This window comes from Ochrobactrum sp. BTU2 (assembly GCF_024539785.1).
Classification (GTDB): Bacteria; Pseudomonadota; Alphaproteobacteria; order Rhizobiales; family Rhizobiaceae; genus Brucella; species Brucella anthropi.
On sequence record NZ_JAHWRG010000018.1, the window covers coordinates 1 to 40,852 of the forward strand.

The window sequence follows — 40,852 nt, forward strand, 5'->3', positions numbered from 1 at the left end:
GAGCGCGAAGAGGACCATGGCCTGCAATTTCAGTATTACGCACCCGAAATCGGCATAATCCGACTTACGGCATAATGCCCGTTATGCCGATATCGGCATAACGGCCATTGGTCAGGCGCAAAGCATCGTCTTGGTCGCGATCTGGCTGGCCGCTTCGGCACAAACGCTTACGCACTCGAAGAACTGGTGGCCGAACTGTCCGCAGCTTTCCTTTGCGCTGACCTGGGCGTGGCCCATGATCCTCGCGAAAACACAGCCGCTTATATCGAAAACTGGCTAGCCGTTCTGAAGTCCGATAAGCGCGCCATTATCACTGCAGCAGCCAAAGCACAGGCGGTTGCCGATTATCTCCATGAGATTGCAAGCGGGTGATCATGTGAGGCCGTTTACGCGATCATCTATTTCTCAGCCAGGCTCGAGCTCTTCGAGCTTGCATCAACTTGGTTCTGAAGTTCCGCCATTTTTTTTACCAACGACAGCAGATCGCGTGTCGTACTATGTGGGAGATCGCTGACAAGTTTTGCTAGCTCGACACGATCTTTGGCTTCTTGCTCGTTTTCACCCCAGAGATGAGGTGCTGCTGCGAAGAGCATATCGATTGGCATGAAACCCAATACTTCGCAGATGTGTATCATGCGCGTAACGTGCAGTTTTGAGAATGCACGTTCGTAACGACCATATACCGGTGTAGACAGCCCCATAAGTGGCGCAAAATCTGCCTGTTTAAGGCCAGCCTGTTCACGCGCTTCTCTTAGATATTTTGCAAGTCGTTGGTCTATTTCTTCAAACGTGCTGATACCCTCAAAGCCGCGACGTCTGTAGATGGGCTTATCGATTTCCGGATCATTGGTTTTCTCCAATGAATGTTCTGTTGCGAAATCAGCAGATTCGTTATTCACCGTCAAAACCCCTTAAACTCCATGCCGCCTAATTGAATAATATGAATTATTCTCGTTGGTTTGGCACTGTAGAGTTTGATGAAACGGAATTCATCACCAAACTTTTCTGCCCCACGGATGCAGAAAGCGACCTCTTACGGAAAAAAATGAACTAGAATATGTTGACTAACGTGTTTTCGCCGCGGCCATTCGCCAGTTCCCTGGTTTTCCCTCAAAGACTGCTTCGATCAACGCTGTGTCCTTCAGCCAACTGAGTGTAGCTGACAGTTCGCAAGCAATAGTTTGCTGTTTGATATGAATGCAGCGGATAACATTAGTGATGGAATCCTTGCCGTAGGCGGCATAATTCCAGTTGGAAAAGCGAAAGAGTTCTTCTTTGGCAATCTGGTTGGTCGGCCATTCGACTGAAACGGCGGGCGTGCTAACTTGACTGTTAGCGAATGAGTTGATTGGCTCAATCGTGTGGCCAAAGCCATTAGCAGCTAGATAAGGCGCTAAATATAGACCGACTCCGATCCCGACGGCCAAGCCTAGAAGAAAGCTACGACCAAGCACGGTCAGTATCCGTTTTCTGTTAGATACTGGTCGATGGCATCTCTAAGGATAACCGACATCTTAAGTCCGTTGTCGTGGGCTGCCTTTTCAAGTCGCCTTTTGGTGTCGTAATCAAGTGAGACATTTACAAAATGCTTACTTTCTCGTTCACGATTTCTACGAAGTTCACGTAAGCGATTTCGGGAATCTTCCCGCTGGTTTGCCTGTTGGGTATCGTTCGCCCTTCTTTCTTCTGGCGTGACGAATTGTGATTTAGGACGAGCTCTTCGCGTTTCCAGTTCCGTTGACGGCCCTGTAGTTTGCATTTGTGCGTTTTCCGCCGCTGGGAGCGCAGCAGCATTGGGGCCATTCTCCTCTTCTGCTGATGGGCGTCTGCGGGATGCGACAGGGAAGTCTGACAGTGTGACCTTGCTTTTAGCCATTCACCGTCTCCATTACATTCTGGTCCCTTAAATAGTCGAGCTCAGAAACAAACGCGTTGACTTCGGTTCTGGCCTTACAGATAGCATCCGTTAATTCCAACATTTGCAATGTTCCCCAGCCGCTGCGGATCTCGCGGTAACAGTTGCGCTCGATTAGCTCAGTTTCGAGCAACGTCGTATTGTAACCATGTTGGCTTAAATTTTCTACGAATGGACGGATGATGCGATATTCTTCAAGGTGGCGATTAACGATGTTGATGCGTGTTCGCACAACCGCCTGAGGAATTACACGTTGGTTGTGATCTGTTCGCGTGGCAATGGTTTCCGCGGCTTCGCCTGCTGCCTTTATTTCATCCTGTGCAGGCTGAATGGGCGTAATCACGATATCAGAATGATCTATTATCGTATCCATGACCACGCTATCGACGCCGGGAGCATCGATAATCACGGCGTCGTACTTTTCCGCGTGTGAAGACATAACCTGTTCGATTGAGCTCTGGCGAAGTGCGGTCGTCAGAGAAATCGATTCAGGTAAGTTGCCCTTCGCTTCACAGCGCTTCCACCACTCGGCCAGGTTCTGGCGGGGATCTGCATCGATGAGAAGGACCCGTTGACCTTGGAGTGCGAATTCACCTGCCGTCAAAATGACCGTGGTCGTTTTCCCCGCGCCGCCTTTGCCACTAACTGCTGAAAATCGAGCTGTCATGAATTCTCCTTCAAACGAAGAGAGCATGAACGTTTACCCACGTCCGGTTCAGGCCATATCAGACTAACGAGCATTTGGATCGAGTGGTGATCGTTAGTTATATGGACTGAGGAACAGACTACGATATTTTCACACGATGTGACAACACACTATATCCAATGGATCACACGGTGTGTTCACATCGCATAACCACATGACATCGTCGTGTGGTTGATCTCCCCAGTTCCTTTCTAGCTGATGATGAACCCCGGAGCCGCGCAAGAGCCGTCTGTGCCGCTCGCACGCAGTCCGGCAAGGGCGAAGAGCGAAGCCTCCCTTGCTGGCGAGTACGAGGGGTACACAAAGGCGAATAAAGCGGCCTGGAGGTGAACCCTGGTGAGCGAAGCGAGACCAATTTGGACGATCTTTAATGATTTCCTATTTATTTGGTTAGGCAGGATACGGAAAAATGTGCTACATTTTTTCCAATCAATCGCGAAACACGTCCGCGATTGATTATTGCTACTCTGTGCTGGAACTGTTGAAGCTTATGGATGAGGGAATTACCGATGGTGGGGTGGCAGTTAAAGCCAAGCCGCAAACCATTCATAGCCGCGTTTCGGCGGACGAATATGATGCAATCGATGTAGCCGCAAAGGCGGCTGACATGACGATGAGTGCATTTTTTAAAGCTGTATTCCTGCAAGGGGCAGGAGTGAAGCCAGTCTTTAATGACGAAGACCGGGCGCTTTTGTCTCTCATGCTAGAGGACATGCGTATGATTGGCGTCAATCTCAATCAGGTAGCCAGAGCTCTGAATAGTGGAAAATCGGTATCTGATAGCGAAATCCGCATGGTGGTCGGGGATGTGCAGAAGATGCAGATCGGCGTCCTCAGCGAGTTACGGCGCGTTACCAAGCGATCTGGATACAGGCATCGCAGCAAGGAATAGCAGTCGATGGAGTTTTTTCTCGGAGCCTTTGAGAGTGAATGGGAGCAGCATCGCGCGGCGCTGTTGCATGAGCTTTCTTTGGGTTCGAGTGCTGCGAGTGGCGCGGAAGAAGAGATGCGCCGAAGGCTGCGCGAACTGCAAATCGCAGGAGGTGCCACCGCAGCAGGTAGTGCTTCAGTGCCGAAAATGCGCACGGGATCCTCAAGGGCACGGAGTTTCCAGTTCTTTGGAAGTACGGCAAGCAAGCCAATTGCGGCGGCTAGGCCGATGGAAGCGCGTCTGGCCGCGGTCGCAGCAGGCAGTCAACCGTCCGTGGTAAAAATGGCATCGTACGGTGGCGGTGCACGGTTCGGCGCGATGGTCAATTACGTATCACGCAGCGGGGAAATACACGTCGAAAAGGAAAATGGTGAGCGCCTTCATGGTCGCGAGGATCTAGCCCGGTTGCGGGAAGATTGGGAGCCATTGTTTCAAAATCGTGCCGAGAGCAGGGATATTGGAACTTTCCATGTGACGATCGAAGCTACTGGTTTCGAAACAGAAGAAGCTTTGCACCAGCTCGTACGCGACAGCCTGGCGAGCGGATTAAGTAATCGCAGCTTCGCTTATGCAGTTTCGCAGCCATCACATGGAGTTTTGAAAGTTGACGGTCTGGTAGTCTTGCGCAGCGCAGAAGGGGAACGGTTGACCGGCGACCCGAAGGCGGCTGACATTATTCAGAGACGTTACAACGAAAGCGCGGTGTCCGAGCTGGCGAGGGCGCGGTTCCGTTTTACCGGGTATGGCAATGGCGTGGAATATGGCGCCGCCAAGCTGCGAAATCTGGTCGAGGATCATAAGGGAGAAGTTCGCGATGATAAGGGGCGCGATATCTCCGATACGCGTTCCGCCGGCGATCTGGTGCAAAAGCAGTGGCGTCGGGAGTTGCATAGCCGCAAGGGCAGGGATGTGATGCATGTCATCATGTCTGCTAAAGCTGGCACCAATGTTCAGGCTTTCGAAGGCGCTGTTCGGGATTTTCTGGCCGCTCAGTTCGAAGGACACCGCTACATATTTGCGATGCATGATCCGTTCAGCGATCCGAAGGAGATGGGGCAGGGCGGAAAGCGACCGCATATCCATGCCCATGCCATTATCGCTATGCGTTCGGATGCCGGTGATCGGGTAGAAACCTCGCCACAGGTTTTTCGCCAATGGCGCGAACTTATGGCTGAAAAGGCGCGCCAGCACGGAATCGCTATGGAAATGACGGACAGGCGCGAGTTTGCAAATGCTCCAGCCTACACGCGCAATCAGGTGCGGCCGGTTAATCGCGAGGGACGAACGGAACATGAGGGGACGAGTGCGGCGGCTCAGTCGCGTTATGATGCCAAGCGGTCAGGTCGGCGGAGCGTGGCGCGAAGCGTGCGCAGCCTTGAATATACCGTAAAGGTAACTCAGAGTTGGGAGAAAATTGCAATGGCAAGCGGCAATCATCAGATTGCCTCATACGCCATCCAGCAAAGAGATATAGTTGTATCAACCAGTTCGCATCAATCGGAAGCTAAAACTTCTAACATCGTTCATGCAGAATTCGGGTCACATTACCGCACCAATTTGGTAAAGTTGCAAAACATCATTTTGGAGGGTGAAAAAGTGCGCGAAATGTCGAGAAGCGATTTTGAGGCATATGAGAAAGAAGTTGAAACAGCTTTGTTCCGGCTTGGCCGCAATCTCGGACCGGAAGAGAAAGCCGATCTGGAACAGGTAGCGCAGTATACGCGCGAGCATGTCAATCTAATGCGCGAGCATATGGAACTGACTGAACAGCGTGGATTGACCGTTGAAACCCCATCTCGCGAAAGCGAGCAAGATAGCTCGTCAATGCAGATCGCTCGCGAAGCCGATTCCGAAATTGCCAAGCCAGCGCATGTTATCGTGGAAGCAGAGCAGGGTCAGCCATCGGCAGATAATGCTAACGAACCTCGTTCAAGCATTGATGACGAGGAGAAAGCAGCTGCAGCATCCTATCAGGCCGAAATGGATCGTTCATTCCCGGATGAGATCACGAGCCGATATTATATTCGTGAGGATCACGGGGGGACGCAGCGTGTCTTTGCCGATTCAAAGGGTGAGCGCGAAGTGTTCCAGGACAATGGAGAGAAGCTGCGCGCTAAATCGTTCGATGCTCAGGGCGTTCGGTTGATGATCGAAACAGCAGCGCATCGAGGCTGGACGAGCATCGAAATAACGGGGAGCAAGGAGTTCCGCCGTGAAACTTGGTTGGAGGGCCAGGCGCACGGTATTTCGGTCAAGGGCTATCAGCCGGCGGAACTGGATTGGCAAGATCTGGCGCGTCGCGAGCAGTCCTACTTGCGCAATGAAATTGTTCCGATCGAGGGCAGGGCGCTGGATGCGGCTCACCGGGATCAGGAGCAATCTGCAGGATCGGATCAGTCGAGCAAGGTCGATAGAGAGCCACAGAATGCAGATAATTCTGGAACGTCCCACTCCAAGACCGTCGACTATAAGGAGGGTGTGCAGGGCATCCTCGTTGAGACAGGCGAAAAGCCTTATCAGGATAATGAAAAAAATGAGCCTTCGCCATTTGTCGTTATTGAAACGGCCAATGGCAATCGCACGGTATGGGGTGTCGGATTACCGGATGCGTTGCATCGCGCCGGCGCTGAAATCGGCGATGAAGTTCATTTGCGGTCCACTGGGACGGAACGCGTTTTGAAAACTGTCATTCAGGAAGTCGACGGTCAGAAGCAGCGTGTCGAGCAAATGGTCGATCGCCGGGCATGGGAAGCGAACGTGCTTGAAGAGCGGGATCGGACAGATGGAAAAGTTGAAGGTTCCAAACAGCTCGACAATCAGGTTAATTTGGAAGTGAAGGGCGTTGTTCGCGATGGAGAAACCATGCGCACCGATCCACCTCAGCAACAAGTTCTGCGATTGCAGGAACTAGAACAAGAGCAGCAGCAAAAGAAGGAACGCGACGAACACGAGCGTTAAAGGACGATGCGACACGATTATATTTATAATTCACCTCCCGATCCGAAGGCCGACGACGCTTTTGCAAAATTCTTTGCGGTTCTGTTCTGGCTCGTGCTTGGACTGGTTGCAATCGTGTATGTTGCTACTGTCATTCAAGGTTGGTTTAATGCCGCCTTCGCATGGATAACTGATACCATCAGTTTCCTTGGAGGATTCTTGCCGTTTTGACGGCAAGGAGAATTAAAAATCAGCCGGGCGCTTTTGCGCCCCGGCTTTTTCGTAAGGGTTAGGCCATCAGACTCATAAACAAGGAGCGAGGCGCGTTGCACCATAGCGAGAAAGTTGGCGGCGAGCAGACCGATCCGGATCGGGAATCCTTGCGCGTCAACGACGACGTGTATCTTGGTTGTCAGCCCGCCGCGCGATCGACAGATGGGTAGCAGCGGCTTGATTACGCGGCATTCAAAGTCTGTCAGGTCATATCGGCTCATGCTGAGCCCTGAATCAGAATCGGGCGCGATATGAAAGCATCAAAGCAGTCAGTCAGCAGACGACCTTAATCCCAGCCGTTCGGGGAGTTTTCGTCGGCGCCTGAAACCCGCCATTCATCCGAGAGACACGAACGGCGGAATGGGGGCTCTTGCCGACCATCGGGTTCTGAGCATCCTCGGTGAACAGCTGCCGATTGTGAAACGAAGAGAACTAACTCTTCTCGCACTGGACAACGCGTCGCTGAAATGTAATGTCAATCCAAAGGGTAACGCTAATCGCGTAAAATGGGGGGCGATGTGGCGCTGGGGCCGACAGCGAACGAAATCTCAGTGCGAGAAGTACTTGCGAAGTTCAGCGTCGAATTCGCCTCAATGGCGCGTGCGGTGGAGAATGGTGAATTCGCGCTGTGGGTCGGTTCTGGAATCTCGCGGCAGGCTCCTAATCTTGGCAACTTGATCGAACAAGCTTTCGATTATATCCGCGCGAAGGCGATTAATCCGGCAACTGCGGCAGCCTATTTGCCCGCGTTCGAAGAAGCACTCGATCTTGCGGAAATCAAACCGGACAATGTCCAGGCGCAGTACCCACAGCCATTGGCGGCGTGGCCCGAACACGACGCAATCATCGAGCGCCTGTGGACAAAATATTCGCGCGTGCTCGACATTCGTATCCCTGGCACCGAGCCCGATTTTGTACTCTGGGATGCCATAAATATCCGAAAGGCATTCGAAAACCCGGCCGCTCCAGCCGCTGAGCATCTGTGCATTGCGGTTTTAATCCTTGAAGGAGCAGTACAAGCGATAGCCTCAGCCAATTGGGATGGCTTCATCGAGGCAGCGGTCGAACGGCTGAGCGGTGGTGTTCAGGGCGTGCTGCAAGTCGTCGTCGATCCTGATCAGCTGCGGGGACCCGCCGGACGCGCCCGACTGCTGAAATTCCACGGGTGCATTGTGCATGCCACGCGTGAGCCGGCAGTCTTTCGTCGGTTTCTGACTGGTAGTTACCCTCAGATAATGGGTTGGCCGGAAGCGGCAGAGTTCGCAGCAATGTGCAACGCAGTCGTTGGGCTTGCGACAACCCAAAAGACCTTGGTGCTGGGACTCTCGATCCAGGACAACAATCTTCAAACCCTTTTTGCGCGGGCGCGGGCCATACACGCATGGCCATGGCCATGCGCGCCCGCTTCAGCGGCTCATATCTTCTGCGAGGATAGAATCCAACAAGGGCAGCGTGACGTCCTCCGCTTGTCTTACGGGGACGCCTACAATGGCGATCCGGCTGCCGTTCATGCGGCCACGCTGTTGCGCGCGTGGGGCGAAAAGGTACTCATCGCGCTGGTGTTGAAGCTCCTTACGGACAAGCTCGCCATCTTAATGCAACTTGGCTTGGCGCCTTTGGGCAAAGCGCACATTGCTGTCGCACTTGCGCCCTTGCTGGAAACGCTTCGAGACGACATCGCCGGCCTAGCTGTCCCCGCTCCTGGGACCAAGAACAGGACCGCTTTCGTAAACCAAGCCATCGCGCTTTGGTCGCGAATGCTTTCGCTCTTCCGATCAGGTGCTCTGCCTTCCAACCCGGAGGCCTATGAAACGCTCTCCAGTTCGACACCTAATCTCCTCGCGGCCGACCAAAACGCTCAAAGCATGGGTTTTGGATGCCTTGGGATTGCCTTGTCGCTTCTGGAAAATGGGCGTCAAGCTGGGTTATGGGAGCTGCGCGGGCCTGTCTCGGACGCCCTGACGTCAGGGGCCCTTACCGCTCGCGCCCTGCGTCCAGACGGTGTCGACCGCCCATTCTTTGTGGTAAAATCGGCGACCGAAGCGATTGGCCTGAAGAGTCGCGGAGCTTTCGCGAATGACAATGCAATCGTCGTCCATGCCGACAACGCCTGGCATCAAATGGCAGGGGGTGGTGTAACTGCGCGGCGAGTTCGCTCCGCACCCGGGCGAACCGGACAGATTGGAGAAACGCATGTCAGCCTTGGCAATCTACTCGCGCGCTGTGACGATCCCGCGACGCTCCAGCGAGAATTCGTCGCGGAGATGATGTTATGAGCAACTCGCCCCTCATTCATGTTGTCCAAGAGCGCCTCCGAGATGCCGGATACAGCGACCTGCCGACGCCATTCAAAGTTGCGGGCGTCGAGTTTGCTTTCACCGGTGCTATGCGCGGACGCGACGGTCGGGCGCTGGACCTCGTGCTTCTGGTCGACACGACAACTGGAGACTATGGCGACCGCGACGGCGACCGTGTTCGCCAACGCTTGGAAGCCTTGAGCCGAGCGCTCGACGTCACCGGCTCGCGCTATGTCGTGACCGCGATTCTCGCTGGCGCTTTATTGGCGGAAGGGATCGAGGCTCTGTCGGAGACATGCCGAGTGCTCCAGGTCGAAGGCATTAGCCTCGACGATAAAGGAAAGCCTTCAGACGACGATGCCAAACGCCAACTCGATGATCGAATCCGAGTGCTTCTTCCCCTTACTCTGCCCCTCCCCATGGTTGAAGCTCAGAACGGCAGCGGCCCCGCTATGGATCAGCTCGTGCGTGCGCTTCCGGCAGACTCCGACACCTCCCTCCTTGATGCATTGATTAACGCATCCAGTGGAGGGGAGCAGGCAGTGACCGATGCGGTTGCGCTGGCAATTAACAGTGCGTTTCAGCCCGAACCGGAAGAGGACCAATCGTGAGCGACCTCGTCCTTAGAAGCCTCGATATCAGCAACTTCCGCAGCATTCGGGGGAAAATCCATGCGCCACTCGACGCCAAGGTGGTTCTCGTCCATGGCGAAAATGGCGCGGGAAAGACGAGCCTTCTGTCAGCCATTGAATTAGCACTTACCGGAATGGTTCAGTCGCTGGAGCGTGCGGACCCTGGATATGAGAAGCAGTTGCTGCATCGTTCGGCGTCCGAAGGCCGCGTCTTACTCAAGGCTTTGGCGGGCACCACAGAACAGAACTTCAGCGTAATACTAAGTGGAACTGGTCCGCGGTCGGTGAGCGCGCTTGACGAGCAGCGAGCCGCCTTTTTCCGGGAGCGGGTATTTTTGCCGCAAGCCCTGCTCGGCCAGTTGCTGCAGATCTATCAGGATGCAGGCAACGATGCGGAATCGCCTCTGGCGCAGTTCGTGACCAAACTGCTCGGCCTTGATCGGCTGGACGCTCTGGAGGCTGGGCTGAAACCTCTGGCGGATGTGCGTAACGTCCGCAAGATCATTGATGGCTGGGCGGGAGCCGAGAACGAACAATTTCGGCTGGACCGACTTCTCACCGATGAACGCACAATGCGCGAGGAGTTAAGCGAGCAAATCCAGAACACGATGGGCGACCTTACGGCGCTCTGCTCCGCGCTTCAGCTTCCAACTGAGGTGCGGGAGGATACGCTAGCCAACGTGGCGGCCGCTCTTTCGGAAAGCAGTGATATTGACGCGTTCGCACGCCTGACTGATCAGCAGCGGAGACTCGCCTCGATCCGACGCGAAATCGACGCGGCACAAAGCGCGACTCTGTCCAGTGCCGTTGTCACCCCGTCCGGATCGGAGGCTGCCCGCGCAGCGTTTGCACGCTGGGAAGCCGATTACGGCACGCGCATCACCAATGTGCGCGGTCGTATTGAGGCCTTCCTACCCGCTATCGCGTTGCCAAGCGAACCGGAACGGTTTGCTGAGGTGGCGCTAGCAGGCCTGCACACCGAAAAAAAGCAGCTGAGTGATCGCACGTCACAAGCCCGTGCCGACATAACACGGTACGCTCTAGCGCAGGATGAGCGAGATGTTACGCTGCGCCAACGCGATACAATCGATCAAGAACTCGCTCGCTTGCCGAGCAGTGCGGGTAGTCTTGGGGCCGCATTGGCGGAATTGACGTCGTTCATTACTGACGACGTCTGCCCGGTATGCGATCGAGATTTCAGAGAGCGAGGCGAAGGGTCGCTCAGCGACCATGTTCACGACAAGGTAAGAACACTATCCGCTTCGGCGGAGAGGTTACTCACCTTAGGGCGGACCCGTAGTGAGGTTCAGGTTACGGCTGAACGTCTGGCACGTGAGATCGAGACCATTGGATCTCGAAAACTTGACGAAGAAACTTTGGCCAACCTCGATCGGCGAACGGCTTCTACAGATGGGCTCATAACCGAACTTGAAAGCCTGCATGATGCGCTACACGAGGGAGCGCAATTGCGTGCGGCCGATGTAGCCGCGCGACGCGCGGTAAGCGAAGCTCAGTCGCGCAATGTTGCGCTTGCGGCCGCACGTGATACGTTGAGCGACTTTGCCCGTTCGATAGGAACGCCTGGGCTTGAGGAGGATGAATCATTCGAAGCTGCCGTCGTGCGGCTGGAAAGCATATTGGCAGCCGGCGCGACGAACTTTGAACATCGACTTGCCATGCGGCGCAAGGGCGCTGATCACGTCGCCACAATCCGTACGGCAATCTCCCGCCGCGGGGAGGTCGACCAGCGGATTGCGGCAGACCTCGCGTCCTGGCAACACGCGGATCAGGCGTTGTCACGGGCCCAGGTCCTCCGCGATCAGGGCAACGCAATTCGGAGCGCCGTCGACACAGTGCGCTCTGCCATAATTCGACGCGAGTTTAACGACCGGCTCAATCGCGTGTGGCGTGACCTATTTGTGCGGCTCGCGCCGGGAGAGCCCTTCGTTCCCGCATTCAGAATCCCCCAATCGTCTACCCAGAAACTTCAGCCCAAGTTAATCACCGAGCATCGGGACGGCGGCGAGGCTGGCGGAACTCCTGGTGCGATGTTGAGCGCGGGCAATCTCAATACCGGTGCATTGACTCTATTCACGGCACTTCATCTCTCAGTGCCCAAAGAGCTCCCCTGGCTGATCCTCGACGATCCGGTACAATCGATGGATGACGTCCATATCGCTCATTTTGCCGCATTGCTTAGAACACTATCCAAGGAGCATGGACGGCAGGTGATGATTGCTGTGCATGACCGACAACTCTTTGAGTATCTCAAACTCGAGCTCAGCCCTGCGTTTTCGAATGACAGCCTGCTGACCCTTGAACTATCGCGGGGCCCTCGGAGGGACACCGTCTGCATCTCGAAGCGGTTTTCATACAAAGAAGAGACGGTGTTGCTCTCGGCGGCATGACTGGTCGCCACTCTACGTCCACTTTCGCGAACAGTCAGATAATCAATGAACGACATGAATGAAGGCGCATCCCTGCCGAAGTTCGGCGGGCAATTGAACGACAGCTTTTCCAGCTTATGCGGTCAGCAGCGGACAGACAGAAAGCCACCCCATCTCAGTCGTTCGCGTTTATGGGTTCACGGGCTAGTTGGAAATGGTCATCAGCCCAATATCCTCTGGGTCCGGGACAGTAGCGTTGAATATGTCGAGATAACTTTTCCGCTTTCGAGGGGATGTGCCAGAAGCATCAACTTTCTCGTTGACAGCCTTCAATAATCGTTCTGCGCTCGGTTTAAGTTTCGCTTCGACTTCTTCTATCCGATCATCGATATAACCCGGTGGGATTGCTGATTTCTTGTCTATGCCAGTTGATGGCAATTTGACGTTCAGATTGACCGTCCTGGTATTTTCTTGGTTCCCGTCACCAGATTCAGGAATCGACGGGGAGGCGGTTATGCTGGCTTTCGGCCGAGTTTTCTCATCTGACTGAGGACTGTAGGGCAGGGGGCTAATTGTCTGCTCAGCGGCCCGTTGCCCGTCTTGCGCGTATTCGCTCGTGAGTGCTGGAACCGGCCTATGGGGCAAATATTCAATCGTCGGCACATCAGGAACGTGCGATTGCGAATAAGCTTCAGCAGATTTGAAGGGTTGGGTGTTGAAAAATCGCAGCTTGTCGCCATAGATCGGTCGTTGACCTTCGACGAGCAAGATCATCTTACTTTCTGGCATTTGCCGCACTTCTTGCGGCATCATCAAATCGCGTTCCCGGATTTGCTCAACTTTTGTGCGCCGAGGTAAACCGAGAATTTCAATGGTACGGGATTCCGACTTGTAGCGGATGGTTCTTTTTCCGAGTGCCCGGGATGCATATTCCGCTGTCGCCTGGTCGTTGGCACCTAGCACCAGCTGATAACCACAGTTGCCGAGAAGGGAGTGACGCGAAGTCTCGCCATAAATCTCGTCGAGATTCTTGAGATCCTGAATGATGATAGCAAGCTTGATATTATAACCAGCCACATAGGGAAGCTTCGTCATAATCTCATCCATCTTTTTAAGCTGCCGAAATTCATCCAGCAAAAAATAGACAGGAAGCGAATTGGGATCGTGTTCGAGTGTCAGAATATTCGTGACTTGCTGCACGAACAAAGTGAGAAGTGGGCGCAAGATTGTAATGTCGGTAATATTAGGTGCTAAATAAATAGAGATAGGCCGCCGTTTCATGGCGGCGATATCCATGTCGGTTACTTCTGTCGCGGCTACAATACGTTCATTTCGGAAGGGTCTAAGCGCGTTCTGGATATCCAGCAGCGCGGATGCCGCCGCCCGCTCTGACAATGCAAGAAATGCGTTAAAGCTTTCGACCGTATATTTTGAAAGGTTCGGCTCTTTTTCCTTGATGAACTTGATCTGCGCCTGAAGATCAACGCCACTGTTCACGAAGGAAACGACTTCGCCGAGGTTGCGCCGTCCGTGATAATAGGGGCTCTCCAGAACATAGCTTATAATTCCGGCTACGACCTGTTGAGCCAAGCCCTGCCAAACTGAGTTTTCAGAGCCAACATTTTCGGGAACCAGAATGCTGGCGATATTCTGAATATCCGTTGTGCGATTGCCGCGCTCGGGTCGCACAAAATCTAGAGGATTATAACGATTTGTCCTCTCCGAGCCGGGAGCAAAGAGGAAGACCTGACTGCCATTCTTCTTGCGATATCCGGCTGTCGCCTTGAAAATTTCGCCCTTCAAGTCGGATACGATCATTGAACCTTCATGCATGAGGGCGTTTGGAATGACATAGCCCGCTCCCTTACCCGATCGTGTAGGACCGATAATCAGATGATGGCGACTGTCTGCCGCTCGCAGCACATTGCGGCCGAACCGCCCGAATATGTGCCCTGTCTTTCGGAACCACTTGCCGCGACGAAGGCCCATGACGTCCTGAAAAGCAGCATCCCCTAAGGGATTTTCGTGAGCCTTAAGACCGAGATGGCCCGCAAATACGGCGGCGGCGATGGCAGGTAAAAAGGCACCGATGGCAACTCGTTGCAGAGTTGAGTTGGACGCGTAGGCCCAGACTTGCTGAAGCGGCGCAAAAGGATTTTCGGTGATGGTGATATTCAAAATTCGGCTGTCTTTATAGACTACCCCGAGTACGACCCCATAAGCTAAGGTCCAGACAAGGAAGGCTATGCCGGCACAAAATGTCAGATAGACCGCTTTGTAACCCTTGCTCATGGCTCCTCATTTCGTGCAAAAAATATCTCCGATACGCCACGTTTTCCGCCGTCGCGACGCAACTGGATGACGATGGGGATGACCATCCGGATATACGACATGAGATCATGCTTCGAGTATCCGCCAGATAGCCCCGCTTGTTGCATCATCATGGCGAGCTGTTCATAGGCACCTTGCGGCGTATCGGCATGAATCGTCGACATAGAACCCGGATGACCAGTATTAATGGCGCGAAGAAATGCAAAAGCTTCAGCGCCGCGTATCTCGCCAACGAATAGACGATCAGGCCGCATACGAAGCGATGATTCAAGCAAGTGCTGAATTGTGACGTCAGCGGTGCCCTGCCCGCCTTTCGAAGCTACCAGATGAACGCGGTTTTCTTGGATGGGAAACAGTTCGCGGGTGTCTTCCAGCGTGATAATCCGTTCCTTCGGATGGACCGATTTCAGGCAGGCATTCAGAAAGGTTGTCTTCCCCGATGATGTGCCGCCGCTGATCAGCATCGACACTCGTTGCGTGATTGCTGTGTTGATGAAATCGAAAATTCTGTTCTGCTTCAGATATTCGATGAGCACACGATCAATGTCGCTCAGTCCGCCAACAGCAACAGAAACTTTATCCAGTGAACCGCTATCTCTGTATTCCTCCAAGCTAAAATTGCTAAAGACCTGCTTGCGGATCGATATGGATCCGCCCTCCGGTGAAGCGGGTGGAAGAACGATCTGAATACGCTCACCAGTTGGTAACGCAGCGCTTAAGATGGGCGCGGATTTACTGATGAACTGGTCGGTTGCTCCGGCGACGCGTTCACCGATATTCTGAATCTCAACTGCTGAGAGTGCATGAACCTCATGTAACTCCATATGATCAGCACCAAGTCGCTCAACATAGACATGACCTGGTTTATTGACCGAGATTTCAACGACCTTTGGATCGTTGAGAAATGGCCGCAGTGGCTCAAGTGCCCGATCCAGAAAGTAATATCTGCTTTGTATGGTCGTTGTCGCTCTACTTATCCCTGCGTTCACGTTGAATTTCCTTCATCGCCTCTGTTACGGGATCGTCGTACAGCTCTGAGAAATCGAGGTACTGACGCACGAATATGAAAATGCGTTCGCCTTGATGGACGCTGATTGTCGGTTTGATGCGCAAGTTCTCGCTCAGAGCGGTATTTGCCATTTGAGAGAAAGTGTCGGCGATCGTCTGGCGGGCTAGTTCTTCTCCGCGTTTCGCATCATCATTGTTACGACCGAAGGCTTCACCGCTACCAAAACCTGTCAGATAGCTTGCACCGGCGCCGACTACGGACAACATGATGGAGGCACCGAACCGTTCACGCCATTTTTTATCGACGATGCCGGTGAGACCCGAACGACCCAAGCTGTCAGTTCCAACGGAGTTCAGGCGCACGCTTACACCATCATCACGCAGTAAGCGGGTCCAGACAACAAAAACGCGGGTCTGGCCTGTCATTACGTCGCTTTGATATTCACCTATGAGTCGAGTGCCGGTCGGAATCAAAATGCGACGACCATCAAAACTGTAGACGTCCTCTGACGTAATGGCGCGAACCTGGCCTGGCAGATCGCTTACAATCGAGGTTTCGAGAATACCGGGTATCATCGTTCCTTCCGGCACAACCGCGTCGATACGCTTGATTTTCGTAGCCTTGGCATTTCGGTCGGCCATTGCCGAGGCCGTCGCCAGAAACTTGCTGTTTCTGTCTTCACCAGCAACAGTCGGTGTTCCCTCGCCACTATCGCCACCAAGACCGCCATTCGCTCCGCCAGATCTCGCTTGATCCATCTGAATCAGCTTCGATTTGAACCGGTCTGGAAATTCTTCAACAATTTCCGGCGCGGATGCCTGAGCGGGTTCGTTCACAGCGACCGTCGGGGGAGGAGGGGGAGGAACATTAAATGTCGTGGTGTCGACTTGCTCCGGCTCTGGTGGCGGTGGAGGCGGTGGAATGTTGATGATATTTGGCTCGGGTGCGGCAGGGGGCTGATCCTGATCGCGCACGAAAGACGGCGGTCTGAACGACGTCGTGCTAAACTCCTCGTCACTGCGCACGAGATCGCGCGGCTTCTCCGAGGGCTGTTTGAGAACAAAATAAGCCATAGCTACACCGGCCAGCAGAAATACGGCCATCGCAGCCGTTTGGTTCCGCTTTGCATTCTTGTTGCTGACACCGGAGTCATCAGCCGCCGCCAGTGCTTCCAATTCGGGAGACTGTTTCATCAGTTGCCGCTCCTTCTTCTCTTGGTTGCCGCATGATCAGGTGCGGGACCCATGATGTCAGGATCGGGTGCGCCAAAATCCGGCTTTCTAAGATTGAAGATGCAGATCCACTGATTACCATCGCGGAGGGTGTATTGTCTTGCCGTTCCATCTACGACCAGATATTCGCCTTCCTTGCGGAAGTTTCGCAATGTCTCGGAAAAATCACTGTTTACTGCGAAAATTGCAGGTGTCCGACCGGTGAATTTGAAGAAGGTCTTCTTGCCGTCATCGAAGACCATCGACGGCTTCAGTTTCGTATCTCCGGTAAAGGAATAGTCGATGTTGACATTAGCCTTATCGATCTTGGAAATATTCGGATTGGCAGCACGATATTCGGCCTCTTTGCGCATCGCTGCATTCAAATCCTTCTCGGGGTAAATGAAACGGACGCCAAAGACTTGTCTGCCAGCTTCGGGCGCATAATCGTGCAGTTCCAAAAAATAGATGCGCTTGGTCGTGACAACGTTCATGTTGGTGACGACATTCTTGGCCGTCGGCTTAACGAAGAGGATGTTTCCTTTTTCGGTTGGAGCAACCTGCCAGCTCTCTGTGTCGCCAAGCGAAATGGTCTCAAACTTTTCATCCTCATCGAAGATGATCATTGTCGATATGCCGTACGTCGCAGAGATTTTGACGACATTGTTGGGCTGATAGACGACACTGGTCACACGTGAATCCAGCGAGCCAGCCCTAGGCGTCTGGGCAGCGTGGGCATGCGAAATGAGGACGGTCGAGAACGCCGCCGCAAGAAGGAAGCGGTTTCTCATCCCTTGCTCCCTTCCGTGACGGTTTCCTGATCCCGCCTGTAATTGTAAACCTGGAAGCCGAGAGGATTTTCAAACCGCCATTCGTTCGTGGCTGGTTCGTCCGTATAGCGATAGCGCACGACTGCAATATAGTGTCTGGTGATCGCATCGGTATCGGACTTTTCAGTCGTTGAAAAACGGACAAGAGCGGTGGAATCGTTGGGGAACGTGACAGACTTCACATCGACAAGCACCCGCTTGTTTTTCCCGTATACCTTGGCCGGGTTCTTCGGGTTGGCAGCGCTGTATTGTTCCTGCAATTCGCGAGCGGCATCACCTGTCGATAACAGTGCTGCCGTGCCGAAGTTTGTATCAATCGCGTAAGGATCGTAGCCTTCACGTGTCCTAATATACCGAACGACGTTGGCTTGGGTAATTGCGCGTGAATCCGTCAGATTTTGCGCTTTTGTCAGCCCGCTTTTGGTTTCGATGTAGCCCGTAGCCTTGTCTACGACGACAATCACAGGCTCGAACGACTTTAACGGAACCAGCATAACGAGCGCGAGCAACGCGAAAAGCGCGACGAGCCCGAATATGATGGTTACGAACCATGCCACGGCCTTTGAACGTTTTGCTTTCCGGACGATCTCGTTCTCCCAACGATCACCGTCCTGAAAATAACTTCTCAATGCAGCTTCTCTGGAATCCGTCATGATCTGGCCTTTGACCTCTTATGAACCTGCAGCATCAGCGAGGCAGGCTGTTGCTGCTTATTCGGTTTTGCATTGCTTCTTTTGCGCCCTGGCTTGTCGGGGAAATCGAACCACCACCGCCGCCACCGCCAAAACGATTGTAAAGCGACCTTCCGCCGCGATAGCTCGCACCGATCCCCTTGAAGCCAGCTCGCGCAATCTGCATTGGAGCGGTGACACCGGTCATGCGAACAAGCCGTGTTGCGGCGGCGCCGATACCAACGGCCAATCCTCCTGCAATGCCCTGAGCGAGGACCTGGATGTTCAAAAGGACAAATGCCCCGGCAAAACAAAGCAGAAGGAAGGCTGAAATATCACTGAGTGTAAGGCGTCGCTCCGTGGCGGCAGCGGATACCTTCGTCAGTTCAGGGTCCATTGCAGCGATAAGGAAGGCGGCGACGACAAATACGAATAACGGGATCAGTGCATATAGAAGAACTTGTTGGAACCACGCCTGCCCGAGACTGCGCGATTGTTCAAACAACATGCAGGCGATGAAGATGGGTGCGGTTCCGATCAGTACCCATAACATCACCTTCGCAAGAACGAGTATTGCGAGAGCAACGGCGATAAAGATTGCCACGCAGGCCATTATGAGAAAGCCGATCATCGACGGCAAAATGGTAAAATAGCCTGACTGCTCAGCAAAGGCCGAAGCTGCCTGATTGGCGGTCTGCCAAATCATGGAAAGACCGTTTGTCGGTTCGGTAATTCCTGTTTTGGTGGCCGTCAAGATAGCGCGACCAACATCTTCAGGAGTATTGTTCAGCCACTTGTAGAAAAAATCGTTGAAGTAACCCCAGTTGCTGATCAATGCCAGAATGAAGACCATGCGGAATACGCGAGTAACAATTTCGGCCACGCTGATACGCGAAGTCCCCATTATTACTTGGATACCGTAATATCCAACATAGGCGACGAACATCACCTTGAGCAGCGGCGTGATTTCAGAGCCGATAATATTGTAAGCCTGCGAAGAAAAATTCTCGCCGGACTTATCAATTCTCTCCAAAAGATCGCTCAAGAAATCATGCATAGCGGCCCCCGACTATTCCGACGCTATCGAATTGATTGCAGCAATGGCGGTCGCTGGATCGCCATTGATAAAGGCCATAGGTCCGCAGTCGTGCCGAATGTCTTCGGCAAAAGACGTGAGATTTGCTGGACGTTTGCACGGAGCAGTCTTTTCCTTGACCGTTCCGCAGCCGGCAACACCGGCTGCGATGGCGGTGAGGATAAAGAACTTCAGGAAGATGTTTGCGATATTAGTTTGCACTGTACGTCAACACCTTCTTGGAATTGGAAATGTCGGTGAGGCGGCGCTGATTATCAGTCTGCAACGACGACACGGCACCGTTCATGACGCCGATCAGTTCATTGATGGTCAGCCCTGCTTGGACTTGCAGCTGCGTGTTCTGGTCGATGGAACCTTTAATGTCCTTTGCCTGACCGATACTCTGCCCGGCCTGTTCAAAAGCGCTTCGGCGCGTCGTTACCGCCTGTTGCGAGCCATTTACGAGTGCGGCGACACCAAGCACAGTGTTGACCATCTGTTCATATGACTTGTCTCCACTGAAGCTGCTATTTGCTTGTCCCGACAAGTTCTTAACGAGCTGAAGCCCGTTGATGAAAGTGGATGCCACTTTGGCGATGTCACCGCCCATGCTACCAAAATTTGGCACTCCGCCGGACATAAGGCTGTCAAAAGAGGGCATTGACGATACGCTGAAGCCATTTCCGACGGCCAGGTTTTGCATCTGGTTGGCATCGCCGCCGCGATCACCGGTAACGGCCTTCAATGTCTCCTCGACCGTTGTCAGGATTTCCTTGTTTGTCCCGAGGATTTTGTCAGTCGTGACGGAGGTTTGTTTTGCCACTTCATAATTGGCAGCATCGATGACCGGGACACCACCTGCATAAGCCGCCGTGGGAGCGAACGATGCCGAAGCTACGGCAATCGCTGACGCCGAAATGATCAGTCGTTTCATAATAATCTCCCTTATTGAGGATCGAGGTTAAGTTTGATGTTCGCCTCGCGTTCACGCTGCTGAACGCAAGCCTTTTCTTCCGGATTCCATTCGAGGCCGGTACGGGGATCACAAACGCCGGTCGTTTCTCGGGGCTTGTCGTCTTTCTTCTTGGACGCAGACGATTGTGATGCGCCAGAAATGCCACTGGCTGAAACTGCATTGCGGCTGTTGAGCAGGTCGGCCATTGAATTGCCGAGGACAATCACCTGGTTGACCATTTCGAGGTTCGCATTTCGCGCGCCGGCGTTGTGATCCCAACTGTCTTGAATTGTGCCGGATTGCATACCGCCGAGCTGCGTGAGCCATGAAGCGACGTTGGCGGTACTTTCCTGGGTTGCCTGCGTCGTTGCCATCGCATTGATGGTCGAATCCCGCATACCGGAATATGCTGTATCGCCACCGCCGTAGTTCATGGGCAGGTCCTTTGATCCGCCGAACGCCGGTGTCCATTTCTGCGTGATATTCCGGACGTACCCCTGCGTTTCCTTAAACGGGGGAATGCCGCCGTATTTTTTAACGTTGCCAGCGCCAGCATTGTACGCTGCAAGAGCGAGGTTGGCGTTGCCGTTGAAGCGCTTGAGCTGCTGTTTGAGATAACGAGCACCACCGCGCAGGTTCTGTTCAATGTTATGGGGATCTACGCCCAACTCTTTAGCGGTATCAGGCATCAACTGAGCCAAACCGATAGCTCCCACGCCCGATTTCGCGCATGGATTAAAGCGGCTTTCCTGATAAACGAGCCCTAGAAACAGATTCTCGTCTACACCCTCTTCGCGCGCCACTCGTTTGACCAACCCGGAAATTTCCTGATTGGCTTTGGCGGCTGCAACGGGATCGTCCTTGCGCCCCGGTCGGTAGACGGCACATGTTACGCTCTTGTTGAGGGAGAACCGGTCTTTATCCGTCTTCTCGATCTCGGACGTTTTTTGATCACGAACCGTTCTTTCGGACAAATTCGACCCGTCAATGACAGGAACGCCACCAGCCAATGCTGACAAAGGCATGGTCGCTGACGCCAAAAATATGCATAGAGCAGTTTTCTTATGCATCATTCCTCTCCCATCCGCAGAATTCAGCCAACCAGTTTTCAGGCTCATCGCCATATCGTTCCCGCAGCGCAGCACATTCTTCGACGGTCTCTTTTCGACCCGACAGCACTTTGACGAGATCAGGCATTTTCGAGAGATCCAGACGGGCAATGACTGAGTCATTCCCGTGCTTGACGAGAAACGTGCGCTTTTCAGGCGGAGTGTTTTTGATGAAATTGAATTCTTTAACCGTCAGGCCAAAGCGTTTGATGTAGCTCTCTTCGTCAGCGCGCGGGTTCGGGAAATGAATATTCGTGGCCGATTGCTCAATAAGGGTGTGAGACGCCTTTGCTTTGGCAATATCCGCTGCCGACTGAGTTCCGAAACCTACAATTCCGTTGAGCTTACGGATGGTTTTCATCTTATCGATGATGAAATGACTGAACGTTTCATCCATAAGCAGCTGCCAGCCTTCGTCCATGAAGAACATGACAGGCTCGCCGTTCAGAAGCTCATCGAGACGGTGATAAAGGTACATCAGTGCGGGGGTTCGGATATCCTCGTTGCCGAGGATGCTGGTCATATCGAAACCGAAGACACTACGCCCGGAGAATGACAGCACATCGTGCTGCGCATTGAACAGCCATGCTTTTTCGCCATCGATCCAAGGACGCAACCTTGACGCCAGGTCGTTCGCATCTGCCCGCGATCTGCCTACCAAGAGGCCCGAAAGGTTTGGTAAGTTGCGCTGAGCTGCCGGCTCTTCCATGATACGGGCAATTGCGCGTTCCAGCGTGTCTGCGTCCTCCTGGCTGAAGTCGCGTTGATCGCTAGATCGCAACATTGATTTCAAAAGGCGAAGCAGAAAATCACGATTGGGGCCGGTGTTTTCCAGCTGAAGCGGATTGAAACCCGTCGGTGTTCCCGGCGAGAGGACTTCGTAAGCTCCCCCCATGGCACGCACGAAAATCTCGGCACCTCTATCCTTGTCAAAGAAGACTGCTTTAGGGGTAGGGCTGATGCGCATCGCCTGCGCCAGCAGGAATGTCAGGGCGACGGTCTTACCGGAGCCAGTCGGGCCAGTGACAAGGAAGTGACCAATATCGCGACGATGAAAGTTGAACCAGTATGGGGTTTGCGAGGTGGTCTCTAGTATCGTGATCGGCAAACCCCAATGAAGATTGTCCGATTGACCGGTCGCGAAATTGTGCATTGATGAAAGGCCGGAGAAATTTGCCGAAGACAGCATGGCCTTTCGCGCACGATAGCTATGGTTGCCGGGCAATTGTGCCCAGAAGGACGCTTCAAGGTTCACGTCCTCGCGCAGCCAGTTGATGTTCATGTCGGTCAGGCAGCTACCAAGCTCGGAAACTGCTCTGCTCAAACCTTCAAGGTCGCGAGACAGGCAAAGCAAAGAGAAGTGGTGAATGCCAAAAACAGCCTCTTGATTCATGAGACTGTTAAGCGCGAAGTCGATATCGCTTTCGACTGCACTTCCGGACTCATCCGACGCGGCAATCTGGCGCTGAAGCCGGGTGATACGCTCCAGCGCAATCGGTTTGTCGGAAATTGTGAAGCTTTGCGTCAGAATGAACTCATGATTCACCTGCAACAGTCCATCCAGCATTCCGGGACCGGTGTATGGCGGATATTCTTTGATAGAGAGCATCGCGCCATAACGATTGTCCTCATCGGTGGCGGCTTGCGTTTGCATCGCTCGCTTACCGAAATGTAGGCGTGACGTTCCGACGTAATTTCGAATGCCCATCCGGGGAAGGCGCATTTTGCGCGGCACGCCGCAGTTTATAATGGTATTTATGAACTCGCATGGTTCGGAATAGGGCTCCCCATCGCAATATGTTATCCCGAGCTCGCGCGCACCATATTTCTGCAGCTCGCGCGCCATGTTGGAAACGAGCTCTTCGAGTTCGGTCACGGTTTCACGCGTTTGCTGATCTCGAACCTCAGCGCCTCCAGAACGTGTGAATGCACGACTTACTATATCGCTGAGGCCGAGTGCGCCACGCATATGAGTTCGCACGATCGAGAAATAAATTTCATTGGCGAACATGCGCTTATGGCGTAACTGGCTCATATAGCGGTTATTCAGCTGTTCGCAGAACGCATCATCGAATGCGCCGCCGATTTCCGAGTCAACCTGTCTGCGTATTACTGTCGACCAGACAGAAAAGCGGCTCGATCCAAGCGCACGAATGATCGTACTCTGAACATTCGAGCGCATATTGAGTTCGGCTTGATCTTCGGTTTGGAAAAAGAGGCCGTCGAGTTTGATGACCGACAAGAGTGCGCCGTTTTCCAAGCCGATCACTGTATCCGACATATGCCTCAGATATGGGATATGCGAAGCCATAGGCCGCTCATTATGAGCGACCTTGCTAAATCCGAGTTCTTCTCTGACGACTTTCAACATTAGCTAAGGTCCGTACGAATTTGTTCCCCAGAAGGACTTGTTGCGTGTGCGAGGCGTTTTGCGCGCGGTGACTTCAAGCACATCGAGAATTTTGTTGTCCCAAGCGCAAAGGGAGAACAGCACCGCATAGCTGATCGGGGCCAGGAGCAGGGTCCAGAACGACTTGCTGACCAGCCATGCTATGATTGTGATGCCGATAACGACGACCACTGCCATATACGGGACACCCCACATGGTGGGAGATCGAGTTAACCCGATTACCAACGGTGTCAGCTGCGGCTTTACATCCTCGTACTCAGCCATCGCTAGTTTCCAACCGTGCTAATCAGCTCGTCGACGATTGATGGAGCACCGAAAACAAGACCGATTCCGAGGATCACACCGCCCGCAAGAAACCAGGACAGTCGGCCAGCAAATGCGAGGAAACCGAGCGCCATAACAGCGATGATCGCAAACAGACGACCAATAGGGCCGCTAATGAAATCAACGATAGCTTGAAATACTGTCTGAACCGGCGCGAAGGCACCATTAACGCCACCTGACTGTGCAAACGCCAAATCCGCCCCGACAATTTGCGCAGCAGCCAGCAAACCAAGGCAGACTGCCAGCTTTGAAGCGCTGATATGCCAAACCTTATTCTGTTCGTTGATCATCCTTCTCTCCTTTAAAAATGCATCACGCCACCAACGAAGGTGCCGGTTTTCTTGACTGCAATGACCCCGGATTGAGTTTCGCTCGCCATGATCGGCGAGGATCTGCGACCGCTCGCAACGAGCTTCTTTTTCGGCGCTGGCATGGTTACGCCAAGCTGGTAATTGACGACTTTTGCGACGTATCCGACGGTTTCCCTGAAAGGTGGAACGCCGCCGTACTCATAGATGCGGCCTTCGCCTGCGTTATAGGCAGCGGCAACAAGCAGGGGGTTTTGGAACTCGTCCAAAAGCACCCGGAGATACTTAACGCCGCCTTCAATATTTGACGCCGGATCACAGACGTCGCGGACGCCGAAGCGCTCAGCGGTTCCCGGCATGAGCTGCATCGGCCCGCGTGCGCCTTTGTCTGAATTGCGGGAACGATCGAACTGGCTTTCTGCCCAGGTGATGGCGGTAGCAAACAGAGCATCGACTTGATGTCGGCGAGCGGCCTGTTCGACCAGTGTTTTGATTTCCTCTGGTGATAGCGGGGACGGGCCGCATTCGGGAGTGGATACAGCGGCCTGCTTAGTAAAACGCAAATCACCTAAACGGGCAGATTCATCCTGAAGAGAGATAGCCGGATTGGTAATACTAGCGAGAGAGCCAGTGGCTATAACGGCGCTGGAGACGTTGCCAATATGGTTATTCGTATTAGTGCCATTGCCGCTTTTATTTTCCGCAGAAACGATGCCATCGGAACCCACGACAAATTCTTTGCTTTTGCTTGTCCAGCGGCGGTTGAATACGGTCAAATCCGAGCGTGATCCGGATGCGTCGTGAGTTGCGGCCTCGGCGTCGCCATCTTGCGCGAAAGGCGCAATTGCGCCTCTTTCTTCTGCGCAAGTGGCGGCAATCCCGAACGGGATGAACAATGTGGCGCTTAACAATAGCGCTTTGATTGAAAGCCTCTCCATTCTAGCCCTTTAGCTCCTGTCGCAGACCTCACATGCGCTGTTGAGGTTGCAGCAAAAACCGATTAAGTTCATAATAGCATGATACCAATTTGGCTAAGTGATACATGCTTTTTCGCAAATCATAAACCCCCTATGAATAGGGATAACGAATAAGCAAGACGGTAAGGGCTAGAAAATGAAGAGAACCATCGCAATCGCAATGAGCAGTTGTATGTTGGCAACAGCCGCAATCGCCGCGCCTGCAATCAACAAGGACTACATCAAGTCGCTGGCATCGCCCGGGAAGACCGTGCTTGTCATTGAGTATTATGACGGCGACGGAAAAGTTACGGCTCGGAAGGGGTTTGCATCCGCCTCGGGCTATAAGGCAACTTCACCGACCGAATTTCGGGTTGATGATAAGACCCTTCTGAATCTGTACGGGCTAGAAGCCTGCAAAGGCGAAATGGTCAATCGCAAGGATGATTTTGCTGGTTCTTGCACTGACTACGCCAAGCAGCAGCTGCAGATCATGTTGCAGTCGCCGAAGGTTCTCTTTTGTCGGGCATTTGTTAGTGAAGAGAGCGCACCCAAACAAAATGTGACGTGCTACGGCTATTACAATTACCCCGGGAGCCTGGACACGGTTGATATGCTCGAAGAGCAATTGCTCTCTCTTGGCGCGCTCCGCATTGCGAAATCGAAAGACGGGAAGCTAGAGCGTCCCGATCTGGAGAACGCGCAGAAGATTGGAGAAGACGGCTCCTATGGTATGTGGGCCGATCCGCGGGTGAAGGCCCAATGAAGCCAGCCCTATTATCGCTCTGCATGGTCCTTTTATCGACGACGGCTTTTGCAGCCCCGGAGGGATATTTCGACCTCCAGCCGGGCGTTACTTTGGAAACTGGCGATACGTGGGTCTCAGAAGGCCAGCGCTATCGCCTCTATGGTGTTCAGTCATGCCTTCGAGGAACTGCTTTCACTGATACGACCGGAAACAAGAAGGACTGCGGTGAGGCGTCGCTTGCCGTATTCGCCGCTTATATCAAAGACACCAAACCCGTGTGCGCTCCCGTAGCGCAAACTGCCGATACTTCTTATGTCATTTGCTATGCCACAATCGGCGGAAATCGCCTCGATTTAGCGACGGTATTGATTACGAGCGGCTATGCCTTTGCCGCGCTGAAGGCTGACGGGCTTCCCTACTATCCAGCATACGCAGTGGCCGAACAGGAAGCTCGTGAGAAGCGGGCAGGCCTCTGGCAATTCGAAGACGTTCAGCATCCTGCCATCCTGTTGAGCAAATCGGCAAACGAACGGACGAGGAATGCCCAACAATGAAATATCTGATCGTAGCAATGTCATTTGCCCTCGCATCGACACCAGCATTCGCAGCTGACTCTCTTCAAAGCGCGCCAGCTGTCAGCTTACTGGTTCAACCTGGCCAGCCGGCACCGCTTCCAATCTTCAAGGGTCGTGTCGCGGTTATTGATGGTCGGACCCTCTGGTTTCCCGCTTATGCCCAACGAGTTCGGCTCGCGGATATTGACGCGTGCGAATTGCCTCAATGGGCGCTGGATCCGAAATGGACGAACAGAGACGTCACGAAAGCACCGCCGCCTGTACCCTGTGGCCCCTTTGCCAAAGCTTGGCTCAAAAGAACGATCGGGGCGTCTGCCGTCTCCTGCGGTGTCGTCGGCTATGATGCTGAAGGCATGGCACGAGCAAGATGCACATCACGGGGACGCGACCTAGCTCTCGAAATGCTTCGCGTGGGTTGGGCGAGGGTGGATTCACCCTACCTCAACCACCCTCAATATCTCAGCTATCAGCGTGCCGCCATGTCGGCGCGATATGGCATGTGGGGAACTTACGTTCTGGATATGAACGAGTGGCGGCGTAAGGCAGTCGACAAAACGCTCGATCGTCAGCCAATCGCGGATTTCAACCTGCTCGTAGAGCGCAAAAGCGAGATCTCTCCCCCGTTTGCCGACGCGCGCAGAAAACCAAGAAGGACAGACCGATAGTTGGCGGAGATCGCTCATATTGCGCTCAATTTCGCGCGCGATCCCATGGCCTGCTTGTTGTTGGCCATCTTGCTATCGTTTTTGCTTATCATCCCGTCGTCGAAAATCTGGTGGGTCCACGGCATAATCGCGGCCCTTTTCCTCACCATATCGCTGTTTTTCCACGAACAACGGCAAATGTCGTTCGATGCGTTCTTGATCGGCGTCTTTGCCTATCCAGCGGTATGCCGCGACATACCAAATCAGCTCTTGGTCTATCGAATTGGAATTTACTGGTTTTCTGCGTTCACACTTATCGCCCTATGCAGCTACGCGGCCGGAGATCTCATCACACGGTCCCCTTTTCACGCCCGAGACATGTTGCCTACCGGGTTGGTTTCAACCGCTACAATATGAGGATGACCTGAAATGAAGCAGCTTCTGTTTGCACTCGCTGGCCTTGGCACTATCGCCGGGACGCCATCCGCTGCAATTGCGCAAGACACGGGAGGCACGCCATCTTGGGGTTGCCAGGTTCTTTTGTGCGCAGCATCCTCAAACCCTTCGTGGCATGGCGTCCCTTATTGTGTCCCGCCAATGACCAAACTGATCAAGGCCATGGCAAAACCGGGTTTCTCATGGCCCATTTGCCACGAGGCAAAGTCTGGCAAACCCGGATATCAGCCTTACGAGGATTGTCCATCTGGTTTCAAGGAAGCCAGCAATATGAGTGATCGCGGCGCAATGCTGTCGAACCGCTGCGAAAAGACAATCAACACCTGCACCAACAAGATCAGGGAACAGAACAAAGAACTTCAGCAATACAAGGATGTTCAATATCGAGACATTGGTAACTCGGATCGCGGAAATAGTTGTCGAAAGGTCGTCTCCATTGCTCGGCCTATGCGAAAAGACCCTTACTTTATTGACATTCCCGATTATCAAGGTCTTAAGGGGCGCTATTGGTTCAACCTGAAACTTTAAGGAGCTCTAATGAATCAGAACGCACTTCTCGCACTGGCTGCTAGTGCCGGCATCGCAGTCGGTGCGGGCGGTACTTGGTTCGCAGTCTCCAACTCTACGAGCAACGCAAAAGCACTGGCCAAGGCCGACATAGTTGCGGCCATCAACGCCGACCCGACACTTTGTCCCGTTCCAGATGAGCCAGCGTCGAGCGCTAAACTCGATGTACCAACTCAAGCTGAAGCACTGATTGCCGTAAGGAAACTGGAAGAGAAAAATCCGCTTTTGTGGGATAGGAGTGAACTTGAAAAGCTTTCCGTCTCACTAGCGAATTGTTGGCCTGTTGACGGTGCCAACGGCGTAGTCGAGTGCGTTACCAACGTCAAAAAAAATCCGTCAGCGCAAGCTATTGCGAGGACGGTTGGATTTGCCAAGGATCAATCATCTGGCGAATGGATTGCGACAGACCGCAAATAAATGAAGCCCGCGAGCGGGCTTCCATCACAGTTAGATATTTTCGACACTCTTCAAAACTGTGGCCACTTCGTTTTTCGCGAGGGTTAGCCGTCCTGAGATAATTGAGGCTGCGAGATAGACCAGTTTGCCGATTGCGTCATCTACATCTTGCGGCTCATAATCAACGACCCGGCGCGGGTCGTCAGCCAAAGACGATAGTTCCAGCAGCCGTTTCGTCGGGCCAGCGTTACATTCTGGAACGCCGCCGCTTTCGTTCTCCCAACTTATCGCATTCCCAATTGCATCCATAATGGCCTCCGAAAGTCATTTTCAGAAGATGGGTTAAGCTCATAAGTGCAATTCTCAAAACTGACGCATAGTTGATAGCAGCAAGAAGCATACTCATTAGAAGATCGGGTACTTCTTACTGTACGATGCTCAGTTTCTTACCTCTATGCACCAAATTCTGACGAAACAGCCATCCCAAAATCTAAATGATAAAAACGTTGATTAAGGTATCTTGCACGCTAGGATACGAAACGAAGCGAAACGCAACGAAATTTGAGCCGGTAAGAGATTGATAAAAAACGGAAAGTTTTTTTTCGTTCCACCGAAAGACGGGAGCGATTTCAAGGAATTGTTCAAGCGTATCGCCGCTGAGGGCGCAGGTCGCCCGCTCGGCAGCGACGGCGCTCGCACTGGTCCCTGGACGCCGGAGCTACTTGCGGAGGCCATAACGCTTGTCGATCCCAAGCGCGTCGGCGTTGATCTACGGACTGTACAGCTCTGGTTTCAGGAGAATGAGAAAGGCATAAGCACTACCAACATCGGTTTGCTGGCGAGAGTTCTAAGCTGCGGTGACTCGGCTGCCAGAAGTGAATGGATTATGGAGCTTAGCGCGGCTCAGTCCCGGTTGGTGGCGAAAAGACGCGAGATGAAGAGGGCCGAAAGTGTTGGGCCATCGGAGCCAGACCGGGGTGCAGCTCGAATAGCAAGATCGGATTCCGTACGCGATGACGATGGCAGGCGATGGAACCTAGCCAGACAGTCTGAGAAGCTTTTCAGCGAAGGTTCTCCCCTGAATCTGTCTGCTTCTGTTTTTGCCGGAATGTCCGCCCTTGGATTCCTTTCGTTCATCATAGGCATTCACAACGTTAAGTTCACCCGATCCGATGGCGTCATCAAGCAGGTCGGCTTCCTTTGGGCGGCGAACTGGACATTAGTGTTCATGGTATTCCTCCCGCTCTTCCTTGCCTTTGTTTTTGAACTGGTGAATTCGTGGAAGCACGAAAAACGGAGGGGGCTTGTCGATGGCGCAATCGAGGACAGCGACAGCGCATGGAAGCGAATTATTGATGCTTCATCCGGTTCATTCTGGGCAGTGTTCCTAATATGCTTATTATTTGCGGGTGTTTTCCAGTGGATTGGCGTCTGTTTGATGCCTCTCATCAAAGGCGGAGGTAATTACGCGATCGATTGGGGCACAGTCGCGATAGTCCGGCCTGAAATCGTAACGATACCTGTTGCGATCTTTTTCACGGCGCTCGCCTACCTCTATATGTGCCTATCGTTTTATCTTTTTTTCGCCGGTCTTATTCTGCTTTATTCTGTGATCAATGACTTTTGGAAAATCCGCAGCGCGGCAAAATCACGGATCCTCTTGGACGCGGGCGATCTAAGCGATACCGGGTTTTGGGTTATGCTGTGGGTTTTCCGCTGCACACTCTTAGGTATGCTGATCGCTACCGTCATGAAGCTGCAAAGCTCTTATCTGGCGTCAAATGACCCAAGCATCGTTGCATGGGTGATTAGCGACCTTTCATCGATCCTATTCGATCGTACAGACGTGCACAGTCGCATTAGCTATCGGATGCCGACACACTTCAGCAGCCTGCTCATCGCAATATCAACCTGTTTTGTTTTTCTATATGGTGTGATCCGCGCTGGATCGGGAAGTCGTTATAAAGTCGCTCTCTGGAAAATGACCGCAGTTGTGGCGCTGCTTTTCGCAAGCTATTTGTCTATCGACGCGTTTTCCGGCTTTACGGTCCTGATGTTTGCCGGGCTCCTAATCGCTATTTACTGCTTATTTGATCCGGCCTTCGGGCGCGGGCGTGCGAGTGAGGTTAGCAATCAAAGTGTTTCATAGTTGGCTTGATCAATGGGATGAGAAACGGGCACGACGCGGAGAAGATGCTAAAAAAGCAACGATCGTCAGTCTTGATGCAGAACGCGCGTTTCCGGGCGCTGCGAATGTTTCCAACATCGAAGAATTCTGCAAGCTCGGGGTGCAGGCAACTGCCACGCCATCGTACTTCAGAGCGCCACTCGGCGACGACAACGATTTTGAGCGGGCAGGGGATTTCCTCAAATTTCCATCTGATATTTCGACAGACATTGAGGAAAATAACCTGGTCTGGTCGAAGATCACCGATAGCGGCTCGCGCGACAAGGCACTGGTAATCTTTCATCATTGGAACGCACGATCCCGCAACCGACAGATAGCGGGTTATTTGTCCAAAAGGGGCATCACAGTCGTTGAGATTGCTATGCCGTATCATTTTGAAAGGAGCCGTCCGGGGGCCGACTACGCTGATTATATGCTAAGCGCAAATCTTGGCCGAACGATCCAGTCACTACGGCAGGCCGTGTGGGATGGACAGAAGCTCATTCGTTGGCTGAAAAGCGAAGGATATCGAGAAATCTCCGTACTCGGAATGAGCCTCGGTTCATGGGTCGCAGGACTGGTCGCCGCTCATGATACCAACGTTAGGAAAGCCTCGCTGTTTCTCACAGGTGGCAGTCTGGCCGAAATGGTCTGGACCGGGCGAGCAACGCGAGCAATACGCGAGAGCTTTGAACCCACGATAAACCTTTCTCAACTGCACAGGGCTTGGGCACCGCTTGATCTGGGGAACTACGCTTACAGTCTCGCCCGTCCTGATCTGGATATTCAGATCGTTTTGGGAAAAAGAGACAAGGTTGTATTGCCAGAAGTGTCAATTGCTCTGTTGGAAAGTCTGAATAATGCTGGCGTAAACCCGGATGTTCTGCAATTAAACTGTGGTCACTATTCACTGGCAATTCCGCCGTACATAATTTTCGCCGGAATTAATTTAAAACGGTTTCTGTCGAAGTCTGACAGTTCAGATCGTCAAACATGAACTATCAATTGTGAATATCCATCATCAGGTGCAGGGGTTTGTCCTAATCAAGGGGATCAATTTCACCATTCTCGGAGGGGAATTAATGGTCAAACTGCCTTTGAAGGCCCTGCTTTGTACGAGCTGCGTTGTATTGGGAACGGCCAGTCATGGTTCTGCCGGCGGACTGGAACGTGGCGGCTATAACATAGACCTTCTGTTTGATCCGGATCGGTTCGCCACGGAGGCGACCTCCATCTATGTCATGCCAAACAGGAAGCTAAATAACGTCAGAGATAGCAGTCCGTGGGACGGACCAGTTGGTGGGGGACGAACCGACGGTGTTAAGGAATCTGAGGCTTATTGGTTCCGCGGATCGGTCTCAAGTTCGGTATCATCGATTCCCTTGATTGCCTTCTCGACTATTCGCAGCCATGGGGCGCACATACAAATCCCGGTCGAAACTGGGCTGGCGCCAACGACAACACCGAAACCAAAATGAATAGCGATGGCTATTCCGGAACCTGTTCTTATAAATTCGACGTCAGCGAGAAGGGCCAGTTTCGGCTCATCGGTGGTGTGTTTTACCAATCCATGGACGGCTTCAAAGAACAGCTGGTCGCGCCTATCCCGGCTAACCCGTTTGGCTGGAACGGTCTCGGTCGATTAACGCTGGAAGCAGACGGATGGGGATGGCGCAGTGGCTTCGCCTACGAGGTTCCGGAATACGCATTTCGTGCCAGCTTGGTTTATAATTCCGAGGTTAAACTTGACGAGTTCACCGGTAAGCTCGATCTCACAGGTCTCCCACCTGGCGCTGGCGGAAATCCGCTTGCAGGAGGATCATGGGATGTAAACGGGTCCGCCAAGCTGCCACAATCCCTTGAATTGAAAATGCAGTCGGGAATTGCGCCGGATTGGCTTGCCTTCGGGTCGTTAAAGTGGACCGACTGGAGCGTTCTGCAGGATATTCCATGAGCTTCGATTTGGTGGATTGATAGGGGTGCTTACCGGCGGTGAAGTCTCGAATGAGGTCGTCAACCCTGCAACAGGCCGTCCTTATCTGGACGCGTCCTATGACTTCGATGATGATATCGTTTCTGCATTGACCTTCTCATTGAAGGTCAAAATATAATCTGGCAAAGCCCGCAATTGAGCGGGCTTCTTGCCCATCTCAGTCCAAATTCTCGACACTCCTCAGCACCTTTCTCATCTCGTCCTTTGCCAGCGTTGATCGACCAGAAATCAGAAAAGCCGCGATATAGACCAGCTTATCGATAGCGTCAGCGACATTTCCCGGTCTGTAGTCTATTACCACGCGCCTCGCGTTCGTCTCGGCGGCCGCCAGTTCCAGAAGCCGTTTTGCGTGATCGGCATCGAAAAGGTCATCCGAGTTCTCGCCAACGCCCCGCTGATCCGTTCTCTTACCAAAAGCCTGCATGTGAGCATCCGTCACAACGACGAGCCTGACAGGCATTTCCTCGCCTCTTTTTACCATTTCGCTCTCCATTTTCCCTTTTCCCGCGAAGCGGTCTTGCTCTTGCCCATGGGGCAGGAGCCCCGCTCCTGCTCCTGCGGCGTCGCAAGTCAGACCGGGAGAGAGGGGGCAAGCAGCGGCGAAGAGCGGGCAAGGCCCCCGCCCTGCCTGATGGTGCGCAACGCGGTTGCACCTGGAATGGTGCGACCGACTTGCTGCATCGAAAGGTCGAGGCGATGCTTGTGGGGAGAGAGGGCAGAGCCCTTTCTTCCCTTTAAAAACAATGAGCTCGTTGGCGCTCTTGCGCCGCCAATGCCGAACATTAAACTGGCGTCCGAATTGAGGTTCGGTGGAACCAACTCGATAGGAGGCGAAATTCAGATGACGGGTGACAGAAGTGCTTTTGTGATTAGGCAGATTGTCGAACTGCCCGCCCAATTGGATCAATTGCAGCAAGAGGCCGAAGCAGAAGGCCGCAATATGATTTCCATGCTTCGTGACGAATGGCGCAGCGGGGCCAATCGCTTTGACCGCCCCGGCGAAATTCTAGCTCTCGGAACTGTCGATGGTGAGATCGCCGGTATTGGCGGTACAACACAGGATTTCATGGATAGCAACTGGCTACGTATGCGGCGGTTCTACGTTCGACCGGCTTTCCGGAGGCGCGGGGTTGATCGACAGATTGCATTGTTTGTACTTAACCATGCGATGACATTTGATCGCCCGATCGTGCTCTACTCAGCGGGCTCTGATGCGGAATTGTTCTGGCCGACGATTGGTTTTATCCCAATCGAGCGCGAAAACACGACTCATATCTTTCCTGGCAAACAATGACTGGATTGAGAGTAAGTGGACTGCGCTCGAGATCCGTTCTGCCGCACAATTACTGACTATCTGGCCGACTGCATACAATGTTTTAGCAAGTTAGGGATGCGACGTTTTTAGCAAGATAGAAATGCGACAGGTGCTGACGTTCAGCCCCCATTCCGAGAGGCTGGTCAGGGTTGCAAGCGAGGAATGGGGGCGGGTGAATATCCACCTCTTCGGCTTTAGCTTTGAGAGTGCCAAATGTCATTAAAGATGGGCATTTCACTCGGCTGCAGCCAACCGGGCTAATGCTTTTTCCCGACGTGCAGTAACTTCAGGATCGTTCATGTAAGCGGTGCGCGATTTGCGCTCACGCTTCTGATAACCGTTGGCTGTGCTGCCGTCGCGAACACCAAACATGTGGTTCGTCTGCCCCGTTCTGCGTGGTCCACTCTTACTGCGTTGCAATTCCCGACCTGCCTGCATCTCGGCCACAATCGATAGCATGTCATCCAATCGCTTGTTCTCGACAACAGGCGACCGGTGAACAGAACGAAGCTTGTCGAAGGTTGTATAGGGCAGGGTGTCCGTTCCATGCATGATCTCCAGACGGCCATCCGGATAATCGCAGACAATCACCTTCTGTCGGGCCAGCCGCTTTGCAAGCTCCGTCGGCTCCAGGATGAACAGCACCTTGTCGTAACGCAGCGTCAGTGTTTGCGAAAGTGTCCGTACTTCCTTCCGGCACATCGCGCTGTCGATGTTCTCATGCCCGGCCAGCGGTCGATGCATATCCTTCGGATTGCGCGGCTCCTTGCCAAACCGGGCATTGAAGTCTGCAATATATTCCGGCGCATAAGCATTTGCTGCTTCGATTGTATCAATGCCGCGCAGTCGCAATTCCTTCACCAGGCGATCCTGCAAAGTCCTGTTGGCCCGCTCGACACGGCCTTTGGCCTGCGGAGTATTGGCACAGATAATATCGATGTTGAGCTCATAAAGTGCCCGACCAAACTGTGTCAGGCCGCTTGTTCGATCTTTCTCTGAACCATGTGTGGAGCGAAACACACCATGCTTGTCGCTGTAAAAGGCCAGCGGCTTGCCCCATTCCTGCAAGTAGGCCTTCGTCGCATGAAAATAATCGAATGTATTCTCTGATCCGGCAAAACGCAGATGCAGAAGCTTGCCGGTGGCATCGTCAATATAAACGAGGAGGGCGCATTTGGGACCCCGCTCCTCAAACCACCAGTGATGCGACCCGTCGATCTGCACCAGTTCACCGAAACAATCCCGCCGGCCGCGCGGCTGATGCAGTTGTCGCTTGCGTTCACGACGCGACGTCCACAACCCAGCCACCGTCATCCATTGCCGCAGCGTCTCCTTGCTGACCGAAAGCTGGTGTCGTTCGGCAAGCTTCTCACAGGCCAGTGTCGGACCGAAATCCCGATAATAACCCCGCACCAAATCCAGAACACCATTGCGGAAATCTTCGCTGTAACGATGATTGCTCAGGCGACCGCGTCTTCCCGAAACCAGTCCAGCACTCCCAAGTTTATCGTAAGCCTGTAAAAGACGATGAATCTGGCTGCGGCTGAGATCGAGCAATGCGGTGGCCTGTATAACGGTCAGGCGGCGATCCCGTATCTTCTGAATGACTTCCAATCGATTGAGTTCTCTCTGCGACATAGTAATCAAACAAGACATGGCAACTCTCTAAACTGATACACATCAATAGAGAGCCAGTCTTCCTTTCCTCGTTCGATCTGAACAGAGCACGCGACCTAAAAATGTCGCATCTCTATCTTGCCCATCTGTCGCATCTGTATATTGCTGTTATATACAAAAATCGCATAATACGCATTATGGAACTATGTTGTTGATATTGCTATATAATACATGATCGGCTTGCTAAAGTCCATTCGTAAACCGCAAGTCGCATTTTGCATCCATCCACGCCAATCACCATGAATGATACGACTTTTCGGTTTGATAAACTTGATAACCGAGCCATAGCGCCCCGCCAGTGGCGATGAGCAGGCCGAGGAAGAAACGCCCTACAATTGCGCCCACGACGAATTGCAACAGGAACATGAGGAAGCCGATAAATAAAGCCGTTTTCAGTGGAGAGCTCATTTTCCGCCCCACTTCATCTGAACGATAATGGATGCTGTTTTTCCGCTCTGTGGCTTCGCCACGGTCAGGAAATTCGGTCCGGTTTGGGGGTAAGGATGGTACTTATCGTCGCTCATTTTCCAGTCCCGGATAAGGAATCGACAAAAAGACGTCGTTGATGGAATCCTGGCAATCGGGATGCTGTTTCTTTAGAGCGATCAGGCATTGCCGGTAATAATCCTGATTGGATTTCAGAAGCCGAACCTCCTCTTCCAGATCGCCAATCCGCTCAAACATCGCTCGCGTCGCCGGCGACAGGTCTCGCGCATCACCAGTCCTGTAATCCCAAAGCGTCATCAAACGCCCGTTTTCGACGATAGCAACGACGAGCTGCGCTGTCTCCGGATAATAGCGCGGCAAAGCCGCGGCCTTCAGAGCCGTTCCAGAAAGGCCACCTTCACAATATTCGCCACCTAGCAGCCGCGGATTGTCGCCGCTATGCTCTGCCATGGCGACATACACGCCATCCTCTGGATATCCGACCAGGCCTGTCGCCTCTTCATCAGTCAAAATGCGCACGATCCAGCTCCTATTGAATCATGTGCTTGAGGACTGTTGCCCACTTGGCTTTGGATGCATCATCACCTTCAAACCACGCATCCATACCGAACCAAGCGGCCATGATGCTTGCCTTGTCGCCGTAGTAAGCACGGCAATCCTCTATGATCAGATTTGTGTCTGCCGTTCGGAACGAACAGACATCCTCAATCATGCTGCGCGCATCCTGCAGCGTCTGGCCCGGCAAAAGCACAGGTATCGCGTCCATCTTTCTTCCTCCTCAAAAAAAGGGACAATCAGGATGCGGCGAACGCCGCATCCTGATTGCCGCTTTCGTCAATGCTGTCAGGCTTGGTCTTCAAATGCTGGATGAAATTAGAGATCGCCGCAAGCGTAGGAGCGTCGAGCGTCCGCAGCTTGTCGAAAATCGATTTCGTCATTTCTGCTTCTTTATTTGTGGATCGTCGACCTGTTCAAGCCCAAGAATATCAATCCATTCTTCTAACGAACGTCCCTTCATATCTCCTGTCAAACGTTGTTTCATTCCTTTTATGGGAAAATCGATGTAGCCGATTTGGCTAGCTGAATGCGGTGAAAAATAGAGTTATGATTGAATGGACTGGGCACGTAGCTGCGCGCCGGCGCTCTATGCTTTCGGCACGGAACCTGGCATTATGCCGGTTTCTGCCCATGCGGGTGACGATCGCACTCGTGCAAGGCGCATAGCGGCTCAAAGAAATTTCAATTACCGAATTGGCTATCTCTTGTTTACACGACCCGACGACTTCAGCATAGTGCGTCAATCCGGCGACAACCGGAATAGGTGCTGACGTCTTGCTAGCCCTTGGCGTCAATCACCTGGGAGCCGTCCTGCGTGCAAACAGGTCGGCTCCCTCCCTCGTTGACAATCAGATGATGAATGGCGACCGCAACGGCGGTCATCTTTAGTTTCACTAGTGAGGGAGAAAGAGCGCTGCCCTCTCCCCCTCGCAAGAAAAAAACGGTCTCCCCGTCCTTCCTCGCATCGTCCCTTTGGTCCTCAGCTCGTGCAGGATCGATACGGATCCGCATACGCGGATCTGCACCGACCCTCCGGCTACGCCTCGGGCGGGCGAACCCCCTCCGTTTTTTTTCCTTGCTACCCCCTCTCCCGCTGTTCCGCACGAGCTCGGGAGCAGGAGTGGGGCTCCTGCCCGATGGGCAAGAGCAAGACCGCTTCGCGGGAAAATGGAGAAGATCATGATCAATAAGAACAAGCCAACAACCATCATTATCGCGTTGAACAAGCTGGATCGTGACCCGAAGAACGTGCGCAAAACCTACCGCAAGGAAGGTATTGAAGAACTGGCGGCAAATTTGCGTAGCGACGGTTATCAACCGTTGCAAAATCTGGTCGTGCGCGAGGGCGATAGGAAAGGCCATTATTTCGTGACGGCTGGTGAACGCCGCCGTCTGGCGCTGCTTTTTCTGGCAGAGGCTGGTGAGATTGCGGCAGATTTCGCGGTCGAGTGCAAGGAACGTGCCGCCGAGGATGCCACGGCAATCAGTCTTGCCGAAAACGCTATGCGCGAAGAAATGAACCCCGTTGACCAATATGAAGCTTTCAAGGCCATGGCAGATGAGGGAAAAGACATTGCTGATATCGCCGCTCGCTTTGCGATCTCTGAAACCATAGTGCGGCAGCGCCTCGCGCTGGCGCGCGTCGCACCCGAATTGCTGCAATTGTTCCGGGACGAGGAAATTGGCTATAGCCAGTTGAAAGCTTTTACCATCTGCGATGATCAAAAGCGCCAGATGGAAGTCTGGAACGCCCTGCCTGACTGGAATCGTGACGCGCACCGGATCAGGTATGCCCTGACCGAGGAAATGATACGAGCAGACGACAAGCGTTTTGAGTTCATCGGTGGCGTTGAGACATATGAAGCGGCAGGCGGAGCGGTCAAACGTGACCTGTTCGATACGCGAGACGGTGGATATGCCACGGATGCCGCCTTGCTGGAAAGGCTGGTTGCAGAGAGATTCACCGTGATTGCCGAGCAGGTGAAGGCCGGAGGCTGGCAGTGGGTCGAATGCAGCACGGGCGTTCCCGATGGGTTGCACCGCATGGAACGCTTTTATCCCGAAGACGTGCCGTTGTCCGCTGAAGATCAGGTCGCACTTGATGCAGCACAGGCAGAATATGACGAAATTGCCGAATTGATTGAGCATGATGCCGCCGACGATCAGGCCGAGGAAAAGCTTGAAGGTGTTCAGGAGCGTATTGACGCTCTGACGGCCAAGACGGAAGCTTTCAGTTCCGAAGCACTGGAACAGGCTGGTGCGTTCGTGATGATGGACTACTACGGCAAGGTTCGGATCGAGCGTGGCTTTGTGAAGGCCGAGACGGCGACGGTTGATGACGAGACTGAGAACAGCGAGACGGAACATTCGTCCGAGTTGACGGCTCCCTCCCTTCCAGTGATGACGCATAGTGCGGCTTTAATAGAGGACCTGACCGCACACAAGACAGCGGCGCTGCGCATTGAACTGGCGAACAATGCGGACATCGGGCTCGTTGCCGTGGTGCATTCGATGTTGATCGAGGTTGTTTATCCCTACGGCGGTCATAGCGCCTTGCAAATCCGCGTCAGCCATGAGCGGCTTGACGGTTCGATGAAGGATGCCGCGAACTGCGAAGGCTTGTTGGCCTTCAACGACCTGTCGGATCGCTACGGTGACATTCTTCCCGGCAATCCTGATGACTTGTTCGATTGGCTGCGTGAGCAGCCACAAGACATGCTTCTATCGCTTCTGGCTTTTGCCGCCGCTCATGCCGTCAATGCGGTTGAGCCGAAATTCTGCCAGCGCAAGGGCGATGTGGCGCAGGCCAATCAACTTGCCCGGTCACTTGACGTTGATATGTCGGATTGGTTCGAGCCGACCGCCGACAACTATTTCAATCACGTCAACAGGACGACGATTGAACTGGCAGTGGCCGAAGCCAAGGGCAAGGATGCGGAATTGTCAGTCCGTGCCGCCAAGAAGAAAGCCGAAGCGGTTTGATCGCAGAACGGCTCGCTTCCGGAAGCGGATGGCTCCCGGTCCCCGTTCGGATCGCGGATGAAGCCGCAGCCGAAACCATGGACGACGAAACCGGCGAAGAAGCTGGAAGCGTCGACGATGAAGAGGAGTTTTCCCAAGCGGCTGAATAAGCCGCAGGACGGTCGTGCGTTTCTCCCGCACGACCGGTTCCCCATTGCGAATGTAGAGAAAAGCATCTACATTAAAGTAAATATTTATCTACATGGAGTGCCAGTCATGGCAATCAATGTCACAAATGAAACCGCCGACCAGTTGACGCGCAAGTTCGCAAAGATCGCAAAGGTAAGCATTTCTGATGCAATCGTCATTGCCATGCGCGAAGCGATCGAGCGCCGTCTGAACGTCGAAACACCGGCCCAGACTGCAGCGCGTTTGCGAGAAAAATATCACGTTGCAGGCAAGGAAGCAGCAAAAAAGCCTCTACCGAAGGAAGCCTATGACGAAATGTGGGAATCGTGAGCGACATGTTTATTGACGCTTGCGCCCTCGTCGCTGTTTTGTCCGACGAACCAGAAGCCGAACGCGTTTCCACCGCGATCATGAATGCCAAAAAGCGCTTTACATCACCGCTTGTCGTTCTGGAAACTGCCCTCGCCTTATCTCGGCCAGACAAGTTCGATCTTCCCATTGATCATGTTGAGCCAATTATCATGGAGTTTCTGGACGCCCGCGCCATTGAGCTTCGCGATCTGCCGCCTGCAAGACGAACCACGACGCTTTCACTCCACGCGGCCAATACCTACCGGAAAGGCCGTCGTGGTCTGAACTTGGCAGACTGCATTCATTACGCGTGCGCAAAATATTATCGTGTGCCAATCTTGGCGACGGATAACGAATTTCGCGAAACCGATCTGGAAACCGTGCCTTAGAGTGCACGGTGTCCGATATCGCGTGCTTCAGATTGCCAGTCTAAATTCCGTATGGTCCTGACACAGCTAACCTCGCGGTTATGTCGCAAAATTTTTACTGTTTCTGCGTCCTGTCATGATCACAGCGTGTCATTGCGGGAGGTAAAGAGGAA

At 53.3% G+C, this 40,852-nt stretch carries 42 protein-coding genes and 3 pseudogenes; 20 read left to right on the forward strand and 25 right to left on the reverse strand.

Annotation, left to right across the window (positions count from 1 at the left end; translation table 11 throughout):
* Positions 1-105 precede the first annotated feature (105 nt).
* Positions 106-372 (forward strand): annotated as a pseudogene (locus KWJ32_RS24435) (zincin-like metallopeptidase domain-containing protein); the annotation flags it as partial.
* 26 nt (positions 373-398) lie between these two features.
* On the opposite strand, the gene KWJ32_RS24440 reads toward KWJ32_RS24435, so the two are convergent.
* From KWJ32_RS24440 to KWJ32_RS24455, 4 genes are all read right to left on the reverse strand, one after another.
* Positions 399-899: a helix-turn-helix transcriptional regulator gene (locus KWJ32_RS24440; protein WP_151610586.1), complete on the reverse strand. Its 501-nt coding sequence runs from the start codon at positions 897-899 to the stop codon at positions 399-401.
* 165 nt (positions 900-1,064) lie between these two features.
* Positions 1,065-1,454: a hypothetical protein gene (locus KWJ32_RS24445; RefSeq protein ID WP_105545506.1), complete on the reverse strand. Its 390-nt coding sequence runs from the start codon at positions 1,452-1,454 to the stop codon at positions 1,065-1,067.
* Between the two features lie 2 nt (positions 1,455-1,456).
* Positions 1,457-1,876, reverse strand: coding sequence for a ribbon-helix-helix protein, CopG family (locus tag KWJ32_RS24450; protein ID WP_105545507.1), 420 nt, complete (start codon positions 1,874-1,876; stop codon positions 1,457-1,459).
* Positions 1,869-2,582 carry a ParA family protein gene (locus KWJ32_RS24455; RefSeq protein WP_151610587.1) on the reverse strand — a complete coding sequence of 238 codons (714 nt, stop codon included), beginning with the start codon at positions 2,580-2,582 and terminating at the stop codon, positions 1,869-1,871. The genes KWJ32_RS24450 and KWJ32_RS24455 overlap by 8 nt, the downstream gene beginning before the upstream one ends.
* 448 nt (positions 2,583-3,030) lie before the next feature.
* Between KWJ32_RS24455 and mobC the strand changes: the two genes are divergently transcribed.
* Entirely contained in the window at positions 3,031-3,513 is a 483-nt protein-coding gene (gene mobC / locus KWJ32_RS24460) for a plasmid mobilization relaxosome protein MobC (RefSeq protein ID WP_151610588.1), read from the forward strand.
* Positions 3,514-3,519: 6 nt separating this feature from the next.
* Positions 3,520-6,510, forward strand: coding sequence for an LPD7 domain-containing protein (locus KWJ32_RS24465; protein WP_151610589.1), 2,991 nt, complete (start codon positions 3,520-3,522; stop codon positions 6,508-6,510).
* Positions 6,511-6,839: 329 nt separating this feature from the next.
* Here the strand turns inward: KWJ32_RS24465 and KWJ32_RS24470 are convergent.
* A pseudogene (locus tag KWJ32_RS24470) lies at positions 6,840-6,917 on the reverse strand (IS5/IS1182 family transposase); the annotation flags it as partial.
* A gap of 363 nt (positions 6,918-7,280) precedes the next feature.
* On the opposite strand from KWJ32_RS24470, the gene KWJ32_RS24475 reads away from it, so the two are divergent.
* Genes KWJ32_RS24475 through KWJ32_RS24485 form a run of 3 tightly spaced genes read left to right on the forward strand, consistent with a single transcriptional unit; the run spans position 7,281 to position 12,099 of the window.
* The gene (locus KWJ32_RS24475; protein WP_192799579.1) at positions 7,281-9,038 is read left to right on the forward strand and encodes an SIR2 family protein; all 1,758 of its coding nucleotides are present in this window, start codon (positions 7,281-7,283) and stop codon (positions 9,036-9,038) included.
* On the forward strand, positions 9,035-9,670 hold the full coding sequence (locus KWJ32_RS24480) for a hypothetical protein (protein ID WP_151610592.1): 636 nt from the start codon (positions 9,035-9,037) through the stop codon (positions 9,668-9,670). Before KWJ32_RS24475 ends, KWJ32_RS24480 begins: the two co-directional genes overlap by 4 nt.
* Positions 9,667-12,099, forward strand: coding sequence for an AAA family ATPase (locus KWJ32_RS24485; RefSeq protein ID WP_192799578.1), 2,433 nt, complete (start codon positions 9,667-9,669; stop codon positions 12,097-12,099). The genes KWJ32_RS24480 and KWJ32_RS24485 overlap by 4 nt, the downstream gene beginning before the upstream one ends.
* A 183-nt stretch (positions 12,100-12,282) precedes the next feature.
* Here the strand turns inward: KWJ32_RS24485 and KWJ32_RS24490 are convergent, their stop codons facing one another.
* The 13 genes from KWJ32_RS24490 to KWJ32_RS24550 are packed head-to-tail and all read right to left on the reverse strand — an operon-like array spanning position 12,283 to position 25,249.
* Entirely contained in the window at positions 12,283-14,370 is a 2,088-nt protein-coding gene (locus KWJ32_RS24490) for a type IV secretory system conjugative DNA transfer family protein (protein WP_151610594.1), read from the reverse strand.
* Positions 14,367-15,398 (reverse strand): P-type DNA transfer ATPase VirB11, encoded by a 1,032-nt coding sequence (gene virB11, locus KWJ32_RS24495; RefSeq protein ID WP_151610595.1) that lies wholly within the window; start codon positions 15,396-15,398, stop codon positions 14,367-14,369. The genes KWJ32_RS24490 and virB11 overlap by 4 nt, the downstream gene beginning before the upstream one ends.
* Positions 15,379-16,611, reverse strand: coding sequence for a type IV secretion system protein VirB10 (gene virB10 / locus KWJ32_RS24500; RefSeq protein ID WP_151610596.1), 1,233 nt, complete (start codon positions 16,609-16,611; stop codon positions 15,379-15,381). Before virB10 ends, virB11 begins: the two co-directional genes overlap by 20 nt.
* A complete protein-coding gene (gene virB9, locus KWJ32_RS24505; RefSeq protein WP_256886438.1) occupies positions 16,611-17,420 on the reverse strand; it encodes a P-type conjugative transfer protein VirB9 in 810 nt (269 codons plus the stop codon). Before virB9 ends, virB10 begins: the two co-directional genes overlap by 1 nt.
* A complete protein-coding gene (locus tag KWJ32_RS24510; protein ID WP_256886439.1) occupies positions 17,417-18,112 on the reverse strand; it encodes a type IV secretion system protein in 696 nt (231 codons plus the stop codon). Before KWJ32_RS24510 ends, virB9 begins: the two co-directional genes overlap by 4 nt.
* A gap of 34 nt (positions 18,113-18,146) precedes the next feature.
* Positions 18,147-19,187 (reverse strand): type IV secretion system protein, encoded by a 1,041-nt coding sequence (locus KWJ32_RS24515; protein ID WP_151610599.1) that lies wholly within the window; start codon positions 19,185-19,187, stop codon positions 18,147-18,149.
* A gap of 12 nt (positions 19,188-19,199) precedes the next feature.
* Entirely contained in the window at positions 19,200-19,427 is a 228-nt protein-coding gene (locus KWJ32_RS24520; protein WP_231771635.1) for a hypothetical protein, read from the reverse strand.
* On the reverse strand, positions 19,417-20,139 hold the full coding sequence (locus KWJ32_RS24525; RefSeq protein ID WP_151610600.1) for a type IV secretion system protein: 723 nt from the start codon (positions 20,137-20,139) through the stop codon (positions 19,417-19,419). The genes KWJ32_RS24520 and KWJ32_RS24525 overlap by 11 nt, the downstream gene beginning before the upstream one ends.
* 11 nt (positions 20,140-20,150) lie before the next feature.
* Positions 20,151-21,185 (reverse strand): lytic transglycosylase domain-containing protein, encoded by a 1,035-nt coding sequence (locus tag KWJ32_RS24530; protein WP_192799580.1) that lies wholly within the window; start codon positions 21,183-21,185, stop codon positions 20,151-20,153.
* Positions 21,186-21,222: 37 nt separating this feature from the next.
* A complete protein-coding gene (locus KWJ32_RS24535; RefSeq protein ID WP_151610602.1) occupies positions 21,223-23,640 on the reverse strand; it encodes a VirB4 family type IV secretion/conjugal transfer ATPase in 2,418 nt (805 codons plus the stop codon).
* Positions 23,641-23,643: 3 nt separating this feature from the next.
* On the reverse strand, positions 23,644-23,943 hold the full coding sequence (locus KWJ32_RS24540) for a VirB3 family type IV secretion system protein (RefSeq protein ID WP_094544258.1): 300 nt from the start codon (positions 23,941-23,943) through the stop codon (positions 23,644-23,646).
* Positions 23,944-23,945: 2 nt separating this feature from the next.
* The gene (locus tag KWJ32_RS24545; protein ID WP_105545309.1) at positions 23,946-24,293 is read right to left on the reverse strand and encodes a TrbC/VirB2 family protein; all 348 of its coding nucleotides are present in this window, start codon (positions 24,291-24,293) and stop codon (positions 23,946-23,948) included.
* A gap of 11 nt (positions 24,294-24,304) precedes the next feature.
* Positions 24,305-25,249, reverse strand: coding sequence for a lytic transglycosylase domain-containing protein (locus KWJ32_RS24550; RefSeq protein ID WP_151610603.1), 945 nt, complete (start codon positions 25,247-25,249; stop codon positions 24,305-24,307).
* Positions 25,250-25,424: 175 nt separating this feature from the next.
* Here KWJ32_RS24550 and KWJ32_RS24555 point away from each other — a divergent pair, with 175 nt between their 5' ends.
* From KWJ32_RS24555 to KWJ32_RS24580, 6 genes are read left to right on the forward strand one after another with little or no spacing between them, the layout of a single operon-like run.
* Complete coding sequence (locus tag KWJ32_RS24555; protein WP_105529524.1) at positions 25,425-26,033, forward strand: hypothetical protein; 609 nt, start codon at positions 25,425-25,427, stop codon at positions 26,031-26,033.
* Positions 26,030-26,569, forward strand: a complete 540-nt coding sequence (locus KWJ32_RS24560) for a thermonuclease family protein (protein WP_151610604.1) — start codon at positions 26,030-26,032, stop codon at positions 26,567-26,569. Before KWJ32_RS24555 ends, KWJ32_RS24560 begins: the two co-directional genes overlap by 4 nt.
* Entirely contained in the window at positions 26,566-27,255 is a 690-nt protein-coding gene (locus KWJ32_RS24565; RefSeq protein WP_151610605.1) for a thermonuclease family protein, read from the forward strand. Before KWJ32_RS24560 ends, KWJ32_RS24565 begins: the two co-directional genes overlap by 4 nt.
* A complete protein-coding gene (locus tag KWJ32_RS24570; RefSeq protein ID WP_151610606.1) occupies positions 27,256-27,651 on the forward strand; it encodes a hypothetical protein in 396 nt (131 codons plus the stop codon).
* A gap of 12 nt (positions 27,652-27,663) precedes the next feature.
* A complete protein-coding gene (locus KWJ32_RS24575) occupies positions 27,664-28,218 on the forward strand; it encodes a hypothetical protein (protein WP_151610607.1) in 555 nt (184 codons plus the stop codon).
* A gap of 9 nt (positions 28,219-28,227) precedes the next feature.
* On the forward strand, positions 28,228-28,674 hold the full coding sequence (locus KWJ32_RS24580) for a hypothetical protein (RefSeq protein ID WP_151610608.1): 447 nt from the start codon (positions 28,228-28,230) through the stop codon (positions 28,672-28,674).
* Between the two features lie 30 nt (positions 28,675-28,704).
* Here KWJ32_RS24580 and KWJ32_RS24585 read toward each other — a convergent pair whose 3' ends face one another.
* Complete coding sequence (locus tag KWJ32_RS24585) at positions 28,705-28,962, reverse strand: hypothetical protein (RefSeq protein WP_151610609.1); 258 nt, start codon at positions 28,960-28,962, stop codon at positions 28,705-28,707.
* A 268-nt stretch (positions 28,963-29,230) separates the two neighbouring features.
* Between KWJ32_RS24585 and KWJ32_RS24590 the strand changes: the two genes are divergently transcribed.
* The 3 genes and pseudogenes from KWJ32_RS24590 to KWJ32_RS24600 form a co-directional block, all read left to right on the forward strand.
* Entirely contained in the window at positions 29,231-30,802 is a 1,572-nt protein-coding gene (locus tag KWJ32_RS24590; protein ID WP_151610610.1) for a hypothetical protein, read from the forward strand.
* Entirely contained in the window at positions 30,792-31,817 is a 1,026-nt protein-coding gene (locus KWJ32_RS24595) for a dienelactone hydrolase-related enzyme (protein WP_151610616.1), read from the forward strand. The genes KWJ32_RS24590 and KWJ32_RS24595 overlap by 11 nt, the downstream gene beginning before the upstream one ends.
* Before the next feature lie 85 nt (positions 31,818-31,902).
* Positions 31,903-32,768, forward strand: a pseudogene (locus KWJ32_RS24600) (outer membrane protein transport protein); the annotation flags it as partial.
* Positions 32,769-32,970: 202 nt separating this feature from the next.
* Here KWJ32_RS24600 and KWJ32_RS24605 read toward each other — a convergent pair.
* Complete coding sequence (locus tag KWJ32_RS24605) at positions 32,971-33,294, reverse strand: hypothetical protein (protein ID WP_231771634.1); 324 nt, start codon at positions 33,292-33,294, stop codon at positions 32,971-32,973.
* 360 nt (positions 33,295-33,654) lie between these two features.
* On the opposite strand from KWJ32_RS24605, the gene KWJ32_RS24610 reads away from it, so the two are divergent.
* Positions 33,655-34,107, forward strand: coding sequence for a GNAT family N-acetyltransferase (locus tag KWJ32_RS24610; protein ID WP_151610611.1), 453 nt, complete (start codon positions 33,655-33,657; stop codon positions 34,105-34,107).
* 255 nt (positions 34,108-34,362) lie between these two features.
* Here the strand turns inward: KWJ32_RS24610 and KWJ32_RS24615 are convergent, their stop codons facing one another.
* From KWJ32_RS24615 to KWJ32_RS24635, 5 genes are all read right to left on the reverse strand, one after another.
* The gene (locus KWJ32_RS24615; protein ID WP_151610612.1) at positions 34,363-35,784 is read right to left on the reverse strand and encodes an ISNCY family transposase; all 1,422 of its coding nucleotides are present in this window, start codon (positions 35,782-35,784) and stop codon (positions 34,363-34,365) included.
* 255 nt (positions 35,785-36,039) lie between these two features.
* Positions 36,040-36,213, reverse strand: a complete 174-nt coding sequence (locus tag KWJ32_RS24620; RefSeq protein ID WP_192799577.1) for a hypothetical protein — start codon at positions 36,211-36,213, stop codon at positions 36,040-36,042.
* Positions 36,214-36,315: 102 nt separating this feature from the next.
* Positions 36,316-36,771 (reverse strand): hypothetical protein, encoded by a 456-nt coding sequence (locus KWJ32_RS24625; RefSeq protein WP_151610613.1) that lies wholly within the window; start codon positions 36,769-36,771, stop codon positions 36,316-36,318.
* Between the two features lie 10 nt (positions 36,772-36,781).
* On the reverse strand, positions 36,782-37,018 hold the full coding sequence (locus KWJ32_RS24630) for a hypothetical protein (protein ID WP_151610614.1): 237 nt from the start codon (positions 37,016-37,018) through the stop codon (positions 36,782-36,784).
* A 28-nt stretch (positions 37,019-37,046) separates the two neighbouring features.
* Positions 37,047-37,190, reverse strand: a complete 144-nt coding sequence (locus KWJ32_RS24635; RefSeq protein WP_192799576.1) for a hypothetical protein — start codon at positions 37,188-37,190, stop codon at positions 37,047-37,049.
* Between the two features lie 799 nt (positions 37,191-37,989).
* Here KWJ32_RS24635 and KWJ32_RS24640 point away from each other — a divergent pair.
* From KWJ32_RS24640 to KWJ32_RS24655, 4 genes are all read left to right on the forward strand, one after another.
* Positions 37,990-39,792, forward strand: a complete 1,803-nt coding sequence (locus tag KWJ32_RS24640; RefSeq protein WP_231771633.1) for a ParB/RepB/Spo0J family partition protein — start codon at positions 37,990-37,992, stop codon at positions 39,790-39,792.
* Entirely contained in the window at positions 39,789-39,941 is a 153-nt protein-coding gene (locus KWJ32_RS24645) for a hypothetical protein (RefSeq protein WP_231771632.1), read from the forward strand. Before KWJ32_RS24640 ends, KWJ32_RS24645 begins: the two co-directional genes overlap by 4 nt.
* Positions 39,942-40,047: 106 nt before the next feature.
* Positions 40,048-40,290, forward strand: coding sequence for a type II toxin-antitoxin system VapB family antitoxin (locus tag KWJ32_RS24650; protein ID WP_151610735.1), 243 nt, complete (start codon positions 40,048-40,050; stop codon positions 40,288-40,290).
* A 5-nt stretch (positions 40,291-40,295) separates the two neighbouring features.
* A complete protein-coding gene (locus tag KWJ32_RS24655; RefSeq protein ID WP_151610734.1) occupies positions 40,296-40,700 on the forward strand; it encodes a type II toxin-antitoxin system VapC family toxin in 405 nt (134 codons plus the stop codon).
* Positions 40,701-40,852 lie beyond the last annotated feature (152 nt).

Coding starts and splice junctions, on each gene's coding strand:
- KWJ32_RS24450 (WP_105545507.1), bottom strand. CDS start 1,876: ATGGCTAAAAGCAAGGTCACACTGTCAGACTTCCCTGTCGCATCCCGC.
- KWJ32_RS24455 (WP_151610587.1), bottom strand. CDS start 2,582: ATGACAGCTCGATTTTCAGCAGTTAGTGGCAAAGGCGGCGCGGGGAAA.
- mobC (WP_151610588.1), top strand. CDS start 3,031: ATGTGCTACATTTTTTCCAATCAATCGCGAAACACGTCCGCGATTGAT.
- KWJ32_RS24465 (WP_151610589.1), top strand. CDS start 3,520: ATGGAGTTTTTTCTCGGAGCCTTTGAGAGTGAATGGGAGCAGCATCGC.
- KWJ32_RS24480 (WP_151610592.1), top strand. CDS start 9,035: ATGAGCAACTCGCCCCTCATTCATGTTGTCCAAGAGCGCCTCCGAGAT.
- KWJ32_RS24490 (WP_151610594.1), bottom strand. CDS start 14,370: ATGAGCAAGGGTTACAAAGCGGTCTATCTGACATTTTGTGCCGGCATA.
- virB10 (WP_151610596.1), bottom strand. CDS start 16,611: ATGAAACAGTCTCCCGAATTGGAAGCACTGGCGGCGGCTGATGACTCC.
- virB9 (WP_256886438.1), bottom strand. CDS start 17,420: ATGAGAAACCGCTTCCTTCTTGCGGCGGCGTTCTCGACCGTCCTCATT.
- KWJ32_RS24510 (WP_256886439.1), bottom strand. CDS start 18,112: ATGACGGATTCCAGAGAAGCTGCATTGAGAAGTTATTTTCAGGACGGT.
- KWJ32_RS24515 (WP_151610599.1), bottom strand. CDS start 19,187: ATGCATGATTTCTTGAGCGATCTTTTGGAGAGAATTGATAAGTCCGGC.
- KWJ32_RS24525 (WP_151610600.1), bottom strand. CDS start 20,139: ATGAAACGACTGATCATTTCGGCGTCAGCGATTGCCGTAGCTTCGGCA.
- KWJ32_RS24530 (WP_192799580.1), bottom strand. CDS start 21,185: ATGCCTTTGTCAGCATTGGCTGGTGGCGTTCCTGTCATTGACGGGTCG.
- KWJ32_RS24535 (WP_151610602.1), bottom strand. CDS start 23,640: ATGTTGAAAGTCGTCAGAGAAGAACTCGGATTTAGCAAGGTCGCTCAT.
- KWJ32_RS24540 (WP_094544258.1), bottom strand. CDS start 23,943: ATGGCTGAGTACGAGGATGTAAAGCCGCAGCTGACACCGTTGGTAATC.
- KWJ32_RS24545 (WP_105545309.1), bottom strand. CDS start 24,293: ATGATCAACGAACAGAATAAGGTTTGGCATATCAGCGCTTCAAAGCTG.
- KWJ32_RS24550 (WP_151610603.1), bottom strand. CDS start 25,249: ATGGAGAGGCTTTCAATCAAAGCGCTATTGTTAAGCGCCACATTGTTC.
- KWJ32_RS24555 (WP_105529524.1), top strand. CDS start 25,425: ATGAAGAGAACCATCGCAATCGCAATGAGCAGTTGTATGTTGGCAACA.
- KWJ32_RS24560 (WP_151610604.1), top strand. CDS start 26,030: ATGAAGCCAGCCCTATTATCGCTCTGCATGGTCCTTTTATCGACGACG.
- KWJ32_RS24565 (WP_151610605.1), top strand. CDS start 26,566: ATGAAATATCTGATCGTAGCAATGTCATTTGCCCTCGCATCGACACCA.
- KWJ32_RS24575 (WP_151610607.1), top strand. CDS start 27,664: ATGAAGCAGCTTCTGTTTGCACTCGCTGGCCTTGGCACTATCGCCGGG.
- KWJ32_RS24580 (WP_151610608.1), top strand. CDS start 28,228: ATGAATCAGAACGCACTTCTCGCACTGGCTGCTAGTGCCGGCATCGCA.
- KWJ32_RS24585 (WP_151610609.1), bottom strand. CDS start 28,962: ATGGATGCAATTGGGAATGCGATAAGTTGGGAGAACGAAAGCGGCGGC.
- KWJ32_RS24605 (WP_231771634.1), bottom strand. CDS start 33,294: ATGGTAAAAAGAGGCGAGGAAATGCCTGTCAGGCTCGTCGTTGTGACG.
- KWJ32_RS24610 (WP_151610611.1), top strand. CDS start 33,655: ATGACGGGTGACAGAAGTGCTTTTGTGATTAGGCAGATTGTCGAACTG.
- KWJ32_RS24615 (WP_151610612.1), bottom strand. CDS start 35,784: ATGTCTTGTTTGATTACTATGTCGCAGAGAGAACTCAATCGATTGGAA.
- KWJ32_RS24620 (WP_192799577.1), bottom strand. CDS start 36,213: ATGAGCTCTCCACTGAAAACGGCTTTATTTATCGGCTTCCTCATGTTC.
- KWJ32_RS24630 (WP_151610614.1), bottom strand. CDS start 37,018: ATGGACGCGATACCTGTGCTTTTGCCGGGCCAGACGCTGCAGGATGCG.
- KWJ32_RS24635 (WP_192799576.1), bottom strand. CDS start 37,190: ATGACGAAATCGATTTTCGACAAGCTGCGGACGCTCGACGCTCCTACG.
- KWJ32_RS24640 (WP_231771633.1), top strand. CDS start 37,990: ATGATCAATAAGAACAAGCCAACAACCATCATTATCGCGTTGAACAAG.
- KWJ32_RS24650 (WP_151610735.1), top strand. CDS start 40,048: ATGGCAATCAATGTCACAAATGAAACCGCCGACCAGTTGACGCGCAAG.
- KWJ32_RS24655 (WP_151610734.1), top strand. CDS start 40,296: ATGTTTATTGACGCTTGCGCCCTCGTCGCTGTTTTGTCCGACGAACCA.